General features: G+C 38.5%; 52 protein-coding genes, 2 tRNA genes and 1 rRNA gene. 52 read left to right on the forward strand and 3 right to left on the reverse strand.

Annotation, left to right across the window (positions count from 1 at the left end; translation table 11 throughout):
- Window positions 1–24: 24 nt before the first annotated feature.
- The 11 genes from rrf (at window position 25) to rsmI (ending at window position 7,779) form a co-directional block, all read left to right on the forward strand.
- A 5S ribosomal RNA gene (rrf, locus tag GH754_RS17900) occupies window positions 25–140 on the forward strand.
- Window positions 141–354: 214 nt separating this feature from the next.
- On the forward strand, window positions 355–549 hold the full coding sequence (locus tag GH754_RS17905) for a sigma factor G inhibitor Gin (protein WP_153730029.1): 195 nt from the start codon (window positions 355–357) through the stop codon (window positions 547–549).
- A 149-nt stretch (window positions 550–698) separates the two neighbouring features.
- Window positions 699–2,132, forward strand: a complete 1,434-nt coding sequence (locus GH754_RS17910) for an aminotransferase class I/II-fold pyridoxal phosphate-dependent enzyme (protein WP_153730030.1) — start codon at window positions 699–701, stop codon at window positions 2,130–2,132.
- Between the two features lie 21 nt (window positions 2,133–2,153).
- On the forward strand, window positions 2,154–2,783 hold the full coding sequence (gene tmk / locus GH754_RS17915) for a dTMP kinase (protein WP_323742097.1): 630 nt from the start codon (window positions 2,154–2,156) through the stop codon (window positions 2,781–2,783).
- 196 nt (window positions 2,784–2,979) lie between these two features.
- Window positions 2,980–3,309, forward strand: a complete 330-nt coding sequence (locus tag GH754_RS17920) for a cyclic-di-AMP receptor (protein WP_153730031.1) — start codon at window positions 2,980–2,982, stop codon at window positions 3,307–3,309.
- 25 nt (window positions 3,310–3,334) lie between these two features.
- Window positions 3,335–3,784 carry a YaaR family protein gene (locus tag GH754_RS17925; protein ID WP_323742098.1) on the forward strand — a complete coding sequence of 150 codons (450 nt, stop codon included), beginning with the start codon at window positions 3,335–3,337 and terminating at the stop codon, window positions 3,782–3,784.
- Between the two features lie 15 nt (window positions 3,785–3,799).
- Window positions 3,800–4,786, forward strand: a complete 987-nt coding sequence (gene holB, locus GH754_RS17930; protein WP_323742099.1) for a DNA polymerase III subunit delta' — start codon at window positions 3,800–3,802, stop codon at window positions 4,784–4,786.
- 5 nt (window positions 4,787–4,791) lie between these two features.
- Complete coding sequence (locus tag GH754_RS17935; protein WP_153730033.1) at window positions 4,792–5,607, forward strand: PSP1 domain-containing protein; 816 nt, start codon at window positions 4,792–4,794, stop codon at window positions 5,605–5,607.
- A 29-nt stretch (window positions 5,608–5,636) separates the two neighbouring features.
- Window positions 5,637–6,002 (forward strand): DNA replication initiation control protein YabA, encoded by a 366-nt coding sequence (yabA, locus tag GH754_RS17940; protein WP_323742100.1) that lies wholly within the window; start codon window positions 5,637–5,639, stop codon window positions 6,000–6,002.
- 145 nt (window positions 6,003–6,147) lie between these two features.
- Window positions 6,148–6,900, forward strand: a complete 753-nt coding sequence (locus GH754_RS17945) for a tRNA1(Val) (adenine(37)-N6)-methyltransferase (protein WP_153730035.1) — start codon at window positions 6,148–6,150, stop codon at window positions 6,898–6,900.
- Window positions 6,901–7,779 (forward strand): 16S rRNA (cytidine(1402)-2'-O)-methyltransferase, encoded by an 879-nt coding sequence (gene rsmI, locus GH754_RS17950; protein ID WP_323742101.1) that lies wholly within the window; start codon window positions 6,901–6,903, stop codon window positions 7,777–7,779.
- A gap of 187 nt (window positions 7,780–7,966) precedes the next feature.
- Here rsmI and GH754_RS17955 read toward each other — a convergent pair whose 3' ends face one another.
- Window positions 7,967–8,245 carry an AbrB/MazE/SpoVT family DNA-binding domain-containing protein gene (locus GH754_RS17955; RefSeq protein ID WP_153730036.1) on the reverse strand — a complete coding sequence of 93 codons (279 nt, stop codon included), beginning with the start codon at window positions 8,243–8,245 and terminating at the stop codon, window positions 7,967–7,969.
- Between the two features lie 380 nt (window positions 8,246–8,625).
- On the opposite strand from GH754_RS17955, the gene metG reads away from it, so the two are divergent.
- The 26 genes from metG to GH754_RS18085 all read left to right on the forward strand — a co-directional run bounded on the left by metG (window position 8,626) and on the right by GH754_RS18085 (window position 34,081).
- The gene (metG, locus tag GH754_RS17960; RefSeq protein WP_153730037.1) at window positions 8,626–10,578 is read left to right on the forward strand and encodes a methionine--tRNA ligase; all 1,953 of its coding nucleotides are present in this window, start codon (window positions 8,626–8,628) and stop codon (window positions 10,576–10,578) included.
- 68 nt (window positions 10,579–10,646) lie between these two features.
- Complete coding sequence (locus GH754_RS17965) at window positions 10,647–11,417, forward strand: TatD family hydrolase (protein WP_153730038.1); 771 nt, start codon at window positions 10,647–10,649, stop codon at window positions 11,415–11,417.
- A gap of 205 nt (window positions 11,418–11,622) precedes the next feature.
- A complete protein-coding gene (locus GH754_RS17970) occupies window positions 11,623–12,819 on the forward strand; it encodes a G5 and 3D domain-containing protein (RefSeq protein ID WP_153730039.1) in 1,197 nt (398 codons plus the stop codon).
- A gap of 210 nt (window positions 12,820–13,029) precedes the next feature.
- Window positions 13,030–13,590 carry a ribonuclease M5 gene (rnmV, locus tag GH754_RS17975; protein WP_153730040.1) on the forward strand — a complete coding sequence of 187 codons (561 nt, stop codon included), beginning with the start codon at window positions 13,030–13,032 and terminating at the stop codon, window positions 13,588–13,590.
- Window positions 13,580–14,479 carry a 16S rRNA (adenine(1518)-N(6)/adenine(1519)-N(6))-dimethyltransferase RsmA gene (rsmA, locus tag GH754_RS17980; RefSeq protein WP_153730041.1) on the forward strand — a complete coding sequence of 300 codons (900 nt, stop codon included), beginning with the start codon at window positions 13,580–13,582 and terminating at the stop codon, window positions 14,477–14,479. Before rnmV ends, rsmA begins: the two co-directional genes overlap by 11 nt.
- Before the next feature lie 134 nt (window positions 14,480–14,613).
- On the forward strand, window positions 14,614–15,498 hold the full coding sequence (yabG, locus tag GH754_RS17985) for a sporulation peptidase YabG (RefSeq protein WP_153730042.1): 885 nt from the start codon (window positions 14,614–14,616) through the stop codon (window positions 15,496–15,498).
- A gap of 286 nt (window positions 15,499–15,784) precedes the next feature.
- Window positions 15,785–16,039, forward strand: coding sequence for a biofilm formation stimulator Veg (gene veg, locus GH754_RS17990; protein WP_323742102.1), 255 nt, complete (start codon window positions 15,785–15,787; stop codon window positions 16,037–16,039).
- 136 nt (window positions 16,040–16,175) lie between these two features.
- Entirely contained in the window at window positions 16,176–16,364 is a 189-nt protein-coding gene (locus GH754_RS17995; RefSeq protein WP_153730043.1) for a small, acid-soluble spore protein, alpha/beta type, read from the forward strand.
- 188 nt (window positions 16,365–16,552) lie between these two features.
- Entirely contained in the window at window positions 16,553–17,401 is an 849-nt protein-coding gene (gene ispE, locus GH754_RS18000; protein WP_153730044.1) for a 4-(cytidine 5'-diphospho)-2-C-methyl-D-erythritol kinase, read from the forward strand.
- A gap of 100 nt (window positions 17,402–17,501) precedes the next feature.
- On the forward strand, window positions 17,502–18,317 hold the full coding sequence (purR, locus tag GH754_RS18005) for a pur operon repressor (RefSeq protein ID WP_323742103.1): 816 nt from the start codon (window positions 17,502–17,504) through the stop codon (window positions 18,315–18,317).
- 193 nt (window positions 18,318–18,510) lie between these two features.
- Window positions 18,511–18,801: a septation regulator SpoVG gene (gene spoVG, locus GH754_RS18010; RefSeq protein WP_153730045.1), complete on the forward strand. Its 291-nt coding sequence runs from the start codon at window positions 18,511–18,513 to the stop codon at window positions 18,799–18,801.
- A gap of 260 nt (window positions 18,802–19,061) precedes the next feature.
- On the forward strand, window positions 19,062–20,438 hold the full coding sequence (gene glmU, locus GH754_RS18015) for a bifunctional UDP-N-acetylglucosamine diphosphorylase/glucosamine-1-phosphate N-acetyltransferase GlmU (protein ID WP_153730046.1): 1,377 nt from the start codon (window positions 19,062–19,064) through the stop codon (window positions 20,436–20,438).
- An 18-nt stretch (window positions 20,439–20,456) separates the two neighbouring features.
- A complete protein-coding gene (locus GH754_RS18020) occupies window positions 20,457–21,410 on the forward strand; it encodes a ribose-phosphate diphosphokinase (RefSeq protein WP_153730047.1) in 954 nt (317 codons plus the stop codon).
- A 93-nt stretch (window positions 21,411–21,503) separates the two neighbouring features.
- Complete coding sequence (locus GH754_RS18025) at window positions 21,504–22,139, forward strand: 50S ribosomal protein L25/general stress protein Ctc (protein WP_153730048.1); 636 nt, start codon at window positions 21,504–21,506, stop codon at window positions 22,137–22,139.
- Between the two features lie 154 nt (window positions 22,140–22,293).
- Window positions 22,294–22,854, forward strand: coding sequence for an aminoacyl-tRNA hydrolase (gene pth / locus GH754_RS18030; RefSeq protein WP_153730049.1), 561 nt, complete (start codon window positions 22,294–22,296; stop codon window positions 22,852–22,854).
- A gap of 70 nt (window positions 22,855–22,924) precedes the next feature.
- On the forward strand, window positions 22,925–23,155 hold the full coding sequence (locus GH754_RS18035; RefSeq protein ID WP_153730050.1) for an anti-sigma-F factor Fin family protein: 231 nt from the start codon (window positions 22,925–22,927) through the stop codon (window positions 23,153–23,155).
- Between the two features lie 125 nt (window positions 23,156–23,280).
- Entirely contained in the window at window positions 23,281–26,829 is a 3,549-nt protein-coding gene (gene mfd, locus GH754_RS18040; protein ID WP_153730051.1) for a transcription-repair coupling factor, read from the forward strand.
- 151 nt (window positions 26,830–26,980) lie between these two features.
- On the forward strand, window positions 26,981–27,514 hold the full coding sequence (gene spoVT / locus GH754_RS18045) for a stage V sporulation protein T (RefSeq protein WP_153730052.1): 534 nt from the start codon (window positions 26,981–26,983) through the stop codon (window positions 27,512–27,514).
- Between the two features lie 431 nt (window positions 27,515–27,945).
- The gene (locus GH754_RS18050; protein ID WP_194841404.1) at window positions 27,946–29,538 is read left to right on the forward strand and encodes a putative polysaccharide biosynthesis protein; all 1,593 of its coding nucleotides are present in this window, start codon (window positions 27,946–27,948) and stop codon (window positions 29,536–29,538) included.
- Window positions 29,526–30,998, forward strand: coding sequence for a bifunctional methyltransferase/pyrophosphohydrolase YabN (gene yabN, locus GH754_RS18055; RefSeq protein ID WP_153730054.1), 1,473 nt, complete (start codon window positions 29,526–29,528; stop codon window positions 30,996–30,998). Before GH754_RS18050 ends, yabN begins: the two co-directional genes overlap by 13 nt.
- 6 nt (window positions 30,999–31,004) lie before the next feature.
- Window positions 31,005–31,268 carry an RNA-binding S4 domain-containing protein gene (locus tag GH754_RS18060; protein WP_153730055.1) on the forward strand — a complete coding sequence of 88 codons (264 nt, stop codon included), beginning with the start codon at window positions 31,005–31,007 and terminating at the stop codon, window positions 31,266–31,268.
- A gap of 66 nt (window positions 31,269–31,334) precedes the next feature.
- Window positions 31,335–31,637 (forward strand): sporulation protein YabP, encoded by a 303-nt coding sequence (gene yabP, locus GH754_RS18065; RefSeq protein WP_153730056.1) that lies wholly within the window; start codon window positions 31,335–31,337, stop codon window positions 31,635–31,637.
- The gene (gene yabQ / locus GH754_RS18070; RefSeq protein ID WP_153730057.1) at window positions 31,634–32,233 is read left to right on the forward strand and encodes a spore cortex biosynthesis protein YabQ; all 600 of its coding nucleotides are present in this window, start codon (window positions 31,634–31,636) and stop codon (window positions 32,231–32,233) included. The genes yabP and yabQ overlap by 4 nt, the downstream gene beginning before the upstream one ends.
- A gap of 6 nt (window positions 32,234–32,239) precedes the next feature.
- Window positions 32,240–32,623, forward strand: a complete 384-nt coding sequence (locus GH754_RS18075; protein WP_153730058.1) for an FtsB family cell division protein — start codon at window positions 32,240–32,242, stop codon at window positions 32,621–32,623.
- A gap of 73 nt (window positions 32,624–32,696) precedes the next feature.
- Window positions 32,697–33,095 carry a S1 domain-containing RNA-binding protein gene (locus tag GH754_RS18080; protein WP_153730059.1) on the forward strand — a complete coding sequence of 133 codons (399 nt, stop codon included), beginning with the start codon at window positions 32,697–32,699 and terminating at the stop codon, window positions 33,093–33,095.
- A gap of 398 nt (window positions 33,096–33,493) precedes the next feature.
- Window positions 33,494–34,081 (forward strand): hypothetical protein, encoded by a 588-nt coding sequence (locus GH754_RS18085; RefSeq protein WP_153730060.1) that lies wholly within the window; start codon window positions 33,494–33,496, stop codon window positions 34,079–34,081.
- Window positions 34,082–34,127: 46 nt separating this feature from the next.
- On the opposite strand, the gene GH754_RS18090 is transcribed toward GH754_RS18085, so the two are convergent.
- Together GH754_RS18090 and GH754_RS18095 are read right to left on the reverse strand one after the other, a co-directional pair.
- A tRNA-Glu gene (locus tag GH754_RS18090) sits at window positions 34,128–34,199 on the reverse strand.
- Between the two features lie 11 nt (window positions 34,200–34,210).
- Window positions 34,211–34,287, reverse strand: a tRNA-Met gene (locus GH754_RS18095).
- Window positions 34,288–34,580: 293 nt separating this feature from the next.
- Here GH754_RS18095 and spoIIE point away from each other — a divergent pair.
- From spoIIE to lysS, 15 genes are all read left to right on the forward strand, one after another.
- Window positions 34,581–37,034: a stage II sporulation protein E gene (gene spoIIE, locus GH754_RS18100; RefSeq protein ID WP_153730061.1), complete on the forward strand. Its 2,454-nt coding sequence runs from the start codon at window positions 34,581–34,583 to the stop codon at window positions 37,032–37,034.
- A gap of 112 nt (window positions 37,035–37,146) precedes the next feature.
- The gene (locus GH754_RS18105) at window positions 37,147–37,887 is read left to right on the forward strand and encodes a VWA domain-containing protein (RefSeq protein ID WP_153730062.1); all 741 of its coding nucleotides are present in this window, start codon (window positions 37,147–37,149) and stop codon (window positions 37,885–37,887) included.
- Window positions 37,856–38,833, forward strand: coding sequence for a serine/threonine protein kinase (locus GH754_RS18110; protein WP_153730063.1), 978 nt, complete (start codon window positions 37,856–37,858; stop codon window positions 38,831–38,833). Before GH754_RS18105 ends, GH754_RS18110 begins: the two co-directional genes overlap by 32 nt.
- Before the next feature lie 83 nt (window positions 38,834–38,916).
- On the forward strand, window positions 38,917–40,311 hold the full coding sequence (tilS, locus tag GH754_RS18115) for a tRNA lysidine(34) synthetase TilS (protein WP_153730064.1): 1,395 nt from the start codon (window positions 38,917–38,919) through the stop codon (window positions 40,309–40,311).
- A 38-nt stretch (window positions 40,312–40,349) separates the two neighbouring features.
- On the forward strand, window positions 40,350–40,892 hold the full coding sequence (hpt, locus tag GH754_RS18120) for a hypoxanthine phosphoribosyltransferase (RefSeq protein ID WP_153730065.1): 543 nt from the start codon (window positions 40,350–40,352) through the stop codon (window positions 40,890–40,892).
- A 173-nt stretch (window positions 40,893–41,065) separates the two neighbouring features.
- Entirely contained in the window at window positions 41,066–43,084 is a 2,019-nt protein-coding gene (gene ftsH, locus GH754_RS18125) for an ATP-dependent zinc metalloprotease FtsH (protein ID WP_153730066.1), read from the forward strand.
- A gap of 564 nt (window positions 43,085–43,648) precedes the next feature.
- Complete coding sequence (gene hslO, locus GH754_RS18130; RefSeq protein ID WP_153730067.1) at window positions 43,649–44,518, forward strand: Hsp33 family molecular chaperone HslO; 870 nt, start codon at window positions 43,649–43,651, stop codon at window positions 44,516–44,518.
- A 20-nt stretch (window positions 44,519–44,538) separates the two neighbouring features.
- Window positions 44,539–45,432, forward strand: coding sequence for a peptidylprolyl isomerase (locus tag GH754_RS18135; RefSeq protein WP_153730068.1), 894 nt, complete (start codon window positions 44,539–44,541; stop codon window positions 45,430–45,432).
- 118 nt (window positions 45,433–45,550) lie between these two features.
- A complete protein-coding gene (gene cysK, locus GH754_RS18140; RefSeq protein WP_153730069.1) occupies window positions 45,551–46,474 on the forward strand; it encodes a cysteine synthase A in 924 nt (307 codons plus the stop codon).
- Between the two features lie 173 nt (window positions 46,475–46,647).
- On the forward strand, window positions 46,648–47,460 hold the full coding sequence (folP, locus tag GH754_RS18145; RefSeq protein ID WP_153730077.1) for a dihydropteroate synthase: 813 nt from the start codon (window positions 46,648–46,650) through the stop codon (window positions 47,458–47,460).
- Between the two features lies 1 nt (window position 47,461).
- Window positions 47,462–47,824: a dihydroneopterin aldolase gene (gene folB, locus GH754_RS18150; protein ID WP_323742104.1), complete on the forward strand. Its 363-nt coding sequence runs from the start codon at window positions 47,462–47,464 to the stop codon at window positions 47,822–47,824.
- Window positions 47,824–48,348 carry a 2-amino-4-hydroxy-6-hydroxymethyldihydropteridine diphosphokinase gene (gene folK / locus GH754_RS18155; RefSeq protein ID WP_407690679.1) on the forward strand — a complete coding sequence of 175 codons (525 nt, stop codon included), beginning with the start codon at window positions 47,824–47,826 and terminating at the stop codon, window positions 48,346–48,348. Before folB ends, folK begins: the two co-directional genes overlap by 1 nt.
- Window positions 48,300–48,545, forward strand: a complete 246-nt coding sequence (locus GH754_RS18160; protein WP_153730072.1) for a helix-turn-helix domain-containing protein — start codon at window positions 48,300–48,302, stop codon at window positions 48,543–48,545. The genes folK and GH754_RS18160 overlap by 49 nt, the downstream gene beginning before the upstream one ends.
- On the forward strand, window positions 48,538–49,527 hold the full coding sequence (gene dusB, locus GH754_RS18165) for a tRNA dihydrouridine synthase DusB (protein ID WP_153730073.1): 990 nt from the start codon (window positions 48,538–48,540) through the stop codon (window positions 49,525–49,527). Before GH754_RS18160 ends, dusB begins: the two co-directional genes overlap by 8 nt.
- A gap of 138 nt (window positions 49,528–49,665) precedes the next feature.
- Entirely contained in the window at window positions 49,666–51,135 is a 1,470-nt protein-coding gene (lysS, locus tag GH754_RS18170; protein ID WP_194841405.1) for a lysine--tRNA ligase, read from the forward strand.
- Window positions 51,136–51,762 lie beyond the last annotated feature (627 nt).

Genomic DNA, 51,762 nt, shown 5'->3' on the forward strand with positions numbered 1-51,762 from the left:
CTAAAAAAACTTCAAAAACATATGTCCAGTAGCAAGGGCGGAGAGGTCACACCTGTTCCCATTCCGAACACAGAAGTTAAGCTCTCCAGCGCCGATGGTAGTTGGGGTTTTTCCCCTGCGAGAGTAGGACGCTGCTGGGCAACTTGAATCGCAAGAGCATTAATTTGTTCTTGCGATTCTTTTTTATGCCATGAAATGGTTGTTATTTCCTCCCTCCGCCCACTAAAAATCTGCATATTTACATAAATAACCTATCCCGAGAATTCCGTGAATGAATACCATGATAAAAACAATGAAATGAATCATGTATATAAATTGTTAGATTAGGAGATGATAGAAATGGAGGTGGGGATTATGAGTAAACAAACAGCTGTTAAAAAGGTATGTCAGGTTTGTAATCAAGAAAAGGCGGAGGGAATCACAGTCTACACAACCTTTATCTGTTTAGAGTGTGAACAGGAAATGATTAATACGGAACCTGGAGATGAGAAATATCAATACTTTGTAGAAAAGCTAAGGGTTATTAATCATTCAAATCAATTTTCATAGATAAGAAATGTCGGACGTTTATGTTCGGCATTTTTTTGTGTTCTGTGCAATGAATATTTGTTTAGATGTACTCGCACTTTCCTGCTTTCCTAATGTAAATTTGATAGAATGTATACGAAATCTAGTTTTCTAATGAGGTGTCGGAATTAATGGTTCATAATCAAAAAAATCTTCCTATATTTGAGGCGTTAAATAAGCATGTCAAAAATAATCCGGAATCCTTTCATGTACCTGGTCATAAAAATGGAAGTGTTTTTCCGGAAGTAGGTTTGGGTGCTTTTCAGGATATACTCCGCTATGACTTAACAGAGATTACTGGAATGGATGACCTTCATCATCCTGAATCTGCTATTCAGAAGGCGCAAGAGCTAACCTCTCAGTTATACAAGGTCGAGGAAAGTTATTTTTTAGTTGGTGGTAGTACTGTTGGTAATTTGGCTATGATTTTTTCGGTTTGTGGTTCAGGAGATCAAGTGATTGTGCAACGGAATTGTCATAAGTCCATCATGAATGCATTAGAATTAGTTGGCGCTCAGCCCATATTTGTCGCACCCATTTTTGAAAGAAAAACCAATCGTTATAGTAAAATTGATGTAAACCAAATAAAAGAAGCACTAGAGCAATACCCTGAATCGAAAGCTGTTGTTCTCACCTATCCTGATTATTTTGGACATACTTATCCCCTAAAGAAAATGATTGAATTGGCCCACGGGCGTAATATTCCAGTGTTAGTAGATGAGGCTCATGGGGCGCACTTTATTTTGGGGGAGCCTTTTCCACCTTCAGCTACATCGCTTGGAGCTGATGTTGTTGTACAATCAGCACATAAGATGCTACCAGCAATGACTATGGCATCCTTTTTACATGTTAATTCATCTCGAATCTCTAATCAAAAGGTGGCATCCTATCTACGCATGCTTCAGTCAAGTAGTCCTTCCTATCCGTTAATGGCATCTTTGGACATAGCCCGTTACTTTTTAGCCCATTATCATGAGGATCAATTAAGGGAAACGTTAATGAGTGTTCAAAAGCTCCGCTCACAATTAGACCAAGTAACACGATGGGATATTTTACCAGAACAGGCTGAGGATGATCCATTAAAAATAACCATCCAGGTTCGAAATTACCGAGATATAGATCAATTTGTTCGTATTATGGAAAGAAGTTATATTTTTCCGGAGCTGTCGACAACTAATCAAATCCTGTTGATACATGGACTAAAACCTCATTATCATGATCAAAACATCCATAAGCTTATAATGGCGTTGAATAATGAATTAAAAAGTCCAGCAGGGCATGATAAAATAGAATCAGCGGTTATTGATTTTTCATCTATAACTAAGCTCCCCTTTTCATATGAAAAACTAAATAATATGAGAAAAGTATGGGTACCTTGGGAGGAAGCTATCGGTGAGTATGCAGCAGAAGTAGTTACCCCTTATCCACCTGGTATTCCATTCATTGTAAAGGGAGAACAAATTCTTAAACACCATGTTCATGAAATAAAATGCCTAGTAGGACAGAATAGACATATACACTACGAAGGTAAGGATTTGGAAAAAGGGATTGAAATACTAAAGTAGAAACTAAAGGGGAATCATCAAGTGAGAGGATCATTTATTACGTTTGAAGGTGTAGAAGGAGCAGGGAAAACTTCTATCATCGAAAAAGTGTACGAGCTATTACAGGCAAGAGGATTCAAAACCATCAAAACACGTGAACCTGGTGGAATTGAAATCGCTGAGAAAATTCGTAATGTCATACTAGATCGTTCACACACAAATATGGATGGACGTACCGAAGCCCTTTTGTATGCAGCAGCAAGAAGGCAGCATTTAGTGGAAAGGGTATTACCAAAACTAAACGAAGGATATATTGTGCTATGTGATCGGTTTATTGATAGTAGCTTGGCGTATCAAGGCTATGCCAGGGAATTAGGAATGGATGAGGTTCGCCAAATAAATGAGTTTGCTATTCAAAGCTGCATGCCTGATTTGACACTATTATTAGATATTAATCCCCAAAAGGGAATGGAGAGAATATGGGAAAACAAGGAACGCGAACAAAACCGTTTAGATTTAGAGGGCCTAAACTTTCACCATAAGGTTTATGAGGGATACCAGCTGTTACTGAAACAATTTCCAAATCGAATCAAAAGAGTGGATGCAGATCAGTCTCTAGATGAGGTTCTTCAGTCCTGCATGTCTTATTTAGAAAAACATGTAGCTAAATAAACAATTTTTGATAAAGCACATATAATAAAATAGGCTTTCGAAACAGAAAGCCTATAATATCTATCGCAATTTGTGCACTCTATCACCCAACATGCATGCAGAAAAGTGCTTTTACGTTTATCTCATTCGTTGTATGATAGAATAAGAAGATATACGGAACTCTTTTATAAAATAAGAAAGGATTTGGTGGGAGCTCATGAAATTATTACTTGCGGTCGTCCAGGATAAAGATGCGAACCGCTTGGTAGAAGCTTTAGCTGACGAGAACTTTCAGTCAACCAAACTTTCCTCCACTGGCGGCTTTTTAAAGGAAGGAAATACGACTTTGATTGTTGGTGTTAATGATGATCGTGTAGACCCAGCCCTAGAGATAATTAAAAAGAATTGCAGTCAAAGAGATCAAATGGTGGCTCCAATCTCCCCAATGGGCGGCAATGCTGATTCTTATATCCCCAAGCCTGTAAAAATTGAAGTAGGTGGAGCAACAGTATTTGTTTTACCAGTCGATTCATTTTTTCAATTTTAGTGAACAACTCTAATCAACAAAGTAGGTGTGTGGCTTGAAAATTAGCCAGGAAATACGTGGACAAATGGAAACATCACAAAAAAAACTTCAGATGAATACCTCACAAGGAAAAAACTTCGAATCCATGGTTCAAAAGGAAGCGGGTCAGCTGCGAGATCACGAGTTAAACCGTCTTATGGAAAAACTTTCGTCTCAGGGCGAAAAAGTTGCTAGGTTCCGCTCTTTTCAAGACTTAGCTAAGTATAAGCAGTTGGTTAAGGAATTTGTCCATGAGGCTGTTCAATATGGAATGGACCTGAAACAGTCCAGAAGCTTTTCAATGGGTGGACAAAGTCAAAAGCTTACGATTGTCGAAAAAATTGATCAGCAGCTTACAGATTTAACGGAAACAGTTTTAAATCAGGAAAAGAAGTCAATTGATATTTTAGATCATATAGGTGAAATTAAAGGTCTTTTAATGAACTTGTATACGTAAAAGGGTGAATGAAGAGTGAATACGTGGGGCGACTTTGAAAACGTTCAACCAATTGTGGCCAAAATGCTTGAAAATAGCATTAAAAAGAATAGAATTTCGCATGCTTATTTATTTCAAGGTCCTAAAGGTACAGGCAAGAAGGAATCTAGTTTTCTTCTTGCCAAAAGTTTTTTTTGTAAGTACCTGGAGGGGTTTAATCCATGTAATGAATGCCGAGATTGTAAGCGGATTGAATCTGGTAATCACCCTGATGTCCATCCCATTCAACCAGATGGACAATCCATTAAAAAGGAACAAATTACCCATCTTCAAAAGGAATTTACATATACCGGCATGGAGTCTAACCAAAAGGTCTACATTATCGAACATGCTGATACGATGACAGCAAATGCCGCCAATCAACTTCTCAAGTTTTTGGAGGAACCAAAACGAAGTACGATGGCTATTCTGTTAACGGAAAATGGTCAGTCTATTTTAAATACAATTCGTTCCCGTTGCCAAACCATGTCATTTAAGGCGTTGAATACAAAACAACTAGAATCTAGGCTTGTCGCTAGCGGAATTAGCGAACCTATTAGCAAATTCAGTGCGGCTTTAACCAATGATTTTGAGGAAGCAGAGCGAATTAGTCAGGATGATTGGTTTGCTAAAGGGCGAACGATAGTGATAAAATTAATACAAGTGTTAATGGAAGGAAATGACGAAGCATTTCTTTTTCTGCACAATGATTGGCTCCCACATTTTAAGGATAAGGATCAATCACAAATTGGTCTTGATCTACTTTTGATTTGGTATCGGGATTATGTCTCTTATTTGATAGAGCGTAAAGATACCATTATATATATTGACGAAAAGGAGAAGTTCGAGAAATATACCTTTTCGCTATCTCGTGATCAGGCTACGAAAGCGTTAAAAAAAATATTGGAAGCAAAAAACAAACTCAAGGCAAATGTCAATCCTACACTTGTCATGGAGGAGTTGGTGCTTCAAATACAGAGGTGATAGAGTTGGTTGAAGTTGTAGGAGTGCGTTTTAAGCAGGCGGGAAAAATATACTACTTCGACCCGAGTGGCCTATCTTTGACAACAGATGACTACGTAATCGTGGAAACGGTTCGTGGAATTGAATTCGGAAAAGTTGTCATACCGCATAAAGAAGTTGGTGAGGACGATATCGTTCTTCCATTAAAACGGGTTATTCGCATCGCGGATGAAAAGGATAAAGTGACTGTGTTAGAAAACAAAGATAAATCACAGGAAGCTTTTGACGTATGCAGCAATAAGATTAACAGTCATCAACTAGATATGAAACTGGTTGATGTAGAATATACATTCGATCGTAATAAAGTCATTTTTTATTTTACAGCTGATGGTCGTGTCGATTTTCGTGATCTAGTTAAAGACCTAGCTGCTGTATTTAAGACAAGAATTGAGCTCCGCCAAATTGGAGTAAGGGATGAAGCTAAATTGCTTGGGGGCATAGGCCCATGTGGCAGAATGCTATGCTGTTCCACATTTTTAGGTGATTTTGAGCCTGTATCCATTAAAATGGCTAAGGATCAGAATTTATCTTTAAATCCTGCGAAAATCTCTGGTTTGTGTGGACGTTTAATGTGCTGTCTGAAGTATGAAAATGATGATTACGAGCAAGCCAAAAAAGAATTACCTGATATTGGAGAACCCATTAAAACTCCAGAGGGAGCAGGTAAGGTTGTTGGCCTAAACATACTTGAACGTGTAGTACAAATTGAGGTTCAAGATGGTGAACGAGTGATAGAATATTCATTGAAGGAATTAATCGATGAAGGAGTCGTTTCTACGTAAGCCACAAAGTAATGGGGTGGAGAGCCAGCGTGAATAAAAAAGAGCTATTTGAGAGATTTACGTATTTGGAAAAACAAATTGGTGAATTATATGAACAGTTTGGTGAATTAAAAGGAAACCTAGTTCAACTCATCGAGGAGAATCATCATCTTTCAGTAGAAAACCATCATTTGCGCAATCGCTTGGAAAGTGAAACTGAAAACCATCCAGAGCCTAAAGAAAACATAGCTGATAACCATGTGCCCAAGGCTGATGCAGCTGTTGGAGAAGGTTATGATAATTTAGCTAGGATTTATGAAGAAGGTTTTCATATTTGTAATGTTCACTTTGGGAGCCCTAGAGGTGAAGAAGACTGTCTTTTTTGCCTACTGTTCCTAAATAAACAGCAAACGTAAGCGTCCCTGTCAGCTTCGGAGACAAGGCGCTACTTGCAAGATAATGTGGGAGGGCCTTAGGGTTCTTCCACTTTTGTTTTTAGATAAAAAAGGGCATCCTTATACATACATGAAAAATATACCCACTAGAGTGAGGGAAAGATTTATGGCAACGTTAAAGGACGATGAACGGCTAGACTATTTATTATCAGAGGAAGATATGAGAATCATCCAAAGTCCGTCTATTTTTGCATTTTCATTAGATGCAGTTTTACTAGCTAAGTTTGCATATGTACCAATCAAAAAAGGTAATATTCTAGACTTATGTAGCGGAAATGGAGTTATCCCCCTACTGCTTTCCAGAAGGTCATACGCAAATATCACGGGTGTAGAGATTCAGGACAGACTTTATGATATGGCAATGCGAAACATATCAATCAATCAGTTAGATGAACAACTATCCATGGTCCGTGGTGATTTAAAGGACATGCCAGAAGTATTGGGACATGGAAGGTATGATGTGGTAACCTGTAACCCTCCTTATTTTAAAACACCTGGGAAGGATGAAAAGAATTTAAATCAATACCAAGCCATTGCTCGACACGAAATTTACTGTACGTTAGAGGATGTAGTAAAATCCTGTGCAAAGCTTGTTCGTCCGGGTGGAAAGGTTGCTCTCGTTCATCGACCTGGGCGATTAGTTGATATCATTAGCTTATTTCGTAAGTATCGCCTTGAGCCGAAGCGAATCCAATTTGTTTATTCTAAGCAAGGTAGAGAAGCTAATACATTATTAATCGAGGGTACCCGTGATGGGAAACCGGATTTGAAAATTTTAAATCCATTATATGTATATGATAATAATGGAAATTACACCGATGAGCTTCATGAAATTTTATATGGGAAGGGTGGGAAGTAGGTGCATATTCAAAAGAGCTTTTCAAGTGATGAAAAGGGAAAATTATATATTGTTCCCACTCCCATTGGGAATTTAGAGGACATCACGTATCGTGCATTACAGATATTAAAAGATGTAGATGTCATTGCAGCGGAGGATACTAGGCAGACCCAAAAACTACTGAATCATTTTGAAATCTCAACACCTACCTTTAGCTATCATGAACATAATAAGGGAGCCGTTGGTGAAAAAATTATTCTACAATTAAAAACAGGCAAAAACATTGCCTTAGTAAGTGATGCAGGCATGCCGGTTATTTCAGATCCCGGTTTTGATTTAGTAGAACAAGCAAGTGAGTGGGTAGATGTTGTAGTATTACCTGGAGCAAATGCGGCACTAACGGCTTTAGTTGGCTCAGGTCTCCCTGCTGAGCATTTTTACTTTTATGGATTTTTACCAAGAAAAAAGAAAGAACTAAAGGAAGTATTAACGAATCTTCAATATGTTCAAGCGACTTTGTTGTTCTACGAATCTCCTTATCGCATTAAGGATACGCTTAAAGGTATGAAGGACGTATGGGGTCCTGAACGGAAGATAGTACTAGCAAGAGAGCTTACGAAACGCTATGAAGAGTATGTGAGGGGAACAGTAGAAGAGATATTGGAATGGACGAACTCAGAGGATGCCCAAGTTCGTGGAGAGTTTTGTATTGTGGTTGAAGGTTCCTCACAAGAACAAGAATCCCAAGAGCAGTGGTGGAGTGATTTATCAATTTTAGACCATGTTGACCATTACATAATAGAAAAAGGAATGTCTAATAAGGATGCGATTAAGGAAGTAGCTAAAGAGAGAGGGATTCCGAAGCGAGAGGTTTACGAGATTTTTCATAAAGAAAACTAGCCGATTGGCAAATCTGAAAGGTGTAAACAGAGGCGTAGTTGCACTTATACTTAGTACTTAAAATTTTTCGCGCTACGTCGCCAATTCTTCTAGCTAAAATTTTATGCTTTTCTAATGTGTAAATAAATAAAAAGTTGCCTTGATATATCAAGGCAACCTTCCCCATTTTCGATTCCAATCCTATTGTTTATGCATCAATTTTATCTTTAATTTCGTTCAATAGTTGTTGTGCGCCTTCTTTGCTAAGAACTAATTTTCCATCTGCAAAGCTGATGTTGTCGTTTGATACTTCGCCTGTGATGTGGCAAGTATTAGATGGTTGATACTTTTTCAACACGATACGATCATCATCCACATAGATTTCTAATGAATCCTTTTCATGGATATCTAGTGTGCGACGCAACTCGATTGGAATAACAACACGTCCTAATTCGTCTACTTTACGGACGATACCAGTGGATTTCATAATAATTTCCCCTCTCGATCATTCTGTTTTTTCTCTTTTTATTCGTCATCTTTCGACATGAATTCTATCACTATTTGTCAATAGTTGTCAATTGCTTTGTTTGTAATTTCATGTAGTTAGAAACAAATATTTACAAGGTATTTACCCCGTTTTCAAAAAAGTAAACATGAATCTTAAAGCGGAGAGGAAATGGTCTAGGCTAGGGTATATAAATTGACAAATTAAAATGCTCTTATGTATAGTATTCTGTTAGATATGGAAATCATGGGGGTAAAACGTTAAAATAATACAGTATAATCCTTTTTATTTATACTCTCAAGAATTAACGGATATATGTTGTTTTAAACAATAGCTTTCGACGAGGTCAAGGAGGTATAGGGATGCCAAAAGAAAAAAACACTTTTTATCTAACCACACCGATTTATTACCCAAGCGGAAACTTACATATTGGTCACGCTTATACGACTGTTGCTGGTGATGCGATGGCTCGGTATAAACGATTACGTGGATTTGATGTTATGTATTTAACAGGTACGGATGAACATGGGCAGAAAATTCAACGTAAAGCGGAGGAAGAAGGGGTAACCCCGATTCAATATGTGGATCAGATTGTTGATGGAATTCAAGATTTATGGAAGAAGCTTGATATTTCCAATGACGATTTTATCAGAACAACCGAGGATCGTCATAAAAAAATAGTGGAAAAAATATTTGCCAAATTAGTAGAAAAAGGGGACATCTACTTAGATGAGTACGAGGGTTCCTATTGTACACCATGTGAATCCTTCTTTACTGAGCGTCAATTAGTGGATGGAAACTGTCCTGACTGTGGGCGCCCTGTAGAAGTTGTTAAAGAGGAATCCTATTTCTTTAAGATGAGCAAGTATGTGGATCGTCTACTCGCTTTTTATGAAGACAATCCTGAGTTCATTCAGCCTGAAACTCGTAAAAATGAAATGATTAATAACTTTATTAAACCAGGTCTTGAGGATTTAGCGGTCTCTAGAACCACATTTGATTGGGGAATTAAAGTACCTGGTGATCCTAAGCACGTTATCTATGTATGGATTGATGCGTTAACCAACTATATTACAGCACTAGGCTATGGAACAGACGATGATGAACGCTACCAAAAATATTGGCCTGCTGATGTGCACTTAGTTGGAAAGGAAATTGTTCGATTCCATACGATTTATTGGCCAATTATGCTTATGGCATTAGATCTTCCATTACCTAAAAAGGTATTTGCGCATGGCTGGTTGTTAATGAAGGACGGAAAAATGTCTAAGTCCAAAGGGAATGTCGTTAATCCAGTTGACTTAATTGACCGTTACGGATTAGATTCACTACGTTATTACCTATTAAGAGAAGTACCTTTTGGTTCTGACGGTGTGTTTACGCCAGAGGGATTTGTGGAGAGGTCAAACTTTGATTTAGCCAATGACCTGGGTAACCTATTGAATCGTACAGTGGCTATGATTAATAAATATTTTAATGGTGAGATTCCACAGCTTACCAACAAGGAAGAATCTGTTGATGCTGAACTAGAGCAATTTGCGTTCGATACACAAAAGCAGGTTGAGGATGCAATGGAGGAAATGCAGTTTTCGGTTGCTTTAACCAAGCTATGGCAGTTCGTAAGCCGTACCAACAAGTATATTGATGAGACAGAGCCATGGGTGCTGGCAAAGGATGAAAGTAAAAAGGACCGCCTTGGTAATGTGATGGCTCACCTAGTGGAATCCTTACGTCATATTGGGATTATGCTTCAGCCATTCCTAACAAGCACGCCAAATAAAATCTTTACCCAAATTGGCGTAAAAGATGACAAGTTGTCCGCTTGGGATAGCTTAAAAGAATTTGGAGCTATTGAGCCTGGTACAAAGGTGGAAAAGGGTAAGCCTATTTTCCCTCGTTTAGATGTGGACGAAGAGGTTCAAGCGATTAAAGATATGATGAGTAATCCTGCTAAGCAAGAGGAGCAGCAACAGGAAGAGTCAGATACTGATGAAATAGCCATTGATGACTTTATGAAGGTTGATTTAAAGGTAGCGGAAGTCATTGAGGCAGAAAAAATGAAAAAGGCTGATAAACTCTTACGTATCCAACTTGATTTAGGTACGGAAAAAAGACAGGTCGTTTCAGGGATCGCCAAATACTATAGCCCTGAAGACTTAAAAGGAAAAAAAGTAATTTGCGTAACGAACCTAAAACCGGTGAAATTACGTGGAGAATTATCACAAGGAATGATCTTAGCGGGAGAAGATGACAAAGGAAACCTATCACTCGCAACAGTTGATCAATCCCTGCCAAATGGTGCAAAGGTAAAATAATAAAAAAAGAAAAGGTTAGGTGCTTTTTGCGCTTAACCTTTTTTACGAATCAGAGAGGTGATATAAAAATGCTTTTTGATACACATGTTCATTTAAATGCTGATGAGTTCATGGAAGACCGAGAAGAAGTGATTAAACGCGCAGAGGATGCAGGCGTTGAATATATGGTAGTCGTCGGATTCGACCGTAAAACCATCCCATTAGCTATTGAAATTGCAGAGCAATATGAACATATTTATGCAGCAGTCGGCTGGCACCCAGTAGATGCCATAGATATGACCGATGAGGATTTAAAATGGATTGAAGAACTTTCCGCCCATCCCAAGGTAGTAGCCATTGGTGAAATGGGCTTGGACTATCATTGGGATAAGTCACCTAAGGATGTCCAAAAAGAAGTCTTCCGTAAACAAATTGCGTTAGCTAAAAAGGTAAAACTACCGATTATCATCCATAATCGGGAAGCGACAGAGGACATTGTTGAGCTTCTAGAGGAAGAGAACGCAAAAGAAGTAGGTGGCATCATGCACTGCTTTAGCAGTACTCCTGATATTGCTCTAAAGTGCATCGATATGAACTTCTATATTTCATTAGGTGGACCTGTTACGTTTAAGAATGCGAAAGAACCTAAGGAAGTAGCCAAAGTGGTGCCTTTAGATCGCTTGCTCATTGAAACGGACTGTCCATTTTTAGCCCCACATCCAAACCGTGGAAAGCGAAATGAACCTGCCTATGTAAAGTTAGTAGCAGAAAAGGTGGCAGAGCTCAAGGAAATGACTTTAGAGGAAATTGGAGCCATTACAACCCAAAATGCAAAGGAATTTTTTAGGGTTCAAGATTAAAATTATGTTACAAAGGGCTTTTTTATATTACATTTCAATTAAAAAAGGGCCGAAAGTGTTTAAAAAAACCGAAAAACCCAATAATATTTAAGGAGCCAAGCACAATTGCTAGCTCCTTATTTTTATAGACTAGTAATTTGGCTTAATTGACAGTTTTGTATGTAGTCGTTATACTACACTGCGTGCAAAGGAGGCAAAGCCGGAAATGAAAAAGCTATCAAAACTTACTTCTTATCTGAGAGGTTCAAAGAAGCTTGTCATGATAATCACAAGTGCTATCGTGCTAATTGCCTCACTAGGCATCTTAATCTATGAAACAACGAAAAACGATGTTGTGCTAGTCATTAATGGTGAAGAGCAATCGGTCCGTACACATGCTGATACAGTAGATGAATTATTAAATGAAATGAACATTGACGTAAACAAACATGATGAAGTTTTACCAAGCCCAAAAGCTGAACTTTCACAAGGAATAGAGATTGCCTATAAAGAGGCAAAACAAGTAAAAGTAGCAGTAGAAGATGAAACACAAGAATATTATACGACAGCAGATACAATTGGTGAATTATTTGCCGAAAAAAATATCGAAGTAAACGAACATGATGAAGTTTCAGTAAAACCATCAACAGAAATTAGCGAAGGATTAGAAGTTCAAATCGATAAAGCCTACGAAGTAACATTAAACGATGGGGGCGAAGAAAAGAAAATTTGGACGACAGCTAACACAATTGGTGAATTTCTCAAAAAAGAAGGAATCGAGCTAAGTAAGCTAGACAAACTTAAACAAGATAAAGACGAAACCATTTCTGAGAAGTCATCCGTGACCATCACCAGAGTTGAGAAGGTTGAAGACGTGGTGAAAGAAACGATTGATTATGCAACAGTCACAAGAAATGATGATGACTTGACGAAAGGGCAACGTAAAGTTGTTCAGGAAGGTCAAGAAGGCGTCGTGACCAAACGCTATGAAGTGACGTTGGAAAATGGCGAAGAGGTTGATCGGGAACTTATTGGCGAAGAAGTAGAGAAAGAAAGCCAAGACCAAATTGTTGCACTAGGTACGAAGCCAGCTGCTCCAACACCTACCGTTTCACGTGGAGATGATGGAGAGGTCGTTAAAGAATACTATATGACCGCGACAGTTTATACCGAAAAATGTAACGGTTGTAGTGGCGTAACTGCAACTGGAATTGATTTACGCAATGCTCCTGGTAAAAAAGTGGTTGCAGTGGACCCAAACGTCATTCCATTAGGCTCTAAAGTATGGGTTGAAGGGTACGGTTATGCAATAGCTGGAGATACAGGTGGGGCAATTAAAGGAAATCGAATTGATTTATTTAAACATTCAAGTCAGTACAGTGGCGGCTATGGACATAAAAAAGTAAAAGTAAAGGTTTATTAGAAAAACACGACTTGTCGCCTGTAATGGCGAAAGTCGATGTTTTTTCTTTATACTTTATTCCGGCAAAGTTAATATTTTAAAGTATAAATAAGACAGAGGAAATGAATCCTCTGTCTTTACTTTTGCTTTCTACTTATTATAGTGTAAACTTTTAAAGATGGAATAGGATATCTAACGGTTAAAGATATAGCAAGTAGGAGGACATATTCATTGTACATAAAGGAAATTATTGTTGTAGAGGGAAAAGATGATACAACAGCTGTAAAGCGCGCAGTAAATGCTGATACGATTGAAACCAATGGATCAGCTGTAAATCAATCTACACTAAATCAAATAAAACACGCACAAGAAAAAAGAGGAGTCATTATTTTTACAGATCCCGATTATCCAGGACAACGCATTCGAAGTATCATTGACGAGTCTGTACCTGGCTGTAAGCACGCTTTCCTGCCCCGCGAGCAAGCAATTGGTACAAAAGGTCTAGGGATTGAACATGCCACTTCTAAAGACATACAAGCAGCACTAAAAAAGGTATACGAGGTCACAGGTGAGCCTGACGTTCACTTTACCAAAAGTGATTTAATTGATTTTGGTTTAGTTGGAAGTCAAAAGGCAAGTGATAGAAGAAAAAAATTAGGAGAAAAACTAAATATAGGGTTCACCAATGCAAAACAGCTTGAAAAGAGGTTAAATATCTTTAGGGTATCAAAAGCTGATTTTATCGCCAGTATGGAAGAAATTTTGCAGGAGGAACAAAAGGATGGAAAATAGCAAAGCAATCGCAACCCCCTCGCGTACAAAGGATATTTTAAAGAAGTTTGGTTTTTCCTTTAAAAAGAGCCTAGGACAAAACTTTATTATTGATGTCAATGTGATGAAAAACATTGTAGAGCAGGCGGGCATAGGCTCGTCTACAGGGGTTATCGAAATTGGTCCTGGTATAGGGGCTTTAACTGAACAGCTTGCACAAAGAGCGGATCGTGTAGTGGCATTTGAAATTGACCAAAGGCTAATACCCGTATTAAAGGAAACCCTGTCCCCTTATGAGAACGTTACAGTTATTCATCAAGATATTTTAAAGGCTAATATTCCTGAAGTTATTGACGAGCAGTTTACTGAACAACAAGAAATTAAAGTAGTAGCTAATTTGCCGTATTACATTACAACACCCATATTGATGAATCTATTGATGGCAAGAATTCCAGTTTCATCGATTACGGTTATGATTCAAAAAGAGGTTGCGGAACGTATGTCTGCAAAACCTAAGACCAAGGAATATGGTTCCCTTACCATTGCCATACAATATTATACTGAGTCACAAATCGTAATGAATGTACCTAAATCGGTTTTCATGCCCCAGCCTAATGTGAATTCAGCGGTATTACAGTTAAAAATGAGATCAAATCCTCCTGTAGAGGTTAAGGATGAAACATTTTTCTTTGAGCTTGTACAAGCATCCTTTGGACAGCGTCGTAAAACTTTAATGAATAATTTGATTCGGCATTTTAAGGGTAAATTAGATAAGTCGAACATTGTTGAGGTTTTAGCGCAATCTAATATAGATGGATCGCGTCGTGGAGAATCGCTTACGATCGAGGAATTTGCTACACTAGCTAATACATTTATTGATAAACAGAACCTAACCAACAGCCAACCATAGGATGAGCTGTTGGTTTTTTGATTAAGAGAAAGGGTGCTCTATAGAATTTAAATAAAATAAATTGGTTTATGTAACATCTACTTTTCCTCTGAAATAAACTATTGTAGGAGTTGTAATGTTGAGGAGGAGAAATCATGCAGTGGCAAAAAGGGGATCTTGTAACAAGGATTTCACACAATCATGACCTTTTGTTTCGTATACAAAAAGTTGAAGGCCATCTTGTGAAGTTATATGGTGAAGAGTTTCGATTAGAGGCTGATGCCGAACCAAATGATTTAGTAAAAGTCACAAGAGCGGAAATCACAAAGCGGAAAAAGGAGGAACAAAAGAAAGAGGACTTTTCCTTTCGATTATTTCGTCAAGATTATCAACTTATGCGTAAAAAAAGAGAGCACGAAACCTCCACTAGTTATAATGATGAAATTAAACATTTTCAAATTCCTCCTAGAGTCTTACACATAGATGGGGACCAATTGTTTTTAAAGAAATGTATAACTCTCTATAAAAGACTTGGCTTACAGGTTCATGGCGTCCATTTAAATGAAAAAGAAATGCCAAATCAAATACGTGAGCTATTAGAAAAAATACAGCCAGATATTCTTGTTATTACAGGACATGATTCCTTTTCCAAAAATAAAGGAGATAAGAGTGATATAAGAGCATACCGGCACTCAAGGTTTTTTGCCGAAACTGTTCGCGAGGCTAGACGGTATATACCCCACTTAGATCAATTAGTCATTTTTGCTGGTGCATGCCAATCTCATTTTGAATCCTTAATTCGAGCTGGTGCAAACTTTGCTAGCTCACCCTCTAGAATAAATATTCATGCCTTAGATCCTGTATATATAGCGGCCAAAGTCGGCTACACGTCATTTATGGATAAAATAAAGGTTTGGGATGTACTGCGAAATACGCTAACAGGCGAAAAAGGAATCGGTGGCGTCGAAACTAGAGGATTATTTAGAACAGGTATGCCATTTTCAGATGAAAGCGAAAATCAGGAGTTAAGGCCTTATTAATGGGTTAATGAAAAAACCACGACAAATTGCGTATTTGTCGTGGTTTATTAATGCTTTTTAGGACAAGTTTTAAGGCTAGTAGAATGAGAAGCATATAAAAGTCTAGAAATGTATATAAAAGTCGAATTTTTGAAGATTTTATGCATTATTTTTTCGAATCCTGGAAAAATAGGAAGGAATGGTGCATTTTGCGTTGACATGTTCGATAAATAGCTGATATAATGTTATGTTTTATTTGACGAAATAGGTTGTTTATGTTATCTTATTAATAGTGAGGTGGAGTGAAGTGCCAAAAACATTAGCGGAAATTAAGCAAGTATTAGATGGACGTATTGGTAAAAGACTTACTTTGAAAGCTAACGGTGGCCGTAGAAAAACCATTAAACGCAGCGGTATTTTAGCTGAAACATATCCAGCTGTATTTATTGTTGAGCTCGACCAAGATGAAAATTCATTTGAGCGGGTTTCATATAGTTACGCTGATGTGTTAACTGAAACCGTTGAGTTGAAATTCATTGACGATTTAAGCAAAATGGCTTGAGGGGCAGTAAACTAGGTTTACTGCTTTTTTGTGGGTTATTTTACATAAAACCCAATTTTTAACTTGTGTATTCAATGTAAATAGTGGTCAAAATAAAAATGTCGTAAAAACGATTCTTCGAAGGGAGCTGTTACCTTTGGCTGGACGAAGGGGCATGATGTCAGAACAGTTTAAAGAAGAGCTAGCGAAAGATTTAGGTTTTTACGACACTGTGCAAAAAGAGGGATGGGGAGGCATCCGTGCCAAGGATGCTGGTAATATGGTGAAGAGAGCCATTGAAATTGCTGAAGGCCAATTATCTAACCAGAACACAGACAGATCTTAATGATCTGTCTGTGTTTTTTTAGAAATGAATATTTATTAAAGCCATAATGTCTACTTACCAATAATAATTAAGACAATTACGTAATCTTAAGCCCGTCAACTCCCCATCATGAAGTGAGGATTATCTCGCCAAACTTTAAACACTTATGTTACAATTTGAAAGACTATCTCGAAAGTGAAGGTGAGAGCATGCTTCTAGAAAAAGCTCCCGCTAAAATAAACCTAACCTTAGATGTTTTACATAAACGTGATGATGGATATCATGAGGTGGAAATGGTGATGACCACTGTAGATTTGTATGATCAAATCCAGCTTAGTGAGCTTAACAAAGACACCATTCAAATATATTCCGAAAAACGGTATGTTCCAGATGACTATCGTAACTTAGCTTATCAAGCGGCAGAATTGATTAAATCCAAATTTAATATCCAAACAGGTATTAAAATCTCGATTTTTAAACAAATTCCGGTCGCAGCGGGACTTGCAGGTGGAAGCAGTGATGCAGCTGCAGTACTACGCGGTTTAAATACTCTCTGGAACCTAGGACTTTCCTATGATCAATTAGCTGAAATTGGGACAGAAATTGGATCTGATGTTGCTTTTTGTGTTTATGGAGGGACAGCCCTAGCCAAAGGGCGCGGGGAGCAAATCGAAAAGCTTCCTTCTGTGCCAAGCTGTTGGGTTATCTTAGCGAAGCCGACAATTGGCGTTTCTACCAAATCCATTTACGAACGCCTTAATTTGAATCGTTTAAACCGTATCAATACTGAGGCCATGATTACAGCTATAAAAAATGGGGACTATCAAGGGATGTATCAAAACCTTGGAAATGTTATGGAGTCGGTGACACTTGATATGCATCCAGAGATTAAACAAATTAAAGAGCAAATGATCCAATCAGGTGCGGACAACGTATTGATGAGCGGGAGTGGTCCAACTGTTTTTGGCCTGACGCGTAAACAGACGCGTGCAGAGCGGATTTACAATAGTTTACGTGGCTTTTGTGAAGAGGTATATGTAGTTCGAATGTTAGGGTAGAATAATAGATGAAATTATGGATAATCAGGAAAAGCGGTTGATAAAATCCGTATAAACATGTAATATTCACTTATAACATTCGGTTTATGGGGTGGAAGCAGTGAAAAGAAGTGAAAGACTTGTAGCGATGACAAATTTTTTATTGGAACATCCGCGTGTACTTATCTCCTTACCTTATTTTTCAGAGGAATATGGTGCGGCAAAGTCGTCAATAAGTGAGGACTTAGATATTGTAGATGAAATGTTTCAATACCAGGGTATCGGTAAATTGGAAACAGTAGCAGGGGCTGCAGGAGGAGTCAAATATATTCCTTTATATTCACGTGAGAATAGCATTCGTTTTATTGATGAGCTTTGTAAACGTCTAGAAGAGCCGGAACGAATTCTTCCGGGTGGATATTTATATATGAGTGATTTATTAGGTGACCCTGATATCATTCGTAATTTAGGGAAAATATTTGCTACTGCTTTTGCTGATAAAAGGATTGAGTATATTGTAACAGTTGCTACAAAAGGAATTCCTTTAGCTTACGCGGTTGCGAATATTTTAAATGTCCCAGTAATTATTGTGCGAAGAGACCCGAAAGTAACAGAAGGATCGACAGTCAGCATTAATTATGTCTCAGGCTCTTCACGAAAAATCCAAACAATGGTCCTATCAAAACGTAGCCTTCCAGAGGGTGCCAATGTCTGCATCATAGATGATTTTATGAAAGCAGGAGGAACCATTACAGGTATGCAAAGCTTGCTTAAGGAGTTTAACGCCAATGTCGTTGGAATTGGTGTTTTAGCAGAGGCAGAGGATGAAGAGGAAGAACGAGTCATAGATGAGTATTATTCCTTAATAAAAATTCAGGACGTTGACATTAAAGAACAACGTATTGAAGCTGTAAAAGGAAATTATTTTACAGAATAAGTTGCAATAACACACAGTGGAATTAATTAAACTGTGTGTTTTTTGTTGTTCGTAAGTTAAAGCATCCTTCTAAGCTACAACACTTTTTTTAATAAATTTTATTTTAAAAAATTTTTTTGAAAATTAGAAGGAATTTCTGTATATTTGTGGAATATTGCATAATAAGTTCTAGGGGAAAAGGTGGTGAGACAGAATGGAAGTTACAGACGTGAGATTACGCCGCGTGAACACTGATGGCAGAATGCGAGCAATAGCATCAATTACCTTGGACCAAGAGTTCGTTGTACACGACATCCGTGTTATTGACGGGAATAATGGTTTATTTGTAGCGATGCCAAGTAAGCGTACTCCTGATGGCGAATTCCGTGATATTGCACATCCAATCAACTCAAACACTCGTGCAAAAATCCAGGATGCGGTATTAGCAGAGTATCATCGTGCAGGTGAAGAAGAGGTCGAATATGAAGAAGCCGGTGCTTCTTAGATAAGAGAAAACGAAGTCTAGTCATCACGATTAGGCTTCTTTTTTTTGCTCAAATCATGCAATACAGCATTCCGTATACAAATTTACCGTTTATTCGGAAGTAATTAAAAAGAGCTCCTTCATTAATTATCGAAAGCGTATCCACTTTGGTTCATGTTTTATCTATTCTTTGCTATAATATAGTACGGTACATACATACTAAAGTTTAGTATAGCGAACTTTAAGGATAATCTCACTTGAAAGTGGATGGAGGGTAATACATGACAAATCGGTTTGCAGTTGTATTAGCTGCAGGACAAGGGACCAGAATGAAGTCTTCATTATACAAAGTGCTGCACCCAGTTTGCGGAAAACCGATGGTACAACACGTGGTTGATCAGCTTAACCAATTGCACTTAAGTAAATTGATTACAGTCGTAGGTTTTGGAGCTGAAAAAGTTAAGGAACAGCTAGGTGAAGCTTCTGAATTTGTGATACAAGAAGAACAATTAGGTACAGGACATGCGGTGATGATGGCCGATTCCCTATTAGGTAAAGAGCAGGGCACAACCATCGTGGTATGTGGAGATACTCCTCTATTAACAGCCGAAACAATGGAGGCACTTATTTCCAAGCATGAGCAGGAAAATGCGAAGGTGTCTGTGTTAACTACTGAAGTGCTTAATCCAACAGGCTATGGAAGAGTCGTACGAAATAAACAAAATGAAGTTGAGAAGATTGTTGAACATAAAGATGCAAGTGAAGATGAATTGAAAATTAGCGAGATCAATACAGGTACATATTGTTTTGATAATCAGTCATTGTTTGAAGCACTTAAAAATGTATCAAATGATAACGCACAAGGGGAATACTATCTTCCTGATGTGATTGAAATCGTAAAACAACAGGGCGAGAAAATTATTGCTCATAAAACAGATGATATCAATGAGACCATGGGAGTAAATGATCGTGTCGCTCTCTCTCGCGCTGAAAAGAATATGCGAAAGAGAATTAATGAGAAGCACATGAGAAATGGTGTAAGTTTAATTGATCCAGACCAAACCTATATTGGACCTGAGGTGAAAATAGAACAAGATGTTGTGATTTATCCTGGTTCTATTATAGATGGCCATACGAACATACAAACAGGAACGGTTATAGGTCCACATTCAGAAATAAAAAATTGTGAAGTTGGTTCTGACACAATCATCAAACAAAGTGTTGCGCATGATAGTCATATTGGTAACCATGTGAAAATTGGCCCATTTGCACATATTCGCCCAGACTCAAACATCCATAATGAAGTTAAGATTGGTAATTTCGTTGAAGTGAAGAAAGCAGTTTTTGAGGAAGGAAGCAAAGCATCTCATTTAAGCTACATTGGAGATGCTGAGGTTGGAAAAGAAGTAAACATTGGTTGTGGCACTATTACCGTGAATTATGATGGCGAGAATAAACATAAAACAGTGATTGAAGACGGGGCTTTTGTTGGTTGTAATTCGAATCTAATCGCCCCTGTTAGAGTGAAAAGGGGTGCATATGTTGCCGCTGGTTCAACCATTACGGAAGACGTGCCAGAGGAGTCCCTTTCAATTGCACGTTCGCGACAAACAAACAAAGAAGGATATATCGCAAAGCGAAAAAATAGCAAAGAATAATGGAGGTTTAGAAAGAAAATGTCCAACCATTACAAAGATCCGTTGTTAAAGGTTTTTACCTTAAATTCAAATCCAAAGCTTGCTGAGGAAATTGCCGAAAATATCGGAACGGAGCTTGGAAAATGTTCTGTAAAAACGTTTAGTGACGGGGAAATCCAAATTAATATCGAGGAAAGTATCCGTGGATGTGACGTCTACATCATCCAATCGACTTCTGAGCCAGTTAATGATCACCTAATGGAACTGCTTATTATGATTGATGCTTTAAAGAGAGCTTCTGCACGTACGATTAACGTTGTTATTCCATATTATGGTTATGCAAGACAGGATCGTAAAGCACGCTCAAGAGAACCTATTACGTCTAAGTTAGTCGCAAACTTATTAGAAACAGCTGGAGCTACTCGAGTGGTTACTTTAGATCTTCATGCACCACAAATACAAGGATTCTTTGATGTACCAATCGACCACCTCATGGGTGTTCCGATTCTTTCCGAGTACTTTGAAGAGAAAAAACTAGATGACCCTGTTATTGTTTCCCCTGACCATGGTGGTGTAACGAGAGCACGTAAAATGGCAGACTTATTAAAGGCTCCAATTGCGATTATTGATAAACGTAGACCAAAACCAAATGTAGCAGAGGTTATGAATATTGTCGGGAATATAGAAGGAAAAACGGCTATTTTAATTGATGATATCATCGACACAGCAGGAACAATGACACTTGCAGCCAATGCACTCATTGAAAATGGCGCAAAAGAAGTATATGCTTGTTCCACACACCCTGTGTTATCTGGTCCTGCGATTGAACGGATTCAAAATTCTAAAATAAAAGAGCTAGTAGTCACTAACTCCATCCCGTTACCTGACAGTAAAAAGATAGATAAGATTACACAACTATCTGTCGGAGAGCTTATTGGAGAAGCGATTCGCAGGGTTCATGAATTAAAATCCATTAGTGTTCTTTTTGATTAATCAAATGAATGACATCACACCTTAGAGGTTTATTCACAATTAGTTAAGGGAAGAAATAAAAATAGTGTATAAAATTTGGAGGGTGATTGTTCTATGACAGCAACAATTAAAGCTAGTAAAAGAGAAGATTTACGTCGTTCCAACACCAGAGAATTACGAAATCAAGGCTCTGTACCAGCCGTCGTTTATGGGAAAGGAAAAGAACCTAAAACGATAGCAGTTGATAGCTTAGAACTAATCAAAACACTACGTGAAGAAGGCAGAAATGCAGTTTTCTCTCTTGAAGTTGAAGGGAATAATTCTTTAAGTGTGATGCTTTATGATTACCAGTCTGATCCAATGAAGGATGAGCTCATCCATGCAGACTTTTATTTAGTGGACAAGTCCTCGGTTGTAGATGTGGAGGTATCCATTAATTTAGAAGGTGAGGCGTTGGGTCAAAAAGATGGTGGAGTGTTACAACAAACCTTACACCAGTTAAATGTGAGAGCTAGAGCTGATGAAATTCCAGATGTCATCAATATTGATATCTCAGAATTAGCTATTGGTGAAGGCTTAACAGTTGGTGACCTTAAAGAAGGTCGCAACTACGAGATTTTAAACGATGAAGAAACAACGATTGTAACAGTTCTTCCACCGCAAAATCCTAATGCAGAAGATGAGGAAGAAGCAGGAGATTCAGCTGAAGAGGAGCCAGAAGCTGATAATGGAAGTGCTGAGGAAGAATAAAGCTTTTTACTTATAGATGATACAAAATCTATAGCATATAAGATAGGCCAAATTATAAGGATTTGGCCTTTTTTTACTATACGGTAAAATTTATACATACAGCAATTGCTATTATATATGATAGCTATTTTAAATGTGAAAGAGGGAAGAAGCAATGAAATGTATTGTCGGACTCGGGAATCCTGGCGCCAAGTATGAAGACACAAGACATAACATTGGCTTTAAAGTCATTGATGAATTAGCAGAGAAACATAACTGGTCCCTTTCCAAGAAGAAATTTAATGCGCAATACACAACCGAACACATCAATGGTGAAAAGGTGTTACTCATTAAACCGTTAACCTATATGAACCTATCTGGTGAAGCGGTTCGCCCATTCTTAGAATTTTACAACTTAAGTATAGAAGACCTTGTTGTTATCTATGATGACTTAGACCTGCCAGCAGGAAAAATACGCTTACGCCAAAAGGGTGGCCATGGCGGTCATAATGGAATTAGAAACATTATTGATAAAACGGCAGAAAAAAATTTCAAACGAATTCGAATTGGAATAGGACGCCCCGAATCAAATATTCCGATCGTGGATTATGTGTTAGGGAAGTTTTCAGAGGAACAACAGCCTAAAATGAAAGAAAGCGTAGAGCTAGCAGTTGAGGCCTGTGAATCTTGGTTCGAAAACCCATTCTTGGAAGTTATGAATGAATACAACCGTTAATATATTTAAAGTATAATCACCTCTAACTTCGGAAAAACTGATGATGAAGTTTTTTCGAGGAGGGGTAGGTATGGCTGTTATTTACCGATGCCGCCATTGTGGAAATAAAATTGGCGAGTTGCAACAATCCTATGTCAATGAAGAACAGCTAGGACTTCATGTTTTAACAAATGATGAACGAAATGAAATGATTGATTACAATCATGATGGAAATATGGAAGTGAAGGCAATTTGTGATCACTGTGAAGAGTCCTTAAATCGTAATCCAAATTACCATGAGTTAGACAACTTTATTCAATAATATGAAAATACAAGGAGGCTTTGGTGTTTTCGCCAAAGCATTTTTGTACGTTTGTTAAGTATAAAAACTATCATATGAAGTGTGACGTGAATGTAGTGTTGAATGGTCTTAAGGGGGAGTAAAGTTTGCAAGGATTAAAACGCTATTTACAAGAACAAAATGATATTCAAACCATTATTTCGGGTTTTTCTTCAGGAATGAAAGAGCAACTGGCTTCAGGATTGTCTGGAGCGGCTAGAAGTGTTCTTGTATCATTACTTGCAGAATCATTAGAAAAACCTGTACTTATCATCACCCATCATTTAAGCCAAGCACAGAAGCTCTATGAAGACCTAGTAGAGTTAAGTCATGATGGAAGGGTATTTTTGTATCCAGTTAATGAATTAATGGCATCTGAGATTGCTGTAGCTAGTCCAGAGCTGTTAAGTCAACGTATGGATGCACTACATCATTGGTTTAATCAAGAAAGAGGAATATTTATAGCCCCTGTTGCAGCTTGCAAACGGATCCTACCACCTAAACAACGGTGGAATCAGGCTAAGCTTCCCTTTCGTGTAGGTGAATCCATATCGATTGAAGAATATAGCAAATTATTAGTTGAAATGGGCTACAAGCGGGAAGACATGATTGGTGCCCCTGGTGAATTTAGTATTCGGGGTGGAATCATTGATATTTATCCGTTAACGACGGAAAACCCAGTAAGAATAGAGTTGTTTGATGATGAAGTAGACTCTATCCGTTATTTTGACTCTAACTCGCAAAGGTCCTATAACGAAAAAGTAGAGGAAATCATCATTGGGCCTGCGGAGGAATTATTGCTTTCAGATGAAGAAAGATTAAAAGGCTCACAGCGATTAGAAAAGCTGCTGGCACATTCCTTAAAAAAATTAAAAGATAAAACGGCAAAAGAGGAATTGGCAGAGAACATTGAGTATGACATTGAACGTATTCGTAATGGAGAACAGTTCAAAGAAATTCATAAATATATTTCCCTGTTCTATGATCAGCCAGCTAGTTTAATAGATTATATGCCATCCGATGGTTTAGTCGTCATTGATGAGATGAGCCGCGTGGAAGAAACCTCCACTAGTCTAGATCATGAGGAAGCAGATTGGTACCAAGCTCTGCAGGAACAAAACAAGATGGTTCGAGATCTTTCCATGTCCTTTGGTTGGCAGGATTTGCAGTCTAGGTTAGAGCATTATTCAAAGCTCTATTTATCCGTATTTTTACGACACATCCCAAACACAAATCCTGAGAATTTAATTAATATCTCCTGCCGTGCTATGCAGGAGTTCCACGGTCAGATGAATTTATTGAATAATGAAATGAACCGCTGGGACAAAGGGGATTATTCAGTTCTGATTGTGGCCCCAAACCGAAAACGAATGGAAAAGGTGCAATCCGTATTAGAGGATTATGGAATGGATTCTGTGATAGCCGATGCCAATATTTCACTACCGACTCATAATGCAACCATTATAGAAGGGCAAATAAGTGGTGGTTTTGAACTACCGCTCTTTCGTGTTGCGGTTTTAACCGAACAGGAATTATTTAAAAAACAAACCTCAAAACCGAAAAGGAAGCAAAAGATTTCCAATGCAGAACGAATCAAAAGCTATCAGGAATTAAAAATTGGCGATTATGTCGTTCATGCCAATCATGGAATTGGGAAATATGTGGGCATTGAAACGTTAGAATTAAATGGACTACACAAGGATTACATGCTAATCAAGTATTCTGGCGATGATAAGCTCTTTGTCCCAATTGACCAAATTGATCTTGTCCAAAAATATGTAGGCTCTGAGGGAAAAGAGCCTAAGCTTTATAAATTAGGTGGTAGCGAATGGAAAAAAGTTAAGAGACGGGTGCAGTCCTCAGTTGAGGATATTGCTGATGATCTTATTAAACTTTATGCCGAACGAGAACGGGCAAAGGGCTTTGCGTTTTCTGAGGATAATGAATTACAAAGGGAATTTGAAGCGGCCTTCCCTTATCAGGAAACTGAAGATCAGCTTCGTTGTATTGAAGAAATCAAACAGGATATGACGAAACCACAGCCGATGGACCGATTATTATGTGGTGATGTCGGATATGGAAAAACTGAGGTAGCAATCCGTGCTGTTTTTAAAGCCATTTTAGATGAGAAGCAGGTAGCTGTCTTGGTTCCAACGACGATTTTAGCTCAGCAGCATTTTGAAACGTTCCAGGAGCGCTTCCAAGAATTTGGTGTAAATATAGGACTGCTTAGTCGTTTTCGGACACGTAAGCAGCAAAAGGAAACGCTTGATGGTTTAAAGAAGGGCTTAGTAGATGTGGTCATAGGTACACATCGAATTCTTTCCAATGATATAAAATTTAAGGAATTAGGCCTGCTCATTATCGATGAGGAACAACGGTTTGGGGTAAAGCACAAAGAGAAAATTAAACAATTAAAGACAAATGTAGATGTTTTAACATTAACGGCAACACCAATTCCGAGAACGTTGCACATGTCAATGTTAGGGGTAAGAGACTTATCTGTTATTGAAACACCACCTGAAAATCGATTTCCCATTCAAACCTATGTGGTGGAATATAATGCAAGCTTTATTCGTGAGGCTATTGAGCGTGAAATGAGCCGTGGAGGACAAGTCTTTTTCCTTTATAATCGGGTAGAAAATATTGAAAGAATGGCAGAGCATATTGATTTATTAGTCGACGATGCCAGAGTGGCTTATGCTCATGGACAAATGAATGAAACACAGCTTGAAAATGTAATATTAGATTTTCTAGAGGGTCATTATGATGTACTTGTGAGTACGACCATTATTGAAACAGGCGTGGATATTCCAAATGTAAATACGTTAATTGTCTATGATGCAGATAAAATGGGTTTAAGTCAGTTATATCAACTGCGCGGTCGGGTTGGACGCTCGAACCGGGTAGCCTATGCTTATTTTACGTATCAGCAGGATAAAATTTTAACGGAAGTGGCGGAAAAACGTCTACAAGCAATTAAGGAATTTACAGAGCTAGGTTCAGGATTTAAAATTGCGATGCGAGATCTTTCCATTAGAGGTACTGGTAATCTGTTAGGGGCTGAGCAGCATGGCTTCATTGACTCAGTTGGGTTCGATATGTATTCCCAAATGCTAAAGGATGCCATTGAGGCGAAAAAGCAAGGGAAGACATATGAAGAAGCAAAGCCGTTTGAGGTTGAAATGAATCTAGATTTAGATGCGTATATTCCATCGTCCTACATACAGGATGAAAAGCAAAAAATCGATATGTATAAGCGTTTCAGATCCATCGAAGAACGAAGCGACATTTTAGACCTACAGGATGAATTGATGGACCGTTTCGGTGAATACCCGAGCGAGGTTGAGAATTTGCTACATGTGACAAAGCTACGTTTGCTGGCACGTAAGGAAAGAATTGAATCCATTTCTGAAACGAAGGTGAAACTTGAGTTAATTATGGACGGTGAGGAAAGTCAGACGGTCGACGGGGCTAAATTATTTGAGCTGGCTAACGAATATGACCGATTAATACAGCTTGGAACAGAGAATAATAAGCTTAAGATAGCCTTTCGTTTTAATCGTAACCAGCAGCATAAACGTTATGAGCTTGTAGAAGAATTCATATCCAAGCTACCAGAAGTGAAAAGTAAGGAGCCATATGTTGCAGGCTAATGTACATCCATATACGTACATAGTCCTCGCGAAATTTTACCATTACGTGTATAGATTGGCCGTGATGTTAAATACTAACTTTACGAAATGGTGGTTTCGAATATGCGAATCACCCTAAGTAAACACATCTTAGAAAGCGAGGATTGAAAGCATGAAAGCAACTGGTATTGTTCGTCGTATCGATGATTTGGGAAGAGTAGTCGTACCAAAGGAGATTAGAAGAACGTTGCGCATTCGGGAAGGCGATCCTCTAGAAATTTTTGTTGACCGTGAAGGTGAAGTAATTTTAAAGAAGTATTCGCCAATAAATGAATTAGGTGATTTTGCTAAGGAGTATGCAGAAGCGTTGTTTGATACATTAGGACACACCGTATTAATTTCAGATCGCGATGAATTTATAGCTGTAGCTGGAGGATCAAAGAAAGAGTACTTAAATAAAAATATCAGTTCTCAAATAGAAAAGATCATGGAAGACAGAAGTGTTGTCACCGAAAAATCAGAGCAAAGTGTTGAATTTGTCGATGGAAAAGAGGAAACAATAGCCTCATACACGATGGCGCCAATTGTGGCCAATGGTGATCCAGTTGGGTGTGTTGTATTAGTGTCACAGGATCAAGTGATTGGAGAGTCAGAGCAAAAAGCTGCCGAGACAGCAGCAGGATTTTTAGCTAGACAAATGGATTAAGATATGTAGTACAGAGCGGGGTCGTCCAGGAAAATTAAGGGCGACCTTTTTGTACTTTTATACAAAAAGGTCACTAAAGAGTGTGGTGCTATGAAGGTTATTTAAGTGGAATTTATAAGATGCTTGGTTAATGAACTCATAAGGTTAATCAAAGTTTCAATCCAGCACATAAAACAGCAATTATTCCCGCCTCATTTTATGTAATTGTTGTTATAGGACGGTAATTGCAGACTGAGCTCTGGAATTGCACTAAAATCCAGGGATTGCTCCTTTATAACGTGTTTTGTTTCTCTATTTCTTTTATTTCAGGTTAATTAACGTTTTCTAATGTTTGGGTAGACCCACGTTTATATACCAAGCCCCTCGTCTTTGCTATAATGGTTTCTAATAGAAGATGGCTGGTATTCAAACAGTCTAGAAGGGCGAACATTATGAGTCATAAACAATTACTTAGGGGAGCATTACTCCTCACAGCAGCAGGAATATTTGGAAAGATTTTAAGCGCAGGCTATCGAGTCCCTCTCCAAAACTTAACGGGTGATGAAGGTTTTTATATATATCAACAGGTTTATCCATTCATTACGATAGCTTGGATTCTATCCATTTATGGCTATCCGGCTGCCATATCAAAATTAGTGATTGAACAAGAGGGGGGGAAACGTTCAACCGTAACGTTTTATCTCCCCATCTTTATGTTTATCTTTATCCTGAATGGGCTTTTCTTTTCCATTTTATATTTTGGCGCAGATCAGTTAGCCCACTGGATGGGGGATCGTCATTTAACGGGTCCCATCCAATTTACGTCTGTTCTTTTTTTGCTCATTTCCTTTACCTCCTTTTTAAGAGGAAGCTTTCAAAGTACAGGTGATATGCGCCCAACTGCTATATCGCAAACGGTGGAGCAACTATTTCGGGTGGGTTTTATTTTATGGTTTACCTATGTGTTACTTCAACAGGGGAAGGATTTGTATGAGGTGGGTAGCGCGGCAGCCATTTCCTCATCCATAGGAGCATTGGCCGCTATTTTAACTTTAATTTTTTCAGGAATAATGCTTTATCGACTGAAGGAAATGAACGTTACGACTAAAATGGTTGCCATCAAAAAAGTGGTCAAGGTTCTCTTTGAAACAAGCTTGGTCGTTGGATTAAATTTCATGCTATTAATTCTTTTGCAAATTGCTGATGTGTTTACGATGATTCATGGCTTACAACAAAATGGACTGAGCTTGCTTGAAGCTAAGATGGAAAAAGGAGTGTTCGACCGTGGTCAGCCGCTTGTACAGCTAGGGGTTGTGTTTGGTTCATCCCTGTCACTTGCACTGGTTCCGGCAATTTCAAATTCAAAGGTCAATGAACAAAATAAACTTGAGACAAAAGCGGTGAAACGAGCCTTAAAGCTTACAGCAATATTCTCAGCTGCAGCCACTGTCGGCTTAATGGTTTTGATGCCATCTGTGAATTTATTACTATATAAAACAGAGTCTGGCACACTTACTCTCCAAGTGTTCTCCCTTATGATATTGTTGGTATCGTTAACGTTAACCCTATCAACCTTTTTACAGGGATTAGGGTTTATGAAAAGACAAGCGCTTCTATTTGGAATAGCGGTTTTGATCAAGTGGTTATTCAATCAATTATTGATTCCATCAATAGGCATTTTAGGGGGCGCCCTAGCATCTGTGTTCAGTGTAATATTTTTAGTTCTAGCCTTTGGTTTTCTATTGAAGAAGTATACGAGGGTATGTTTTGGTGATATTCTACCTTGGAAATCATTATTATTAGGACTCATTATAATGGCTTTCATTGTATTCATATCCCAACAGGCTTACAGCTATTGGCTAGACATACAGGAACGTTTTGATTTAATGCTGGCGACTATTATAACGTGTGGGCTTGGAGCTTTAGCCTTTTTTGGTGTGTTATTAGTGACAAACACATTTTCAAGATCAGAGTTACGGCAATTTCCTTATGGAGATCGCCTCGTTCGTATGACAGTTAGGAGGAGAAAATATTGGAGAAAGTAATCACGATCTTCGGCTTAGGCGCAGGAGACATCGATCAAATTTCACTGGGTGTTTACCGAACCTTAACATCTAGTAAAGCAGCTATCTACACTCGCACCCTGGATCATCCTGTTATTCAATCCCTAATGAATGAGGGAGTGAATTTTCAGTCCTTTGATGAGGTATATGGACAGCATCAGGATTTTGAATCTGTATATGATCAAATTGCGGAAACGCTCATACAAGCAGCGCAGCAACAGTCCATCATTTATACAGTACCAGGTCATCCCATGCTAGCGGAAAGAACCGTTCAACTTCTTCTTGAAGCTGAGCAAAGGGATGCTAATCTTAAGGTACATATTGGGCATGGGCAAAGCTACTTAGATAGTTTGTTTACAGCGTTATCCATTGATCCTGTGGAAGGATTTCAATTTGTTGACGCAACTTCCTTTCAGCGATTTGATTTAAAGTATGGACAGCATATCATTTTCACACAGGTCTACGATGAAATGATTGCATCTGAAGTAAAATTAACCTTGATGGAGGACTTACCTGATGATTATGAGGTTACAGTCGTTCATGCTGCGGGGAGCGATAGCGAGTGGATGAAGAAGGTTCCACTTTATGAGCTTGATCGAAAGGTTCCAATCAGCAATCTCATCAGTGTGTATGTACCACCTGTTCCTAAAGAATTGAGGAATCATCAATTTGAACGTCTGCGAGAAGTGATTGCGATTTTGAGAGGACCTAATGGCTGCCCTTGGGACCTGGAACAAACTCATGAATCTCTAAGGCCATTCTTAATTGAAGAAGCATATGAAGTCATTGAGGCTATTAATGATCAAAACGATGATAAAGTTGCAGAAGAGCTTGGAGATGTGCTCTTGCAAATCATGCTTCATGGTCAAATCGGTGAGGAAGAGGGATTTTATAGTGTTGATGATATTATTCAATCAATTACCGATAAAATGATTCGTAGGCACCCTCATGTGTTCGGGAATGCCAATTTAGAATCATCAGATGCTGTTATTCAATCTTGGGAAGAAATTAAACAAGAGGAGCAAGGGGATCAGCCATCATCCGTATTGGATGGTATTGAAAAATCGCTGCCTGCTTTATTAACAGCACTGGAGCTCCAAAAGAAGGCGGCTAAAGTAGGCTTTGATTGGAAAGAAAAAACACCAATCATGAACAAAATTAAGGAAGAAATAAAGGAATTTGAGGAGGCAATCGAGAATCAATCAGTAACCAATTCGGAAAAGGAGTTTGGTGATCTCTTGTTTGCCATTGTAAATTTAGGAAGACATGAAAAGATCAATCCGGAAATTGCATTAGGTCGAACAAACCAAAAATTCAAGTCGCGTTTTCAGTACATAGAAAAACGTGCAGCAGAAAATAAAAAAAGCCTTAAAGACATGTCGCTCTCTGAAATGGATCGATATTGGGAAGAGGCAAAAACGAACATAGAAAAAGAGAGGTAACGAACCATGCGCTTAGATAAATTTTTAAAAATATCACGACTTATAAAAAGAAGAACTTTAGCAAAGGAAGTAGCCGAACAAGGTAGAATTAAGCTAAATGGCAGTCAAGCAAAGGCCTCAACAAATGTTTCAGCAGGTGATGAGCTCACAATTCAGTTTGGGCAAAAGCTTCTAACGGTTCGAGTGAATGACTTACGAGAGAATGTAAAAAAAGATGAAGCCTCGTCACTTTATACAATTGTCAAAGAGGAGCAGGTAAACCGAGAATAATTTAATTTCATGTTCTAGACTTGTCCCTTCTATCATAAATTTTAATGATAAAGGAGGGGCGACTCTATGAATTATGAAAACAATTTCTATCCGTCGCAAAGGGAGCACCAGGAGCATCAAGTGAAAATAGTAAACCGTAGAGAACTAGAGATCACAGGTGTAAAGGAAGTCGATAGTTTTGATAATGAGGAATTTTTACTTCAAACCAATCTAGGATTTCTAGTGGTTCGTGGGGAAAATCTCCATATGAAAAACCTTGATGTTGAACAGGGGTTAGTTGCCATAAAGGGGCGAGTCTACGAATTATCATATATCGACGAACAACAAGGAGATAAAGCTAAAGGTCTCTTTAGCAAGCTATTTAAATGAGTCTTTCACTACAATTTTTCACGATGATGGTAATGGTGGCAAGCGGAATCTATTTAGGGATGGCGATTGATACCTTTCATCGCTTTCACAACCATAAAAAGCGCAGCGATATCAGTAAATATGCAAATGAAATTTTGTTTTGGATCCTACAGGGTTTAGTTATTTTTTATATTCTATATTTGACAAACCAAGGACAGCTTCGTTTGTATGTCTGGCTAGCCCTTTTGTTCGGAATAGCGTTTTATCAATCCGTATTAAGGGTAATGTATTTAAAGGTACTTGAAGGTATGATCCAATATTCCGTTGCCACCTTCCGTTTTCTTAATAGACTTTTTCAACGTTTAGTCATCGCCCCGCTTACTAAGCTGTTTAAATTGACCACATATCTCTTAACCCTGTTTTGGGCTGTTGTCATTTGGATTCTTTTAATTCCATGGAAAATATTTAGAAGACCATTAATGTATGTATGGAATAAAATAAAGTCAGCTATACCAAGGGGTTGGAAAAAAAACATTCTTTCCTTCTCTCGTTTTTGTAGTAGAATAATAGATACAATCATTGAACGATGGAAAATGATTTTTTCAAAAAGGAGGTAAACGACGATGAACCAGGACAAGGGACCTGTGACTAGATTAAATTCCAACTATATGAAACAATATGATGCACAAATGGAACGACACAAACGAAGGAAAAAACGTCTATATCGTCGTTTGACACTTTTTGCCGTTTTGATTGTAGCGGTTTTTGGTTACTTATTGAATTACCATTTGGATCAACGGCAGCTATATAACGAAAAAGTAAATCAGTATGAACAATTACAACAGGATCTGGATAAACTAAAAGCAGAAGAGAAGGACCTTAAGGAAGAAATGAATTTGTTAAAGGATACAGATTATATCCTGCAAATAGCCCGTAAAGATTACTTTCTTTCCAAGGAAGGGGAGATTATCTTTAATGTTCCCGAAGATGGGGATTTGTCTTATTGACACTTTTTTACGTGCATATATATAATATAGTATAGAAGACTTATTTAAAATTCTAAGGAGGAGCATTTTTTTTATGTCAGTTGAAGTAGGCAGCAAGCTGCAAGGCAAGGTGACAGGCATCACAAATTTTGGAGCTTTTGTAGAATTACCAGAAGGATCTACAGGTCTTGTTCACATTAGTGAAGTCGCGGATAAGTATGTGAAGGACATCAACGAACACTTAAAGGTTGGCGACGAAGTAGAAGTAAAGGTGATTAACGTCAACGATGGTAAGATCGGCCTTTCCATTAAAAAGGCAAAAGAAAATCCAAATCGTCATAAAAAACGCAATAACTCAAACAGACCAAACAGACGCAGTGAATCGTTTGAGGCAAAGATGAACCGCTTTCTAAAGGATAGTGAAGATCGCTTAGCTTCTTTGAGGAAACATACGGAATCGAAACGCGGCGGGCGTGGTGCTAAAAAAGGTTAACTTGCTGTCTATAAACATGGACTGAAAAATGTATTTCTAACGAATAACGATATAATAAGTATACAGCCTTAAAGGTATATCCTTTAGGGCTTTTTTTATACTATCAGAATTTATAAGTTAATTAGGTAGATAGTATAAGTGCAACTACCCCTCTGTCTTCGCCTTGCAGGCTCGCCAATCGGCGAGTTTTCTTTATGTGTGAAAATATCCCCAAAGTATCTTCTAGTATCTTTATCCCCTATTATTTTCATCAAAGCTCTTTAGGTCATCAACACTGAGGTTACAGCGTATTAACGTTCCTATTCTACTAATGCCCTTACAAATCTAGGAAATACGTTATTGTATGCAGCAATAATTACAGCAAAGTAAAAACAGGAATTTCGAAACCAAAAAAGGGGGTGAACCTTCTGAGCCACTTAGACCCCGTCACACGTAAGGCTTTAGCATCTGTTAATCAAACCCAGGATGTTGAACAACAAAATGTAAACCAGCAAGTAGCGGCAATTGCCATTGCATTTGGAAGTAATGATGCAACCGCTGTTCAGGCTAGTGCACAAACGAATGATAATGAACAGGCTGTACTAGCAAATGCAACCAACATTGTAAATAGCAACAAAGGTGCTAAGGATAAAAACGCCAAGGATAAAGATATCACGAAGAAATCCGTGAGTATGGATGAAAGGAAAAGACAATCAAAGGGACCAGATAGTGCAGAACATAAAATGAGTGACCTTTCTTCCATTCTGCCCAAGTCATTGGATGAATTAAAATCCAAGTTTAATATTGGATTAACCATCAATCATAATGGTGGTAACTTTGAAATTGGAGCAAATGAAGAGGGAGAGGTCTCTTTTCAAGAGAAAAGCGAAACAGACAGTACAGAAGCAGGTACTTTTAAAGTCGTCCTTAATCAAGGGGAAGAAAAGCTAGAAATTGAAGCTGACCCAGATGGTAACGTTTATATGAATGGTAATAAGGTAGAGTAAGCTAAAAAAGAGGTGTCTCAAATGAATGAGACACCTCTTTTTTATATGACCCGTACGGGATTCGAACCCGTGTTACCGCCGTGAAAGGGCGGTGTCTTAACCACTTGACCAACGGGCCGGTTTAAATAATGGTAGCGGCGGAGGGGATCGAACCCCCGACCTCACGGGTATGAACCGTACGCTCTCGCCAGCTGAGCTACACCGCCATTTTTTAATATAATTAAAGGATAGGTGCTTTAAAAGCACAAGAATTATATTATAACAGGATTAAATAAGTGTCAATAGGTTTTGTCGATTTTTCAATTGCCAAAATGGTGTGAATTACTCGATGAAATGTGACAGAGTCCATGCATTTCATTTTTTTCTTCGGTTTATATTGTAGAATTGCAACTTGATTTTCGGAAACACGTCGAAGACTTTTTCTAGCTTGTCCCTTTGTTTTGACAAAAAAAATAATAGAGGTGTGTTTCAATAGAGTACATAAAAGGAGTGATCGATAATGATTGAATCCGTTACAAGGAACCAATCAAAATCTTCATATCAATATGTACGTTATTTATTATTAAATTGGAAAAAGAAAGTAGGAGATCTTTCCAAGCAAAAACTTATGGACGAGGGCTGGCTCATTGTATTTGCGGGTTTTTTACTAGGAAGGGCAATTATCCTGGACTCTGTTGCCCCATTTGCAGTTGCGTTTTTTGCATCTATTTGGATGCTAAGGAGAAATATTTCATTTAAGGTAGCACTTGCGGTGTTAGTGGGAAGTCTGACTATTCATGTTGAACACGCAATCTATTTGTTTAGCAGTTTATTTCTATTTTGTATACTCGCGGCATTATTTAAGAAGGCATCCAATCAACAAAAAATCATCCCGTTATTCGTGTTTATCTCTTGTTTAATCCCGCGGATATCAGGGCACGTTCTCATTGGTCAGGTTGAAACCTATCAATGGGTCCTAACGATAGTAGAGGCAGGCTTAAGTGTTGTCCTTGTTCTCATCTTTATGCAGAGCGTACCTATTTTATCACCCAAAAGGGTAAAAAAGGACTTAAAAAATGAGGAAATTGTGTGTGTAATGATTTTGATCGCATCCGTTTTAACTGGAACCATTGGTTGGATTATTATGGATGCGTCTGTTGAACAGGTCTTTTCACGTTATTTTGTGTTGGTGCTAGCCTATATTGGTGGAGCTGCGATTGGATCGACCGTTGGTGTCGTAACAGGTCTTGTTTTAAGTCTTGCGGATGTAGCTAGTTTATACCAAATGAGCCTTCTTGCCTTTGCAGGTCTATTAGGCGGCTTACTTAAGGATGGAAAAAAGGTAGGTGTTGGCTTAGGTTTATTTATTGCCACACTCTTGATTGGAATTTATGGGGAGGGCCAGGGTAATCAATTTGCTCCAACGTTAATTGAAACCGGGTTTGCGATTATTCTATTTTTTGGTACACCCGAGAAACTTATTCGAAAGATGGCCCGATATATTCCTGGAACGAATGAGTATACAGAGGAACAGGAACAGTATTTACAAAAGGTGAGAGATGTGACGGCACATCGTGTTGAACAATTTTCAGATATGTTTCAGGCGTTATCAAAGAGCTTTTTACGAATTGATGGAGTCCATGAACCGCATAAGGATTCCAAGGAAACGGATTTCTTTTTAAGCCATGTTACCGAAAAGACCTGCCAATCATGCTTTAAAAAAGAAAGCTGCTGGGTTAATAATTTTGATCAAACCTATGATTATATGACAGAAATTATGTCCGAAATGGAAGATGGGACACTAGACCAAAGAAGAAGGCTAAAACGTGACTTTGATAAGCATTGTGTAAAGTCTAAGAAGGTTTATGACACGATGAAAAGTGAACTATCCTTTTATCAGGCGAATCAGCGGTTAAAGAAGCAGGTACAAGAAAGTCGTAAATTTGTTGCCGAACAGCTAAAGGGCGTTTCAGATGTTATGGACAACTTTGCAAAGGAAATCATGAAAGAACGGCAAATTCATGAACAGCAGGAAAGTGAAATTGTATATGCTATCAATGAACTTGGATTTGAAATTGAAAAATTAGATATATACAGCCTAGAACCAGGCAGAGTGGATATTGAGATGAATTTATCCTTTTATGATTATCGTGGGGAGGCATCGAAGATCATCGCACCCGTGTTATCAGAAATCCTTCAGGAAACCGTAATTGTCGATCATGAAGAGGTTTCACCATTTACAAATGGATATGGATTCTTTTCCTTTAAATCTGCGCAACAATATAATGTGCAAACAGGGGTTTCCCATGCTGCAAAAGGTGGCGGGTTCATCTCTGGAGACAGTTATTTAACCTTAGAGCTAGGAAGTGGAAGATATGCCTTAGCCATTAGTGATGGGATGGGAAATGGCGAAAGGGCTTACTTAGAAAGTATGGAAACCTTAAGGCTCTTACAGCAGATCCTACAATCGGGGATTAATGAAAAGGTAGCAATTAAGTCTATCAACTCCATCCTATCCCTTAGAACAACGGATGAAATTTTTTCCACACTAGACCTTGCTGTTATTGATTTGCATCATGCTGGTGTGAAATTTCTGAAGATAGGGTCTACTCCAAGCTTTATCAAACGTTCATCAGACATTATGAAGGTGGAGGCAAGTAATCTACCGATTGGGATTATTAAGGAGTTCGATGTTGATGTTGTCAATGAACAGCTAAAGCCAGGAGATATTTTAATCATGATGAGTGATGGTATTTTTGAAGGGCCAAAACATGTTGAAAACGTTGACCTTTGGTTGAAACGTAAAATAAAGGAAATGGAAACGGAAAATCCTCAAGAGATTGCTGATCTTATTTTGGAAGAAGTGGTGAGAACTAAGTCAGGTACAATTGATGATGATATGACGGTGCTAGTAGCTAAAATTGAAGATAATATTCCAGAGTGGGCATCCTTCCCTCTTCACAAGGCGCAATAATCATTTATTGCGTCTTTTTCTTATACTATTAGAATTTATAAGTTCATTCAGTCGATAGTATAAGTCTAGTTCTAGGTGGCAATGATGGTAATAGAAATTGAGGAGGGATAGCATGAAGAAGGGTACCATTAAACAGATTCTATTAATTACAGATGGATGTTCCAATCAAGGAGAGGATCCATCATCTGTTAGTGCTTTAGCTCATCAGCATGGAATCACCGTAAACGTGATTGGAGTGTTAGAGGATGAGCAATCTGAACAGCCTGAGGGGTTAGAAGAAGTAGAGGATATTGCCAAGGCTGGGGGTGGAGTTAGTAGAATCGTTTATGCCAAGGCGTTGTCACAAACGGTACAAATGGTAACAAGACAAGCAATGACTCAAACCTTACAAGGAGTTGTAAACCAAGAATTACAACAAATATTAGGCTCGGAGAAGTCCATGGAAGACCTCCCACCAGAAAAACGTGGGGAAGTGATGGAGGTTGTAGAGGATTTAGGCGAAACAAGCAATTTAGAGGTTCTAGTATTGGTAGATACAAGTGCAAGTATGGCTCATAAGCTTCCAACCGTGAAAGAATCACTGGAAGATCTATCGTTGAGTTTAAATGCACGAACAGGGAATAATCGATTTGCCATATATAGCTTCCCTGGTAAAAAGCAGCCTGTTCATGAAATCATGCCGTGGACAAATGAGCTTTCCAATATCGCATCGGTCTTCCCTAGATTAACGAGTGGAGGCATTACTCCAACAGGACCGGCCTTGAAAGATGTTATGTATCGTTTTCAATCAACACCAAAGCTAGAAGGATGGGGTTCTACCGATGAGACCATCTACGAAGAAACTGGTTACTAATCTTAGTCCTGGTACAAAAATTAAAGGCAAATGGCACCAGCAAACATACCAAATCGTCAAACTACTTGGTTCAGGTACGATAGGTTCGGTTTATTTAGCTCTTCATAATCAAAGCTATGTAGCGCTAAAAATTAGTGACCAGCCATCGGCCATTACAACAGAAGTAAACGTACTGAAAGCATTTAAGAAGGTCCAGGGAAGTCGCCTCGGGCCTTCTTTGTTGGATGTCGATGATTGGATCATCACGAAGGATCAATCCTATTCCTTTTATGTGATGGAATATTTAAGGGGGTATGAGCTGAACACCTTTATTAAGAGAAAAGGCTATGAATGGCTAGGTATTTTGATTGTTCAGCTTTTAAGTGATTTACGCGAGCTTCATGACCAAGGGTGGGTGTTTGGGGACTTAAAGCCTGAAAATGTTATTGTCACTGATGCTCCGCCGAGACTTCGTTTAATAGATGTTGGTGGAACAACTAAGCAAGGAAGAGCTGTGAAGGAATATACTGAGTTTTATGATCGTGGGTACTGGGGATTAGGTACACGGAAGGCAGACCCAGCCTATGACCTTTTTGCTGTTGCTATGGTAATGATTCAAGTATTTTATCCAAATCGTTTTGATAAAGGCCCGAACCCTTATCGAACCCTTACATATAAAATAAAGCAAAGTCCAATATTAAGAAGGTATGCTGGTTGTTTGGAAAAAGCTTTATTAGGAAAGTACACCTCCAGTTCAGAAATGAGTCAGGATCTTTCCAAAATTATATTAAAGCGGCAACAATCTAGTTCACAAAACACAAAAACCCGCAGCCAACCTAGAAGGAATAACTCAACAGTAAAGCGTCAGCAAAGAAAACAAAAACACTATCAATGGGAGGAATCACTTGGAATCGCAATGGTTACCGCACTATTTACGATTTTTTACTTTGTCATTCATATGCTTTAATCTAGTCCTTTTCTCTTTGCACCTACTTTTATGAAAGTGATAGGATAAGGTTGTATGTAGTTGAAGTGAATGGAGTGGCTCGATTGATAGAAGAAAAGGTTTTATCCTACTGTGAAAATCATCACTTATTTAAACGAGGTGACCATATCTATATAGCGGTTTCTGGAGGTCCTGATTCTATGGGATTACTGCACTTTTTTAAAACAATTCGGGACCGCTATCAGCTTACCCTAACTGCCTTAACAGTCGATCACCAGCTACGAGGAGATGAATCGCATCAGGATGTTCAGTATGTGAAGGAAATGTGCCAAAAGTGGTCCATTACCTGCGTCGACACCAGTATTGATGTGAATAAGTATAAGAAAGACCATAAGCTGGGGACACAATTAGCAGCAAGAAAACTACGGTATGATTTCTTTGCTAATGAAATGAAAAAAAGCCGATCACCCCTATTAGCCATGGCACATCATGGTGATGATCAGGTTGAAACGATGTTTATGCAGCTAACTAGAGGTGCTAACCCAAAAGGAATTCCCTTCAAGCGAGAGTTTTCCAATGGATGGATCATCCGGCCTTTTTTAGGCTTAACTAGGCAAGAAATACAAATGTATTGTGACACAAATGAGATTACTCCGAGATATGACCCCTCGAATGAGGATGAAGTATACACGAGGAATGCCTTTCGCAAAAAGATTATTCCAGTTGTAAAATCCTATAATCCAAGCATACATGAAAGCTTGTTAACCGTTAGTGAATTCTTAAATGAAGATGAACAATTTTTATTTAAGGAAGCGGAAAAAATCCTAACAGAATGCGTGGTTTGGGATGAGAAAGAAGAAGGTCAAGTAAAGCTAAATATTAAGAAGTTTATGGGGTATGCTCGACCTTTACAAAGGAGAGCCTTTCATCTAATATTAAACTATCTTTACAAAACTAAAGAAATGGACTTTTCTTCTACCCATATTGAAAGCATTCTTCATATAATTGAAACGGGTAGACCGAATGCCAAAGTTGATCTTCCGGGTGGGTTAAGAGGGATTCGTGTTTATGATGATTTTATTCTTACCTTTCATAGCATTTCAATCATCCCATACCATAAAAAAATTCACCCTGGTGACATTACCACCCTTCCTGATGGAGCGGAAATTCAGTTAGAGGTTCTTTACCAAAAGGAAAGACCATTAGAACAAGATCCGACCATTTTTGTTTGTGATGCCTCAAGCATCCCTTTTCCACTTATTGTGAGAACGAGACAGGACGGGGATAAAATGAGAGTTCGTGGTTTAGGGGGAAGGAAAAAACTGAAGGATATTTTTATTGATGAGAAGATTCCGAAAGACCAACGGGAACAATGGCCTGTTATTACCGATTACAATGGGCAGCTTTTGTGGGTTCCTAACCTGAAAAAAGGTGAGGTGGAGGAAACATCTAATAATCAAAAATGGCTTCGGTTAAAGGTTTTCAATCAGACTTTATAGGTTAACAAATTGATTACATATAGGAGGAACATAGGGTCATGCACAACGACATAAAGGAAGTTTTAATTGCCGAAGAAGACATTCAAGAGAAGATTAAGCTCCTAGCTGGTGAATTAACGGAGGAATATCAAGACCGTTTCCCGCTGGCAATTGGTGTTCTTAAAGGTGCTCTACCATTTATGGCAGATTTACTTAAAAGGGTTGAAACCTACTTGGAAATGGACTTTATGGATGTATCAAGCTATGATGGTGGAATGAAATCCACAGGAGAAGTAAAAATTATTAAAGATTTAAATACAAAAGTTGAAGGAAGAGATATCCTCATTATTGAAGATATTATAGATAGTGGATTAACCCTTAGCTATTTAGTTGATTTATTTAAATATCGTAAGGCTAAATCAATCAAAATTGTCACTTTGCTTGATAAACCAACTGGCAGACAGGCGGATGTAAAAGCGGATATGGTCGGATTTGAAGTTCCTGATGCGTTTGTTGTTGGATATGGATTAGATTATCAGGAAAAATATCGTAATTTACCGTATATTGGCGTCTTAAAACCAGAAGTATATTTAGGAAAGTAAGAAAAGCGGAGGCGACTGTTCAGGAGCCGGAGCTAGACATCTTTGATTTTTAAAAATTAGGCATTAAATTCCCTTTACTCGTCTAAACATTTAACTAAGGGATATTAGTTGAGTATGTTGTTTTTTATGTGGTACTATTTATTATAGTTTTTCCGCTTGGGAGGAGGTAAGAAATGAACCGGGTATTTCGCAACACGATATTTTATTTAATTATCTTTTTAGTGGTTATAGGTATTGTTGGCGTATTTAATGGGCCAAGTCAAGAAACCAAGACATTAAAATACAGTGAGTTTGTGGAAGCGTTAGATAATGGTCAAATTGAAGAGATGACCATTCAATATACAAACTTTGCGAACTCGATTACTGGTGAGATGACCACAGAAGATAATACCCGTACATCATTCGCAACAGAGGCGCCTGATAATGATCAGGAAATTAGTGAAATAGAAAATATTGCCTTAGAACAAAACATACCAATTGAATTTATGGCAAAAGAGGAACCAAGTGCGTGGGTTAGTTTCTTTACGTCAATTATTCCTTTTGTCATCATATTCTTTTTGATTTTCTTCCTGCTTAATCAAATGCAGGGTGGCGGCGGCCGCGTAATGAACTTTGGTAAAAGTAAAGCTAAGCTTTACAGTGAAGATAAGAAAAATGTTCGTTTTAAAGATGTGGCTGGAGCAGATGAAGAGAAGCAAGAGCTTGTAGAGGTTGTTGAATTCCTTAAGGATCCTCGCAAGTTTTCCAAAATTGGGGCTCGTATTCCAAAAGGGGTACTATTAGTAGGTCCTCCAGGTACAGGTAAAACGCTACTTGCAAGAGCAGTAGCAGGTGAAGCTGGAGTACCATTTTTCTCTATAAGTGGTTCTGACTTTGTGGAAATGTTTGTTGGGGTTGGTGCTTCTCGTGTACGTGACTTATTTGAGAACGCTAAGAAAAACTCCCCATGCATCATCTTTATTGATGAGATTGACGCAGTAGGTCGTCAACGTGGTGCAGGCCTTGGTGGAGGTCACGATGAGCGTGAACAAACCTTAAACCAATTGCTTGTTGAAATGGACGGTTTTGGTGCGAACGAAGGCATTATCATTATTGCTGCAACGAACCGACCAGATATTTTAGACCCTGCCTTATTACGTCCTGGACGTTTCGACCGTCAAATTCCGGTTAATCGACCAGATGTAAAAGGCCGTGAAGAGGTCTTGAAAGTTCATGCTCAAAATAAACCGCTTGGTAAATCAGTTGATATTAAAACGATTGCTATGCGTACACCAGGATTTTCGGGAGCCGATCTTGAAAACCTACTAAACGAAGCAGCACTAGTGGCTGCGCGGACAGATAAGTCTGCAATTGAAATGGAAGACGTCGACGAAGCGATCGACCGAGTGATTGCAGGTCCGGCGAAGAAGAGTCGTGTCATCTCCAAGAAGGAACGAAATATTGTTGCTTTCCATGAAAGTGGACATACCGTAATTGGTATGGTACTTGATGATGCCGATATGGTTCATAAGGTAACAATTGTTCCTCGTGGTCAGGCTGGCGGTTATGCGGTTATGCTACCACGAGAGGATCGCTACTTTATGACAAAACCTGAACTGTTAGATAAAATCACTGGATTATTAGGTGGTCGTGTCGCTGAGGAAGTGACCTTTGGCGAAGTCAGTACAGGTGCACATAATGACTTCCAGCGTGCAACAGACATTGCCCGTAAAATGGTTACCGAGTATGGTATGAGCGATAAGCTTGGACCACTTCAGTTCGGTAGTAGCCAAGGTGGTCAGGTCTTCTTAGGTAAAGACATTCAAAATGAGCAAAACTACAGTGATAAGATTGCTTATGAAATTGATACAGAGGTTCAAAACATTATCCTTGAATGTTATGACCGTGCGAAAACCATATTGACAGATAATAAAGATAAGCTTGATTTAATTGCTAATACATTATTGGATGTTGAAACATTAGATGCTCATCAAATTAAAGGCTTGTTTGAAGATGGACGTATGCCTGAGGTTGTAAAAGAGGTTAAGGCAGATGATGTGGAGACAAAGGAAGAAAAAACGACTGATTCTGATGATGTAAAAGTAAACATTCAAGCGAAGAAGAATGAAAATGAATCTGAGCAAGCTGATACAGATGCAAAGGATTCTAATAATGATACACAAAGTGATTCAAACGACCAGGAAGATAAATAAAGATAGAAAGAGGGCTTCAGCCGCGTTAAGTGGCTGGAGCTTTTTTTGGTTGTTAAGAGTGGTGTTGTATGGTGAGGTGTATGTGACGTGAATTGGTGCAGGGGTGACTGAAATAGGATGTGAAGTGACTGGAATACAGCCTTATTTGACGTGAATATAGGCTGTAGACTGAATAAACATGATTGTGACGCGTTTATAATAGATGCTTACTTGATTCCGAACCAACGTGACGGAATTCTCACCCCCTGACATGATTCATACCGATACTGACGGAATGCCTGTTGCCCCAAAAATATAAGAAGTAAACGAAGGATATTGTGACGGGATTATTATTGAAACTGACGGAATTTAAAAACACTTCGACATGATTATTCACTAAAGTGACAAGATCTCCCACCCTAGCTCGGTTTCATATATGTGCGTAGGGGATGTGAACTATGGTATGATGTTTATCGAAAAACAAATAGCCAAGTATTGTTAATATAATTGGTTTTTCTGCAGGGAATAAAAGTAGTAAGGACTTCCCCCCTTAATAACAACCAGAGAATGAAAGGATTGACATATATGAGTGATTATTTAGTACGTGCTACAGCATTTGATGGAGCAGTTCGCGCCTTTGCTGTCCAGTCAACAGAAACGGTAAATGAAGCAGCGAGACGTCAGGATACGTGGGCAACGGCTTCAGCTGCTTTAGGGAGAACCATAACCATTTCTGCCATGATGGGAGCAATGTTAAAAGGAAAGGATCAGATTACAGTCAAGGTTGAAGGAAATGGGCCAATTGGGGCCATTGTCGCCGATTCCAACGCCAATGGTGAGGTTCGCGGTTACGTGCACAACCCTCATGTCGATTTTGATTTAAATGATAAAGGAAAATTAGATGTACGAAGAGCTGTCGGAACAGAGGGTTTCATTAGTGTCGTGAAAGATCTAGGATTACGAGACAACTTTACTGGACAAACGCCGATTGTCTCTGGTGAGATTGGCGAAGATTTCACTTACTATTTTGCAACTTCAGAACAGGTTCCTTCCGCAGTTGGGGCTGGAGTACTCGTAAATCCAGACCTATCAATTTTAGCGGCTGGTGGATTTATTATTCAGTTAATGCCAGGAGCGAGTGACGAGACTATTACATTGTTGGAGGAACGCATTCAACAAATCCCACCAATCTCCAGTATGATTAGATCAGGGAAAACACCGGAAGAAATATTGGAAACCATTTTAGAGGGTGGAAACGTAAACTTCTTGGACAGCCATCCTATATCCTTTTCATGTAAGTGCTCTAGAGAACGAATTGCCAATGCCATTTCAGGTTTAGGTAATGAGGAGATTCAAGCAATGATTGAGGAAGATCAAGGAGCCAGTGCTACCTGTCATTTCTGTAATGAGTCCTACGAGTTTTCTGTTGAAGATTTAGAGAAATTAAAATCATAAGCGTCAAAGAGGTGGCTAAATTGTCGAAACGGCTATTGTGGGGAATGATTGTGATTTTAATCATAACCAATATTGCCTCCATTCTTATTTTATCGAATAAATCGGTATTAAGAGATGCGGAAAGCGGAGAAAAGCTTCCAAAAGAAGTGGCTATTGTAGGGGACAAGTCCATCAAAGCTAATCAATGGATACAAAGCCTACAGGGAGAATATGGAGAAGAGCATTTAAAAAAGTTAATTAACCAAGAGGTTGTTTTTCAGCTTGCAGAGCAAAATGATCTTTCAATGGATGATAAGTTCCTCCAAAGAGAGCTCGCTGTCATCCAATCAGCAGCAGGACTCTTAAGCGAGGAGGAGCTGGAACAAAAAAGAGAGCAATGGGAAACCACTATCCGCTACCAAGCCTATTTACGAGACCTTTTAACCCAAAATATCGGGATTGATGAAAATGAGCTGAACGAAGCCTATCAAGATAAGCCTGACCAATATGATTTTGCTAAATCCTATCAGCTATCTCAAATCATGGTAGAAGATTCACAAACCGCAAATCAAATAGTGAGTGAGTTAGAAAATGGGGCTTCATTTGCTAATTTAGCTCGTGAATATTCAATTGATTTGCACACCAAAAATAAAGGTGGCTATTTAGGGTACTTTCCTGAGGATAATACCTATCTTCCTGACATATACTTTAATACTGCGGAAAACATGGAGACTAATACATATAGTCAACCGTTTGAAATCAGCGATGGCACAGTGATTTTATATTTACATCAAGAGCTGCCTAGCATTGACTTAGAGTATGAGGATGTCAAAAATGAGCTAAGAAGAGAGATCGCAATGGACAAAATTGGGCATGAGGTTTCAGCGGAACAGTTGTGGGGTGAGGTTGGAGTTAAGTGGATTTATGGTGATTAAAAAACCAATAAATTTTTACGTATTCTATCAAATTGTTTGACATTTTTGACCATATCTCATAAGGTATAATTAAAGTTTGTAAATCATATAAAATTACTCGGGATTAGGGGTGTTTTGAATGTCAGTTTATGAAAATATTGTAGATGTTATTGGCAACACACCAATTGTTAAACTAAACCATGTTGGAGATGAAAACAGCGCAGATATTTACGTAAAACTAGAATACATGAACCCAGGTAGCTCTGTTAAGGACCGTATTGCAAAAGCGATGGTTGAAGATGCTGAAGAAAAGGGTCTATTAAAAGCTGGTGACACCATTATTGAACCTACAAGTGGAAATACCGGTATTGGACTAGCAATGGTCGCAGCAGCAAAGGGTTACCGTGCTGTGCTAGTTATGCCTGATACCATGAGTCAAGAGCGTCGCAACTTACTTCGTGCTTATGGTGCAGAACTAGTTTTAACTCCAGGTAGTGAAGGAATGAAGGGTGCTATTGCTAAGGCTGAGGAGCTTAGAAAAGAAAAGGGTTATTTCATGCCACAGCAATTTAATAATGAAGCTAACCCAAAAGTTCATGCTGAGACAACTGGAAAAGAAATTGTCAACCAGATGGGTGACCAGTTAGATGCGTTTGTTTCAGGTATTGGTACAGGTGGTACAATCACTGGCGCAGGTCAGGTTCTTAAGGGTCACTTTAATGACATTAAGCTTTATGCGGTAGAGCCAACCGATTCAGCTATTCTTTCAGGTGGAAAGCCTGGTCCACATAAGATTCAGGGAATTGGTGCTGGATTTGTTCCAGGAGTTCTTGATACGAAGGTATATGATGGAGTTATTACGGTAGCGAATGAGGATGCCTTTGAAACAGCAAGAGCTGTAGCGAAAAGTGAAGGAATTCTAGGTGGAATTTCTTCAGGTGCGGCGATTCATGCTGCAAAACAAGTAGCCAAAGAACTTGGAAAAGGGAAAAAGGTATTAGCCATTCTCCCAAGTAACGGTGAACGTTACCTAACTACTCCACTTTATAATTTTGAAGATTAATGTACTGATTAAAGGCCAGACGCTCAATCAATGAGTGTCTGGCCTTTTTTACGCATATGAAAAAATAACGATTTTTATCATTACAGGATAAATTCTTGTTTTTCTAATGTTAGAATGATATTAGATTTTAAGAGAAATGAAATGGAGTGTCAGACGTGGGTAGAAAATTAAGAATGGGATCACATCTTTATCATTTGAATCATAAAACGCTTATCATGGGAATTTTAAATGTAACCCCAGATTCTTTTTCAGATGGCGGTAAATTTAACGAAGAGAACCGAGCAATTGAACATGCTTTAAAGATGAAAGAAGATGGAGCAGATATTATTGACATTGGTGGGGAATCCACACGCCCTGGACATGAGCCGGTTTCAAATGAAGAAGAAATTAATCGAGTGGTGCCTGCAATTAAGGCCATTAAGTCAAAGATGGACATACCTATTTCGGTTGATACATATAAGGCAGAAGTAGCGGAGCAGGCCGTTTTAGCGGGAGCCGATATGATCAATGATATATGGGGAGCCAAACGGGAGCCTGAGATTGCTAAGGTAGCTGCTAAGTATGATGTTCCGATTATTTTAATGCAAAATCGGGATGATATGGAATATACAGACTTAATGGATGATATGAAAAAGGATTTAGAGGAAAGCATCGATATCGCTTTACAAGCAGGTGTGAAGGATGAGCATATTATTCTAGACCCCGGCATTGGCTTTGCTAAAACAATGAAGGACAACCTGATTGCCATGCGTAGACTAAACGAATTACAACAACTTGGTTATCCTATTTTATTAGGTACCTCGCGCAAACGATTTATCGATTCGGTGCTACATTTACCTGTCGATGACCGTGTGGAAGGAACAGGTGCTACGGTATGCTTAGGAATTGAACGTGGAGTAGATATTGTGAGGGTCCATGATGTAAAAGAAATAGCTAGAATGGCGAAAATGATGGATGCAATGCTTGGGAAAAGTGAGGTTTTGTAAGGTGGATAAAGTATTTGTTAAAGGTATGAAGTTTTATGGATATCATGGCTTGTATCCTGAAGAAAAAAAACTAGGTCAACGCTATCAAGTCGATCTAACCATCGAGCATGACCTAAAGCAGGCGGGTCAAACCGATCAAATGGCGGATAGCATTGATTATGGACGTGTTTATGAGGTGACGAAAAGGGTTGTTGAGGGAAGAGCGAAAAATTTGGTGGAAGCTCTAGCCGAGGATATTGCGAATCAAATGTTTATCACCTTTCCATCTATAAAAGGCATTACAATAAATGTACAAAAACCAGAAGCACCAATTCCAGGCCAATTCGAAGCTGTTGGTGTAGAAATTTATCGGGAGAATTCATGATGAGACCAGCATATATCGCATTAGGATCAAATATTGAGCCAAGATACGACTGGCTGCAAAGTGCTATTCAGCATTTAAATAAACATTCAGACATTAGCGTTGAGAGCCAATCAGAAATTTATGAAACAGAGCCTGTTGGGTATACAGATCAGGGAAATTTCTTAAATATGGTCGTCAAAATTGAGACGAGCTTAGCACCCTTTGAATTACTTTCTTATTGCCAGAATATTGAGACGCTCTTAGGGCGAAAGCGGGAAATAAGGTTTGGTCCACGAACAGTAGACCTTGACATTTTATTGTATAATCAAGAAAATATGTATGGTGAACAATTAACCATTCCTCACCCAAGAATGGAGAAACGTGCATTTGTATTAATACCACTGGCTGATTTAAATGATCAGCTCGTGATTCGAGGAAAAACGGTAAAGGAATTACTAAGTCAATTACCACAACAAGATTATAAAGGAGTAGCAAAATGGATAGACAAAAGTGGGGTAGGAGAATCAGGTCCTTTCGTAAATTAAAAGGATTTACTCAGGTTGAATTTGCTAAACATATTGGCTATTCCGTATCAATAGTTGGAGAAGTTGAACGTGGCGTAAGGATGCCTGATAGAACCTTTCTATCGCGTGTCTCTACTGTTTTAGATATTTCGATTGCTGAATTAACACCAGACGAATATACAACACAATTAGAAGGAAAGGGGGAGGATTATGTTTAAGATTGGGGATATTGAAATCCCGAACCAGGTAGTACTTGCTCCCATGGCAGGAGTATGTAACTCAGCCTTCCGATTAACAGTGAAGGAGTTTGGAGCGGGCTTAGTTTGTGCAGAGATGGTTAGCGATAAAGGGATTGTCAATAAGAACAAGAGGACCATGAAATTGCTTTATATCGATGAGGAAGAAAAGCCAATGAGTTTACAAATCTTTGGTGGGGAAAAGCAAACTTTGGTTGAAGCGGCTCAGTTTGTTGATCAAAACACCAATGCTGATATCATTGACATTAATATGGGATGTCCTGTGCCTAAAATAACCAAATGTGATGCAGGTTCAAAATGGCTGCTTGAACCAGATAAGATTTATGAAATGGTGTCAGCAGTTGTAGATTCTGTAAATAAACCTGTCACCGTTAAAATGAGAACAGGTTGGGATGACCAGCATATCTATGCAATTGAAAATGCTAAAGCCATTGAGTCGGCTGGTGCAAAAGCCCTTGCTCTACATGGTCGTACAAGAGCACAATTGTACGAGGGTATTGCAGATTGGGATATCGTTAAACAAGTGAAAGAAACCATTAACATTCCAGTTATCGGGAATGGAGATATATCTACTCCTCAGGATGCCAAGCGCCGTTTAGAGGAAACTGGTGTTGATGCTGTTATGATTGGTCGTGCTGCATTAGGGAACCCGTGGATTATTTATCGTACGGTTAAGTATTTAGAAACAGGAGAATTAATTGAAGAGCCATCTCCAAGTGAAAAAATTGATGTGTGTAAGCTCCACATGAAACGTCTTATTGCCTTAAAGGGTGAAAAAACGGCAATCCTAGAAATGCGTAAACATTCAGCGTGGTACTTGAAAGGCCTAAAAGGTAATGGTAAAGTAAGAAAACGTATAAACGAATGTGAAACTGAAGAAGGTTTAATCAACATTCTAGAGGACTATACTAATGAATTAGAAGCAAGAGTAATGGTATCGTAATACTTGGTGTACAGTGGACAGCATAGAAAGAAAAAACAAAGCTTAAACTGCCAGGTCTACTGGCAGTTTTTTGTAAATACTTAAGTTCTATAATAGAGATTTCTTAAGGAAATTGGAGTGATTGTGTTGACAGAGGAAATGAATGACCTCATGCGAGCAAGACTGGAAAAGCTTGAGAACTATCATGAAAAAGGCATAAACCCATTTGGAGGTAAGTTTGAGCGTACCCACTTATCAGCAGACCTTGTTAATGAGTTTGATTCACTAACAAAGGAGGAACTTGAAGAAAAGGGAGTTCAAACAACCATTGCTGGTCGTATCATGACCAAGCGTGGAAAAGGAAAAGCAGGATTTGCACATGTTCAAGACCTACAAGGCCAAATCCAAATTTATGTTCGTAAAGATTCGGTCGGAGAAGAAACCTACGAATTATTCAAATCTGCAGACCTAGGCGATATTGTAGGTGTCACAGGTACAGTGTTTAAAACAAAGGTTGGAGAGCTATCTGTTAAAGCAACGGAATTTGATATGCTATCTAAGTCTTTACGTCCATTACCAGAAAAGTTCCATGGCTTAAAAGATGTGGAACAACGTTATCGTCAGCGTTACTTAGATTTAATCATGAACCCAGAAAGTCGCGAAACCTTTATTACCCGTAGTAAAATCTTGCAATCTATGCGTAGATACTTAGATTCGAATGGATTCCTAGAAGTTGAAACACCAACAATGCACTCTATTCCTGGTGGTGCATCAGCTCGCCCGTTTATTACTCATCATAACGCACTAGACATGCCTTTATATATGAGAATCGCCATTGAGTTACATTTAAAGCGGCTAATTGTTGGTGGGTTAGAAAAGGTATATGAAATTGGTCGTGTATTCCGTAATGAAGGAGTCTCAACTCGACATAACCCAGAATTCACAATGATTGAATTATACGAAGCTTATGCAGACTTCCATGACATTATGGAGTTAACGGAAAATGTAATCGCGCATGTTGCTAAAGAGGTATTAGGTACGACAAAGGTCCAATATGGCGAGGATGAGGTTGACCTAGAACCTAAATGGACAAGACTACACATGGTTGATGCGATTAAGGAGTATACTGGAGTCGACTTCTGGACCAAGATGAGTGATGATGAAGCGAAGGCACTTGCGAAGGAGCACGGCATTGAAATTGAAGATAATATGAAGTTTGGGCATATTGTAAATGAATTCTTTGAACAAAGAGTCGAGGAGAAATTAATTCAACCAACCTTTGTTTACGGTCATCCAGTTGAAATTTCACCACTAGCGAAGAAAAACGAAGAGGACGAGCGCTTTACAGATCGATTTGAGCTGTTTATTGTCGGTCGAGAGCATGCTAATGCCTTTACGGAATTAAACGATCCAGTTGATCAAAGAGAACGTTTTGAAGCTCAACTTAAGGAAAGAGAAGAAGGAAATGATGAGGCTCACATGATGGATGAAGACTTCTTAGAATCACTTGAGTATGGTATGCCGCCAACAGGTGGTCTAGGAATTGGTATAGATCGTCTTGTTATGCTATTGACCAATTCACCATCTATTCGTGACGTTCTTTTATTCCCACAAATGAGACAAAAATAATGGAGAGACTAAGCCATGGTAGAATGTATTTTCTATTATGGCTTTTTCTTTTAGATTGTTTTTGGATATGTGTTAATTTCTCTAATCTGAGGACGGGGGAAGTGTCTGTGGTTTTTGAGATTACTCTTTGTCGCTAGTAGAGCATATGCTAGGTGTCTGCCTTGGAGGTTCCTTTAAAATGAATTAAAGAATAAATGGATCAAAGGCGTAAATAATAAAAAAGTGTAATGTTTCAGAAAAAACTTACTTCATGAATTCCCTTGAACTCATCTTAAATCCATGGTAAATTATTAAACGTTGCTTAAGACGCAGCGAAAAATAACAAAACGATTTCTGCAAAAAAATTAACACTTGAATCTGATGGGGGAATCGTGATAAATTATTATCTGTCGCTTTGTTGTGACTGAATAACAAATTAAAAAATTTATTGACACAAACTTGTTAATTTGTTATATTAATAAAGTCGCTATTTTGAGAGGCGACATTATTCGAACCTTGAAAACTGAACAAACCAACCAGTACGTCAATTCGCTATTTTAATAGCAATTTGAATTAATTATGAGCTTTATGGATTTCAACATCCAATATTTTTTGGAGAGTTTGATCTTGGCTCAGGACGAACGCTGG

The organism is Salinibacillus xinjiangensis (assembly GCF_009649735.1).
GTDB lineage: Bacteria > Bacillota > Bacilli > Bacillales > Alkalibacillaceae > Salinibacillus > Salinibacillus xinjiangensis.

Bases quoted from the DNA above. Each gene is read 5' to 3' on its own strand.
- GH754_RS17905 (WP_153730029.1), top strand. From the start codon at position 355: ATGAGTAAACAAACAGCTGTTAAAAAGGTATGTCAGGTTTGTAATCAA.
- GH754_RS17910 (WP_153730030.1), top strand. From the start codon at position 699: ATGGTTCATAATCAAAAAAATCTTCCTATATTTGAGGCGTTAAATAAG.
- GH754_RS17920 (WP_153730031.1), top strand. From the start codon at position 2,980: ATGAAATTATTACTTGCGGTCGTCCAGGATAAAGATGCGAACCGCTTG.
- GH754_RS17945 (WP_153730035.1), top strand. From the start codon at position 6,148: ATGGCAACGTTAAAGGACGATGAACGGCTAGACTATTTATTATCAGAG.
- GH754_RS17955 (WP_153730036.1), bottom strand. From the start codon at position 8,245: ATGAAATCCACTGGTATCGTCCGTAAAGTAGACGAATTAGGACGTGTT.
- metG (WP_153730037.1), top strand. From the start codon at position 8,626: ATGCCAAAAGAAAAAAACACTTTTTATCTAACCACACCGATTTATTAC.
- GH754_RS17965 (WP_153730038.1), top strand. From the start codon at position 10,647: ATGCTTTTTGATACACATGTTCATTTAAATGCTGATGAGTTCATGGAA.
- GH754_RS17970 (WP_153730039.1), top strand. From the start codon at position 11,623: ATGAAAAAGCTATCAAAACTTACTTCTTATCTGAGAGGTTCAAAGAAG.
- rsmA (WP_153730041.1), top strand. From the start codon at position 13,580: ATGGAAAATAGCAAAGCAATCGCAACCCCCTCGCGTACAAAGGATATT.
- yabG (WP_153730042.1), top strand. From the start codon at position 14,614: ATGCAGTGGCAAAAAGGGGATCTTGTAACAAGGATTTCACACAATCAT.
- ispE (WP_153730044.1), top strand. From the start codon at position 16,553: ATGCTTCTAGAAAAAGCTCCCGCTAAAATAAACCTAACCTTAGATGTT.
- spoVG (WP_153730045.1), top strand. From the start codon at position 18,511: ATGGAAGTTACAGACGTGAGATTACGCCGCGTGAACACTGATGGCAGA.
- glmU (WP_153730046.1), top strand. From the start codon at position 19,062: ATGACAAATCGGTTTGCAGTTGTATTAGCTGCAGGACAAGGGACCAGA.
- GH754_RS18020 (WP_153730047.1), top strand. From the start codon at position 20,457: ATGTCCAACCATTACAAAGATCCGTTGTTAAAGGTTTTTACCTTAAAT.
- GH754_RS18025 (WP_153730048.1), top strand. From the start codon at position 21,504: ATGACAGCAACAATTAAAGCTAGTAAAAGAGAAGATTTACGTCGTTCC.
- pth (WP_153730049.1), top strand. From the start codon at position 22,294: ATGAAATGTATTGTCGGACTCGGGAATCCTGGCGCCAAGTATGAAGAC.
- GH754_RS18035 (WP_153730050.1), top strand. From the start codon at position 22,925: ATGGCTGTTATTTACCGATGCCGCCATTGTGGAAATAAAATTGGCGAG.
- spoVT (WP_153730052.1), top strand. From the start codon at position 26,981: ATGAAAGCAACTGGTATTGTTCGTCGTATCGATGATTTGGGAAGAGTA.
- GH754_RS18050 (WP_194841404.1), top strand. From the start codon at position 27,946: ATGAGTCATAAACAATTACTTAGGGGAGCATTACTCCTCACAGCAGCA.
- GH754_RS18060 (WP_153730055.1), top strand. From the start codon at position 31,005: ATGCGCTTAGATAAATTTTTAAAAATATCACGACTTATAAAAAGAAGA.
- yabP (WP_153730056.1), top strand. From the start codon at position 31,335: ATGAATTATGAAAACAATTTCTATCCGTCGCAAAGGGAGCACCAGGAG.
- yabQ (WP_153730057.1), top strand. From the start codon at position 31,634: ATGAGTCTTTCACTACAATTTTTCACGATGATGGTAATGGTGGCAAGC.
- GH754_RS18075 (WP_153730058.1), top strand. From the start codon at position 32,240: ATGAACCAGGACAAGGGACCTGTGACTAGATTAAATTCCAACTATATG.
- GH754_RS18080 (WP_153730059.1), top strand. From the start codon at position 32,697: ATGTCAGTTGAAGTAGGCAGCAAGCTGCAAGGCAAGGTGACAGGCATC.
- spoIIE (WP_153730061.1), top strand. From the start codon at position 34,581: ATGATTGAATCCGTTACAAGGAACCAATCAAAATCTTCATATCAATAT.
- GH754_RS18105 (WP_153730062.1), top strand. From the start codon at position 37,147: ATGAAGAAGGGTACCATTAAACAGATTCTATTAATTACAGATGGATGT.
- GH754_RS18110 (WP_153730063.1), top strand. From the start codon at position 37,856: ATGAGACCATCTACGAAGAAACTGGTTACTAATCTTAGTCCTGGTACA.
- hpt (WP_153730065.1), top strand. From the start codon at position 40,350: ATGCACAACGACATAAAGGAAGTTTTAATTGCCGAAGAAGACATTCAA.
- ftsH (WP_153730066.1), top strand. From the start codon at position 41,066: ATGAACCGGGTATTTCGCAACACGATATTTTATTTAATTATCTTTTTA.
- hslO (WP_153730067.1), top strand. From the start codon at position 43,649: ATGAGTGATTATTTAGTACGTGCTACAGCATTTGATGGAGCAGTTCGC.
- cysK (WP_153730069.1), top strand. From the start codon at position 45,551: ATGTCAGTTTATGAAAATATTGTAGATGTTATTGGCAACACACCAATT.
- folP (WP_153730077.1), top strand. From the start codon at position 46,648: ATGGGATCACATCTTTATCATTTGAATCATAAAACGCTTATCATGGGA.
- folK (WP_407690679.1), top strand. From the start codon at position 47,824: ATGAGACCAGCATATATCGCATTAGGATCAAATATTGAGCCAAGATAC.
- GH754_RS18160 (WP_153730072.1), top strand. From the start codon at position 48,300: ATGGATAGACAAAAGTGGGGTAGGAGAATCAGGTCCTTTCGTAAATTA.
- dusB (WP_153730073.1), top strand. From the start codon at position 48,538: ATGTTTAAGATTGGGGATATTGAAATCCCGAACCAGGTAGTACTTGCT.
- lysS (WP_194841405.1), top strand. From the start codon at position 49,666: ATGAATGACCTCATGCGAGCAAGACTGGAAAAGCTTGAGAACTATCAT.